The organism is Paenibacillus sp. ATY16, assembly GCF_003399985.2.
GTDB classification, from domain to species: domain Bacteria; phylum Bacillota; class Bacilli; order Paenibacillales; family Paenibacillaceae; genus Pristimantibacillus; species Pristimantibacillus glycanilyticus.
Window position 1 is genome coordinate 403,701 of record NZ_NMOK02000023.1, and the last position, 56,810, is coordinate 460,510.

Consider the following 56,810-nt stretch of genomic DNA (forward strand, 5'->3'; position numbering starts at 1 on the left):
CGTTGGAATCCATTGCGCGCTCCTGTACAGCTTCATGTTCTCTGAATGTACCTGATTGCTGCAGCAGCTTATCGACCAAAGTTGTTTTGCCGTGGTCTACGTGGGCGATAATCGCAATATTCCGGATGTTTTCTCTTGCTTGCATAACTAATAATCCACTCCATTTTGTCTAATTTTCTTTCCTTACACAACTTACCGGACACTTACCAGCGGCGCGAGCGGTTTGTGATTACCATCCAGCCGCCGGCAATCATCAGGACAAGCGCAACAAGATAAATTCCCCAGCTCCATAACAAGACGAGCAACAGAAAAACTGCTGAAGCAACGGCAAGCGCTACAGACGCCGTAAGCGCAAATCGCGGGCGGGACGAGCCAAATAAATAATATTCGTAAAGACCGATGGCTGCGCCAAGCAGGAACAGCGGCCACAAATATTTCAGTGCATCCCATCCAGAAATGTTGCAAACCATAAACAGCAGCGCAGACACGGTTAGTATTCCACCTGGTACAAGCGCTGCCGCGGGAAGAAGCCTGCCGAAATAAAATACATGCAGAAGAATTCCCGGAATGAGGACGAGCAGCGGCCAAAAAATAGCCCCCAAAAAGCTGAATACACCAAGTTTGCCCAGTAAAATAACGACCCCAGCTAGTAACACAATAATTCCAGCGGAATATTTGTTATTAGGCATTTGCGTTCCGCTCCTTACAACGTCTACCCCCATACAGACGTACGACGCCAGTTTTTATCTATCATAGTTTAAAGGAACTGCGATGAAAATACCAGCGGGAACAGAAGGAACATTACAAAAAAATACCGTTCACCTGTGAACGGTTTGTGAAAATGGGGTTTAAGTTCTCCGCTTCAATAAACCGATAATGACGACAAACGGGATGCAAAGCAGCGGTATAGCCTCGGCAGCCGTTCGTGATCCGTTAAACAATAAGGCATCCATTCCCGGATCATGGACAAGCATTCCTCCCGCGGCATAACCAAGAAGCCCGGCGCCAATATACACAAGCGGAGGAAATTTGTGCAATAGAGTGCCCAGAATCTGGCTCCCCCAAATGATCATCGGAATGCTAAGCGCGATCCCAAGCAGAATAAGCACCGTATCCCCGTCCGCTACCGCCGCTATCGCCAGGACATTATCAAGACTCATAATAAAATCCGCCATGACGATTGTGCGTACCGCCTGGGACAACGATTTGGATTTTTTGCGGGGCATATGCAGATCGCCCTCGCCCTCCTGTCCGGCATCCGCGAGGAGCTTTGCCGCGATATACAGCAACAACAGCGATCCAATAGCCTGCAAATAAGGAATCTGAAGCAAAGAAATGGCAGCCAGCGTCAGCAGGCATCGCAGCCCGACGGCAGCAAGCGCCCCCCACCATACCGCCCTTTTGCGCTCCTTTGGAGGCAGCTGTTGGCTGGCCATTGCAATAACGACGGCATTATCTCCGCTTAATAACAGGTTAATCAGGACAATTTGAAGAAAAGTCAGCACACTATCCATTTTGCGTTCGCCCCCTCTCTTACCACCTGTATGAGAAACGGACAAGTTTTATGAAGGGATGTCCAAAAAAATTTTTGAATCCTCCCCCGTCCTTCGTGCGTAGTAAATGAAGTCTTTCGAGACAATTGGGATTTTTGTCGGAAGGGAGGGTCACGAATAATGGATGTATTTACAGTAGATTTTTGGCTGGCACTGCTCAATATTGTCTTTATCGATCTCATTCTGGCAGGCGACAACGCCATTGTTATCGGTATGGCCGCCCGCAACTTGCCGCAGCATCAGCAGAAGAAAGCCGTCCTGTGGGGTACGGTAGGCGCAATCGGCATCCGGATCATCGCTACCGTCGCCGTGGTGCGGCTGCTCGGTTTGCCTTGGCTCCATCTGGCAGGCGGTCTCCTGCTTTTATGGATTGCATATAAGCTGCTTGTACAGGAAGACGATAAGCACGGCGATATCAAAGCCGGCAATACGCTTTGGCAGTCGATTCAGACCATCATTATCGCCGATGCGGCAATGGGAATCGATAACGTCATCGCAGTCGCAGGCGCCTCGCACGGCAACACGCTGCTTGTCATTTTGGGTCTCCTGATCAGCGTACCGGTTATCGTCTGGGGCTCCACGCTCTTCATTAAGCTGATCAACAAATTTACATGGATTATTTATCTGGGTTCCGGTGTACTCGGTTATACAGCAGCCAAGATGATTACCCATGAAAAAGCGTTCGAGGATTTCTTCAAGGACAACCCCGCTTTTTATTGGTCCTTTGTCATTCTCATCATTGCGCTGATTATCGCTGCGGGATTGTTGACGAACAACCGCAGAAAACATGCTGTACAAGAAAAAAGCAGAGAAACCGTCTAAACGGGTTCTCTGCTTTTTTATTATTTTAGAACCAGCGGTCTTCCCCAGCCGGTTCCTCCTCGGGCTGCGCTTCCGGTGTCAGCTCTATGACCTCCGTACGCTCCACAGCCTCAAGCAGCATTTGCTCCAGCTCCGAAATATAAGATTCCGCCCGCTCCACAACGTTCAGGTTCGGATTCGTGGTTGGCGATTTCGGCAGGAACAACGTACAGCAGTCCTCGTAAGGAAGGATGGAGGTTTCGAAAGTTCCGATCCGCACCGCTTCGTTAATAATTTCCTGCTTGTCCATCATGATAAGCGGCTTCAGCAATGGCAGTACCGTTGCCCGTCCGATTACGTTCATGCTGGACAATGTCTGGCTGGCCACCTGGCCAAGGCTCTCTCCCGTTACGATGCCGCCGGCACCGCTTCTGACAGCCAGCTGCTCGGTAATGCGGAGCATGGCGCGGCGCATCAGCGTAATCATCATGCTGTCCTGCTTGGCTTGTACGAGCCTCGTCTGAATGTCGGTAAAAGGCACCAGGTGGAGCTTCAGCGGCGCTCCCGCATAGTAGGACAGTCTTCTCGCGAGATCAATGACCTTCTCCTTCGCCTTGTCGCTGGTGAACGGGTAGCTGTGGAAATGCACCGCCTCCAGCTCAAGCCCCTTGCGCATGGCCATCCAGCCTGCTACGGGGCTGTCAATGCCGCCCGACAGCAGCAGCATCGCTTTGCCGTTCGAGCCGAACGGGAAACCACCTGCCCCTGGAATAACCGTGTTGTAGACGAAGGTGCCTTCCTCGTAAGTATCAACGCGCAGCTCCACTTCCGGCTTCCTCACGTCTACTTTCAGATCGGCGAAAGCTCGCAGCACATGGGAACCAACCAAGTGGTTCATTTCCTGCGAAGAATGCGCAAACGGCTTCCAGGCGCGCTTCGCGTTTACCTTGAAGGTTGCCGGCTCTTTCTCCAGCCCTTTCATCACTTGCAAGGCTGCAGCTTGGATATTCTCCAGCTCGTTCTCCGACTGGATCACCGGACTGAACGAAATAATGCCGAATACATCCTTCAGACGCTCCGCAATCGGTTCAAACGACTCTCCGTTCAGGGAAATCGTCATCCTGCCGAAAGACTTGGCGTAAGTCAATGCGGCGAAGCTCTTCAGAGCCCGCTTGATCTGCTGCTGCATCCGCTTCTCGAATTGATTGCGGTTGCGTCCCTTCATGACGAGGTCGCCATAACGGACGATTACTTTATCGTAAATCACGTTAAGATTTGCTCCTTTCAAGCGGCTTCAGCTGCGCAACGGTCTTGCTCAGCATGCCAACCAGCTTGTCGATGTCCTGCTCCGTATGCTCGTCTCCAAAGCTGATGCGGATTCCTCCCGCCGCACGCTCGGGTGCTGCTCCCATCGCCAGAAGCACCTTGCTTGGCTTGTTATCCTTCGAGGAGCAGGCCGATTTCGTCGAGATGATGGCACCTTGCTCCTCCATCATGTGGACGATAACTTCCGGCTTCATGCCCGGATAGGAAAAATGCACGATATGCGGCGCCATAACCGCAGCGTCCTCGCTGCCGTTCAGCACAAGCTGCGGAATATCCGCAACCTGCCGGAGCAGCCGCTCGCGCAGCGCATACATCCGGCTGCGGTTCTTCTCTTCGGCCTGCATGCTCATCCGCAGCGCCTTAGCGGAAGCGACAATGCCCGGCACATTTTGCGTGCCAGCCCGCATGCCGCGTTCCTGCGAGCCTCCGGATTGCAGCGGCTGCAACTGAAGCCCTTCCCGCACATAGAGATAACCAACGCCTTTGGGGCCGCGAAGCTTATGCGCCGAACCGCTAAGCAAATCGATTCTCCACTCCTTAAGTTTAACGGGGAGTTTACCGATGCTCTGCACCGCATCCACATGGAACAGGATACGCGGATATTCGGACAGCAGCCGGCCGATCTTCTCAATCGGCTGTATGGATCCTACTTCATTATTGACATGCATGATGCTGATCAATATCGTCTCATCCGTTATAGACGCCTTTAGTTGTTTGAGATCCACATGCCCCGTCGAGCTGACAGGCAAATAGGTTACCCGGAAGCCTTCTTGTTCAAGCTGGCGGAAGGCATCATTGACGGAAGAATGCTCAATCTGGGTCGTAATGAGATGATTGCCCCGGCTGCGGAATTGTCTGGCCGCGCCTTTTACCGCGAGGTTATTGCTTTCCGTTCCGCCCGAAGTGAACAGCCACTCCTCCGGCTTTACGCCGAACTGCTCCGCAAGCACGGAACGGGAACGGGCAATCAGCTTGTCGGCTTCAACTCCCGCACGGTGAATGGAGGAAGGATTGGCGTAATGGGCTTTCATCACTTCCGCGAACGTATCCGCGACCTCCGCGTAAGGCGGGGTGGATGCGCAATGATCGAAATACAGCATATATTCAACACCTTTCCTAAAAAGAGAAAACCTCTACCGGGGCCGTTCCAGAGGAACGGCCGCGTTTAGAGGCAAGTTGTATCTCCAAACCAAGATAACAAATAATATCAATCGGACTAATAGCGGGCTCCAAGCACCTTGCCTATGTACCGCTGCGTTTCCTCAGGAAGCTTGTCCAGATTAGCGAGCAGTTCGCTGTCCGTCGAGATGCCAAGCCGGTCGATCCGGCCGGGACCCGCATTATAAGCGGCTAGGGCTACTTGTTCATTACCGTTGTATTTGCCAAGCAGATAGGATAAATATTTCGAACCGCCATCAATGTTCTGCTGCGGATCGAGGGAATCCGTTACCCCAAGACCGCGGGCAGTCGAATCCATCAGCTGCATAAGTCCTTTCGCCCCAACGGAGGATACCGCGTCGGAATTGAATCCGGACTCCGTACGAATAACCCCTCTGATCAGCTCGGGATCAATGCCGTATTTGGCCGCAGCCTCTGTAATCAGAGCATCATAGTCGGTTGGAGAGGAGCTGCCTGACTGGTCAGTCGCTCCGCTTAATGCGGCACTGTACAAACTAGGCACGCTGGCCAACTTGGCAAGCGAATCCGAAGTCAGCATACTTGGCTCAATACTAGCCGTATCGGCGAAATCGCCGTTCATATATTGAGACAGCAAAAAGTCAAACATGGACGCGCTGCCGTCGCCGCTATTCGCGTCAAGCGGATTAGCCGCCGTTTGGAAATCCAGAGTTGGTGAAAGCTGCAGCTGGAGCAGCTGCTTCAACGTACGAGAGTCGATACTCATGGGGTCCTCCAGTCGAATAAAAAGGGTATAAATGATGTATCGGTTTTTATTGTACATGTTTTTACTTATAACGGCTAGTACTGCGGCTCCCATGCATAGAAAAAGCAGCTCCAACGCATCGGAGCTGCTCTTACCTATAGCTATATTATTTGAAAACTTTCACGCGCTCGTCGATTGGCTGGAATTGCTTCTCGCCCGGCGCTGCAGTTGGAGTACCAAACGGCATTTGAGCAATCAGCTGCCAGCTGGCAGGAATGTCCCAAGTTTGCTTCACTTCTTCGTCGATCAGCGGGTTGTAATGCTGGAGGGAAGCGCCAAGGCCTTGCTCCTCAAGCAAAGTCCATACAACGTATTGAACGATTGCGGAAGAGTGCTGCGACCATTTAGGGAAGTTGTCGGCATAGCTTGGTAACTGGTTTTGAAGGCCTTCAACGACAGTCGTGTCCTCGAAGAACAGGACCGAGCCATAACCTGCCTTGAAGCTGTCAACGCGTTGTTCCGTAGAAGCGAATTGGTCGGCAGGTACAATTTTGCGGAGCGTTTCTTTTACGATGTTCCACAGTTTAGCGTGGTTTTCGCCAAGCAATACAACTGTGCGCGCGCTTTGGGAGTTGAATGCGGACGGCGAATATTTTACCGCATCTTGCACAAGGCTGATGATTTGGTCATCCGAAATTGGCGATTGATTGCTGATAGCATAATAAGTGCGTCTTGCTTTGATAGCCTCAATAAGGGATTTCGAAATAGTAGAAGTATTTGACATTTTTGTCTGCCTCCTAGGTTATTTATAAGTAACTTTCTTTATGTTAGTAACAATACATTACTCCGAAGTCAATGTCAAGCACTTCAACATTTATTTTGTCTAATCCGCTCTCTAATACAAGTGTCAAGATTGGCCATCGAACAGCGCAAAAAGGCCGCTCCAAAAGGAACGGCCTCGTCTGAGCTCTTATTCGGTCACCGTAATCGTAATTGGCGAATACTCTCCGATAACGGTCTGGCCATGAACGGATACGCTGCCTTCCGGCGACAGATCTTTTTCCGTCATAATGCCAAGCGCTACCGTGAACTGGTTGAATTTCACCGGCACGTTACGCTCCCTGCGTACTTCCGTACCGTTTACGTAAAAAACAATCTCGTCATTTTCGCGGTTGTACGTAATTTTGTACGTATTGAACTCGCGAGCCTGAAATTCGGTTGATTCCTTGAATACGCAGAAATATCTTGTCTTGTCCGTCTCCGGTACCGAAACGCCCGGAAATGGCAGAACCGCGTATACGCTTGCGTATTTGTCGTTTCCGGCAAAGAAATCCAGCGCGCCGCCCGTTGTGAAGTCAAGCAGGTTTAACGAAGCGTAACCGTCGTACAGATCGCCGGGCGCCGTGTTCTGCGAACGGGCACGGATCTGAAGCTCGAAGCTGATCTCGCCCTTCTCCGGCACTTCCACCGGCTTCGCCGAATAATACATATGCTTGGCATTATCGAGAATCTGAATCTTGTCATGCTTGCGGCTAAGCGGAGCGCGTACGTACAGAATACCGTTGCGTACGATAACAACCGCATCCGGCTCGCGGTATTGCCAGAACGTGCCGTCCGGCAGCGGGAAGCCGCCAATCGTCCATACTTTTCCTTCGTCAAGGATTGTATCGAAATCCCCAAGCACCCATTGTTTGCTCATCTTCTGTTCCCTCGGCTTTCCTTATGAAATGATGACCGTCTTTTCTTACAAGAGGCCTTGAATGATTAATGCAGCAATCAAAATAACGCCGCAACGGTTAGTCGCCTTAACCGAATTGCCCATCAGCGGCAAGTAAGCGTGGGAAGGATTATGCTCCTTCAGCTTGCCGTACACGGCATACAGCGGTATCGCCGTTACTAATCCAAGCAGCGCGTACCAAGGGAGCGCGCCCGCAAGCACGCAAATAACCAGCGTGACGTAAGCAAGCGCAAGCAGCCATCTGGAGAAGAGCAGCGCTCTTTGTTCTCCCCAAACGACAACCAGCGTCTTTTTGCCGGCCTGCTTGTCCGCCTGCCAGTGCAGGAAATGGTGATTAAATAAAATAAGGGTGGTAAGCAATCCGATCGGAAGCGACAGCAATAACGCTCGGTAATCGAGCTGCGAGGACTGCACATAGTACGCGCCGGCAACGGGCAAAATACCGAACGACAGCAGGATTGCGATTTCGCTATAGCCTTTGCCGCGATAGCCGAAACGAATGGGCGGCGCCACATAGAAGTAAGCAATCAATCCTCCAAGTCCGCCGAATACGATAACCGGCCATCCGCTGATCACCGACAAAATTATGCCGGAAATCGCCGCAATGCCGAACAGCGACCAGGTTACGGCGGCAAACACGCGGATCGACCACGTTCCGTTCGTCAAATAACCGGAGTTTGTCGAGATAACTCCTTCGGCCTGTTTGGCAGCTTCATCCGTTCCGTTGTAGTAGTCCCACAAATCATTGATCATATTCGAGAACAAATGCGCCGCGCCCGAGCCGACAAGCGTGAGCAGGAGCAGCCAAAAATTAAAGTTGCCGTCCCACACAAAAGCACCCAATGCGCCAAGCGCAACGGGAATAAGCATAACCGGAAGGACGCGTATCCGCGAGGCCTTCATAAACTGCTTCATGATGTTTTTCAAAGCTGCAAGTCTCTCCCTTCTTCATCATCCGATCAACCTCATCAAATGTAATTGAAACACTTTGAGCAAGGGACCGTCAACTGAAAGAATAGGGCGAAAGCATCAATTTCTGACAAAAAAAGAGCTTCCCTGGGCGCTTAGCACCCTGGAAAGCCCTATTGCGAATCCTATCCTCTAGCCTGAATCTTCCGGTTAATCAGGTAGGTCATCATATAGACGAGCAGAACGATGACGGCAGCTTCATAAAGCAGCGGTCCCCAAAAATTCGGGACACTGGCCTGCACATGAACGACCTGATCAGGGGAATCGGTTATTTTCACGTTAACGGATTTAAAGAACTGATCCGTGGAGACATTCATGCTGGGGAACAGCTTCGTTTCCACCCATTGAATGGCGAGCTGCAGCCCAACAAAGAGCGCTGCGCCTATCCAGGATCCCTTTTTCCCTCTGAACACCTTCGCCACCGTAATGCTTGAGAAAACAATGAGCACGAACAAGATACAGGAGATCAGCATCGCCCAGAAGCCTCTGTCTGCCAAAATATCGAATACCCGCAAATGCACCGAATCCACGACACTGCCAAGCACGATGAGATGGATTACGCCTACAACCCCAATAACAACCAGGCCCGCGATTCCGAGCAAGAGCGGAGACAGCACCGTATATAAGGCAGGCAACGGGAGAAGCCGGCGGTTAAAATACCTGAGGTTGCGCTCGTAAGTCCTGCATACCGTTACGCAAAGCGAAATCGTTATGGCGAGATAGACAAGAAAGGTCAACACGTAAATCAGGTCCGTATCCAGGTTCTTAACCTCGCCGTACACGGTAACCGCGCCTCCGGTTAATACGAACAAGGCTCCAACGATAAGCAAAAAGCCCGCGTTCCGTTTCCAATCGTATTTAACCAGCTTAAGCAAATTCATCATTCCGCGAACACCTCTTTAAACAGCTCATCCACGCTTTTGCCTTGCGAGAACCGGATCGTCTCCACTTCCTCCTGAAGGACAATGCTTCCGTTCTTGATCAAGATGACCTCGTCGAATATCCGTTCAATGTCCCGTACCAGATGGGTGGATATGATCAAGCAGCTGTCTTCGTTATAATATTTAACGATCGCATCCAATATTTTCTCGCGGGCAACCGGATCCACGCCGCCAATCGGCTCATCCAGCAAATACAGCTTGGCGTTGCGGGACAAAGCCAAGGTCAGCTGCAGCCGTTCGTTCATCCCCTTGGACAGCGTGCTGATCCTGTCCGCAGGCTGCAATTTCATGAACTGCAGCATCTCATCGGCCTTTGCGGCGTCAAAATCCGGATAGAAATCTTTGTAAAAGCTTATCGCGTCCTTCACCCGCATCCAAGACTCCGTCAGCGGCTTATCCGGCATAAAAGAAGTCAAAGCTTTGGTCCGCTGACCGCTTGGTTCCCCGCAGACGAGCAATTGGCCGGAGGATGGCGGCATGAGGCCCGCGGCGATTTTCATCAGGGTGCTTTTGCCGCTGCCGTTGCTGCCGAGCAAGCCTATAATCCTTCCGGGCTGGATTTTGAAAGAAACATTGTCCAGCGCTCGCTTGGCTCCATACGTTTTGGTTACTCCCGATAGCTCCAAGATCGATTCCACGTCTCTTATTCACTCCTGTCAGTACGGCTTACCGCTTTGCCGTCTTTTACGGCATCCTTCACGATGGCCACGATGTCGTCCTTCTCGAAGCCAAGCTCCTTCATCCCCTGCACAAAGCGTTCGAGCAGCTCGCCCGCCATCTCTTTCTTGATTTGCATAATCGTCGACTCCTCACTTGTCACAAATCGGCCAAGTCCTCGTCTTGTCTCTACAATACCTTCCCGCTCCAGCTCCTGAAACGTACGTTGAATCGTATTGGGGTTAATCTGCAGCTCAAGGGCCATATCCCGCACCGATTCGATTTTATCCCCGGGATTTAATCTGCCGGTAATAATCTGCTTCTTCACATAGTTCATAATCTGAATATAAATCGGCATATTGTTGTCAAATACAATTGTCACGGGTCAAGATTCTCCTTTCCATCTGTCGGCCCCAAACGCCTCGCTTAAGCGATGTCGCGCTTCTTGAAAACGGCGAAGCTGACGGATAGGAACAGCGCCATATATACAAGCAGTATAACAATGGAAAAGGCTAGCGTCATCCCCTCAACCGGCACTGCGTCGCTGCGGTAGACCGACAGGTCCGTATTGGCGAACAGCAAATACTTCGTAATCGAATAACGGGACAGCAGCATAACCAGAAGACTGCCGACCATCATGGAGAAAATACCGATGCCGATTGCCGCACCGTTTGATTTTGTCAGAATGCCAATCATAAACGTCAGCGTGACGAACACGATGGAGTAAACGGCCAGGCTCGCTATATTGCCAAGAAAATCCGTCCATGCCGATTCTCCCGATCCGCCGCCGTATACGATATAACCGGCAACAACGGCAAACACGGCTGCGGTTACGACTAACGTCAGCGCGTAAAGCACGGAGACGATATATTTGGATGCTAAAATTTTGTGACGGCTTTGCGCCCGGATCAGGAGAAACTTAATGGTACCGTAGCGGTATTCCTGCGTTACGCTGCCTGCCGCGGCAAGAACGGCAAGAACCGGAACAAGCTGGCCTGCGGCTTGCAGCATAATCGTGCCGGTTGCGAAATCAACCGTTGAATTCAGGCCGTCCGGCGACAATTTATAGAAAGCAAACGCTAAAATCGCGAAAACGACAGCGAGAATGGCATAGGCCACGAAGAACGATTTCTTTTTGCTGAGCTTAAGCCACTCGTTAATTAACAATCCCGAAAAATTACGCAATGCGGTTACCTCCCGTCAGCTTCATAAACTCTTCTTCCAAGGTTGCGCGTACTTCTTCAATCCGGTAGATCGCAACGCCTTCGGCCGCAAGCTTCGCGACAATACCGGGAATTTGGTCATGCAGCAGCTTGATGGTAATCCGGCTCGTGAAGGAGTCGGCTTGCGTTACTTCAACCCCTTCGAGCTGGCCGAGTACTTCTTGCGCTTGCCCCGCGTTTCCTACCTGCATGGAGATGGTGAGCACCTTCTGCTTCGGCGATTCCGTTTCTCCGAGGTGACGGGCCGTTACAAACTTGCCCTCCTGAATGACGATAACGCGGCTGCACATGAGCTCAATCTCGCTGAGCAAATGGCTGGAGACCAGAATCGCAATGCCTTCGGACTCCGCTATCCGCTTCAAATATTCGCGCATCTCCTTGATTCCCGCGGGATCGAGACCGTTTGTCGGCTCATCGAGAATGAGCAGCTTAGGCTCATGGAGCAGCGCTTGCGCGATGCCAAGTCGCTGGCGCATGCCAAGCGAATAGGCTTTTACCTTTTTGCCGAGCGCCTCCTGCATGCCGACCAGCTTCGTAACTTCCTCAATCCGATCGTTGGTTACCCCCTCCGTCATCCTCTGGTATTGCTTCAAGTTGTCGTAGCCCGTCATATACGGGTAGAACTCGGGGTTCTCGATAATTCCTCCGACATGCCTAATCGCCTTCTCGAAGTTCGTCCGGACGCTTTGCCCGCAAATCCGCACATCCCCTTCCGACATTCCGATTAAGCCCACAATCATCCGCATCGTTGTTGTTTTGCCTGCGCCGTTTGGACCAAGCAATCCAACAACCTCTCCCTTTGCGATATCAAAGGATAATCCGTCTACAATCGCTTTGCTGCCGATCTTCTTCGTTAAACCGTCCAATTGAAGCACGATCGACGGATTCGTAATTTTTGCCGTTGTCATAGCGCCTCTCCCTTTTGTATTAGTGTTATAGTTGAATAGTACACTAGATCATTAGTGATGTAAAGAGGTTAAAACGAAAATATCCAATTTTTTACGAAAAATAGTTGTTTGCCTAAAGAGACTGTCCTAGAATAGATAAGCACTAACAACCGCTTTGATTGGAGGTTACGAGGATGAGGCTGTTTCATTTCAGCGAGGAAAGCGTTATTGACGTCTTTGTTCCCAGGGTAAAAGCCAACCGGACCGATATGCCGCCCGTTGTCTGGGCGATTGACGAGGAGCATCAATTCACGTTTTTCTTCCCGAGGGATTGTCCCCGGATCGTCTACACGAGATCGGAAGGATTAACCCCCGAAGAGGAACAAAGATTTTTCGGCACGACAGCCGCAAACATTGTTATTACTGTTGAGACCGGTTGGCATGAACGGATAAGGCAAACAACCTTGTACCGATACGAGCTGTCTCCGGAATCCTTCGAGCTATTCGACGAATACGCCGGTTACTACATATCCAAGGAAACCTTAGCTCCCCTTGCGGTAAAGCCGCTTCCCGATCTGCTTGGTCTCTTGGTAGAGCTTGGCATTGAGCTCCGCTTCACCCCGAATCTTCATCCGCTTAGAGAAGCTATTCAACAATCCTCCCTCCGTGACTATGGCATTCACCGGTTTCAGAATGCGCAAGCCGATACAAGACCTTGAAAAACGACAAAGGCTGTCCTCCCCGGAAGGAGAACAGCCTTTGTCTGTTGCCTATAAGATTGGAATTAAACTTTAAAGATTGCCGCTTTTTCTTTGAGCTCATACGAGGATTGCTGCAAATTTTGCGCCATCCCTTGCAGATTGTCGGAAATGCTATTCTGCTCGACGGACAGATGCCCCATCTGTTCCATCTTGCCATTTACCTCGGAGGAGGTAAGCAAAAGCTTGTCCACCGCGGTCACGATATGCGTGATACCGGTTGTAATTTCATTGATGGCCGTCGAAATCTCGCTGACTTGCTCGGACAACGTATGGCTCTGCTTCTCCAGCCCTTTGAACACGTCGCTTGCCGCTGTGGAGGCCTGCTTGGTGGAGAAGATCACCTCGGCGAAGGCGCCCATGCTCTTGCTGCTTGCCGCTACATCCTCTTGGATCAGGTACATTTCTTTCGAAATGTTTTTGGAGATCTGGTCGGTCTGACCCGACAGCTTGCGGATCTCCTCGGCTACAACCGCGAAGCCCCGTCCATGCTCCCCTGCCCGCGCGGACTCAATCGATGCATTCAGCGACAGCAGATTCGTCTGCGTGTTGACATCCTGGATACTTTCCAGAAACTTCGATACGTTGCTGTAGCGTTCGGTAATGCGGTTAAAAGCTTCCGTTACCTGATTGAATTGCTCAACCGTCTGGTTAACCATCTGGACAACGCCTTCCATATCCACCGAGCCGGTATGGGAGTCGTCTCGCATCTGCTGCATGTCTTTGTTGATATAATCGCTCGACGCCGCAATTTCCTGCGAGCTTGCAGAGATCTGCTCCGTTACCGCCGAGATCGAAGTCGCATCGTCATATTGGGAAAGCAAAACGGTTGTTCCCAGATCGATCTGCCCTTTCACCTGCTCGGATGCCGTACGGTTGCGGGCGATCATATCGCCCATCTGGTTCGACATCTGGAGAACGGTCTGGCTTACGCCTAACGTGGCTTTGATGGTTGCTTTCAGATTATCGCCCATGGACGCCAGCGAACGGTCGATATCGCCAAACTCGTCTTTGCGGTCAAGCGTTAGGTTATATGTAAAATCATTATGCTGATAGGCTTGAATACGTCCCATAATGCCTTGAAGACCAGATCGGATGCTTCTGATCAAACCAATCGTGAACAGGAACGGAATGACGGCCAGAATAAGTACGTTAATCAGGATGATCATATTCGCCGTATCCACGCTTTTCGAGAGAACCTCATCCGTATGCGCCGCATCTACGGTAATCCGGGCGTTGACGTTCTGATTGGCGAACTCCAGCTCATTCAGATAAATATTGACGAGCCTAAGCACTAGCGCCGATTTCATCTCCGCCGTCACATTTTCAAACTGGGTAACATTCGAGCTCTTCAAGTCATTGTAGGCAATCTCGTAGATGTTCGCCTGACCAATGTAGGTCTGCTGCTCCTCTGCCGCAGGGAACATCTTGTCCAGCTTCTCGAATGTTGTCTTCAAATGCTCGATTTGTCCAGGCATATCGGCCAAACGTTCCTTCGGATCGACAACCTCCGCATTCTGGCTGTTATTGTTGTTCTCGATCGAGTTGATCATCATCAGAAGCGTTTGAAGCAGCGAATTAGAGATCCCTTCGTATTCGCGCTGCGCGCTAGTCAATGTATTCGCATTTTTGACGGCATGGGATACCGACAGATTTTGCGTATAGATAAACGCGCCTGCCCCTACGTTAAACAAAGTGATGATACTGGTCAGCAGCAGCAGCCGCACACCGATCTTTCTTCTGCCCTCCACAAGCTGTTTTCTTGCACCTAGCCATTGCAATGCCTTCTTAACCCATTCCTTCATCCTCGTCGTCTCTCCTCGCTGTCACTGAAAAAAGAAAATAAGCTATCCGGCCATGGACGGGCGGATAGCTGTTTAAGGCACTATGTCCTGCGTCCGGCGGTCTGGCAGCCATCGCTTCTATGCAGCATTAGGCCCATAACTTTGCGTCCTTGCCTTTCGGCAAGTTTGCCTTTTTCAGTTTAATTACGCTATTTTCGACACAAGGACTAGTTTAGGATATATATACCTATTTGTAAACAAAAAATGGCTCAATTCCCAACACTGCGACTTTAGCCTCATCTCTCTTTGAATCGCTCTTCGAAGAAGTTATAATAGAATTCAAATAAAGACAGAGACGGGAGTAATAGACGATGGAATTCCGGTTGGATCTGATTGACGATAAAGTAGAATTTTTTGAAGCTAGCGATCTGCGCACGCTGGAGCTGAAGATCGAGCAGCAGATCGAGAACAATAAAGCGCTTCTTCTGCAGGTTCATCATGTTCAGCATCAAGCTGCATTTAACGCCAATACGGGTAAAATGCTATACAGCGCCGTTGTTCATTTCAAGGCTAAAAAGCTCTAGAAAATCCTCTCAAAAAAAGTCTTGCATAATCCGTACAAGCTGTGGCATAATACGTTTTGTGCCCGACACAAACAATATGCCGGTGTAGCTCAGTTGGTAGAGCAACTGACTTGTAATCAGTAGGTCGTGGGTTCGACTCCTATCGCCGGCACCATTCTTTTCCGGGACGTAGCTCAGCTTGGTAGAGCACCTGGTTTGGGACCAGGGGGTCGCATGTTCAAATCGTGTCGTCCCGACCATAGAGCAAACACGGAAGCTTGATAGGTATCAGGCTTTTTTTGTTTTTCTTCTATTATATACGTTCGAATACATCCTTTAACGCCTGAATGATAAATGCCACATCCTCATCCGTAGAAGACAACGGCGGACTGATCGTAAGCACATTATTGTAGCCTGCGACGGTATCGCCGTTTTTGCCTATAATAAGCCCTTTCGCTTTACACTCCCCTATGATCCGGACCACGCCAGACAGCGGATAAGGATCCTTCGTCTGTTTATCGCTGACCAATTCAATGCCGATCAGAAAGCCAAAGCTGCGAATATCTCCGACTATCGGATGCTCTTTCAACTGAGATAATCCCTCGAAAAGCCGTTCGCCAAGCGTTGCCGACCGTTCAACCAGCTGTTCCCGCTCCAGAATCTCGAGATTCGCCAGCGCAAGGGCGCAAGCGGCCGGCGCGCCGCCAAACGTATTCAGATGACGGAAATGGCTGTACATGTCTTTCCCTTTGAAGGATTCGTAAATGTCTTTGCGTACCGCCGTCGCCGACAATGGCAGATACCCGCTCGTTAATCCTTTCGCCATCGTAACGATATCCGGCTTGATGCCGTAATTCATATGGCCAAACTTGCGGCCCGAACGGCCAAAGCCGCAAATCACTTCGTCGATAATAAGCAGCACGCCATACTTTGTGCAGATATCCCGAACCTTTTCGAGATAAATAGGCTCAGGCACAAGGACTCCCCCGCCGGTAATCGCAGGTTCCATAATGACTGCCGCGATCGTCTCCTGCCCTTCCCATATAATCGTCTCTTCAATCGCCTGGGCGCATTGCAAATTAAACTGCTCGACCGTTATCCCTTCCGGACGCCGGTAGCTGTCCGGCGGACGGACATGAAGGAAGCCTCCGGCAAGCGGTTCATACTTATATTTGCGCTGGGCTTGCCCGGTTGCGGCTAGAGCTCCCATCGAATTGCCATGGTATGCCCGGTATCGGGAAATAAACTTGTACCGGCTTGGGGCACCGGATTGCTCATGATATTGCCTTGCTATCTTGAAGGCTACTTCATTCGCGTCCGACCCGCTATTCGAATAAAAGATGACATAATCATCCTCCAGCCATTCATTCAGCTTTTCCGCCAAGCGGATCGCCGGTTCGTGGCTTTGCGTCAGAGGATAGTAGGACATGGCTTTAAGCTGTTCATAAGCCGCGCGCGCCAGCTCCTCCCGGCCGTACCCCACATTCACGCACCAGAGACCGGACATCCCGTCCAAATACCGGTTACCCCGGCTATCCGTAATCCACGAGCCTTGTCCTTCCTTAACGACCATCGGAGGTGCCTGCTCGTTATACGGCGTCATGGCATGCCATACATATTTACGGTCCTTGGCAATCAGATCCGAATCATCCTGGTTCGTTGACATCTCTATACACTCCTCTCCCAAATCCTGCGGTTCATTCACTTACATTTATGTCTAGTATAGGGGTGAATATTACCGTTTACATTAGACAGAATGTCACGAAGTACAGGGGCTTTTTCAACCTGAACGTTACATAAAACCGGAGCAGACCCGGGCTGCTCCGGCTAGGATGCCGCAGATTTTGGCCGACCTTAACGCTGCGGCGTATCCTTAAGCCCCGAAATGATACAAGCTCTGGTCTCACGCAGTCGCAATTCCGCGCCATGGGGAGTTTGCGGCTCGCTCCAGGAGAAGCCGTCTCCCTTGTATCTAGGAATCAGGTGCATATGATAATGCGTCAGATCGTTGAAGATACCGCCATTCTGGCAGATGCTAATCCCGTCCGGACGAAAGACTTCCTTCAAGGCTACGGACAGCTTCTGAGAAGCCGCCATAATGGCTTGAGCCGTCTCCCAATCAAGTTCATCTACATCAAGATAATGCTGCTTAGGCAAAATTAAGAGATGCCCTTCGTTAAACGGCGCAATGTCCAGCACGCAGGTCGCATACTCATTTTCGTAAACGATATGTAGATCCGGTTCCAATCCGTTTGCAATGCGGCAGCCTAGACAATCCATAAGGCTAGACGTTCCTTTCCAGATTAATGACGAAGTCGGGTTTCGTAACGTAATCCATATAAGTGACCGTGCCGTTAAAATCCAAATAAACCTGATACCTGGTCCGAATCGCCGGGGAATGGATCAAGTCAAGCACCTCCTCCTTCCGTACCCAGCGTACCTCCGAGGTTTCTTCGGAAGTTCGCAAAGAACCTCCTGCCGGGCGGCATATAAAATCCAGCATCAGCTTGGTCGGCACATCGGTTACCCCATCATGCCATTTGTACATGCAAGTATTCGAGTATACGCCGATCATTTGCAAGACCACGCATGTGATCCCGCTTTCTTCCTCTATTTCACGCCTAAGAGCATCGGTCAGATTCTCCCCGACTTCCACCTGACCGCCGGGAAACACCCATCCGTCATGCTGGGTTTTCACAAGCAGGACATCTCCGCGCTCATTCTCCACTATACCGCCAACAGCCACAATATGAGTCGGCATCGCCATACGTTTTTCCTCCCCTCAGCTTGTGCGACGAACGATAAAAGTAAGCCAATTTCCCCGGTATTCGATGGACTTCCCGTATTTGATTTCTTGAACGGCCTGGGGAATCACCCGCTCCAACACAATCTCCCAACCGTTATAACATTTTCTCAAGAGATGAAAAGCATCGTCTGTCGACAGGTTTAATTCTATTAATCCTTCCGCCACTATGCCGGTACTATGATCGAGCTCTTCGGTCTGCGTACTCATTAAGATTGCATGAATGCCGCGGGATCTTGTTCCTTCTATCATTCGGTCAATGACGGTTCGAAAAGCATCTACCGAGGAAACATGTTCTAGCGAAGAGCAAGCAATGATATAGTCATAGGATTGCGCCGGAATCCGGTAATGCTCAATATCTGCAATTACGGCTTCAAGATGATTTTGAACCTCGTATTTTTCCGCGTTTTCCCGTAATATCTCGATAGCAGAAGGAAGGAGATCAACGGCCGTTACCTTGCCGTTGCTCGCTTTGATCGCTTGCGCAATGGGAATCGCATTTCGCCCAACACCGCTGCCAAGATCCAATACTCGCATCTGATTCGGATCCAGCAAGACGAAGGTGTCCATAATGGCTTTTACAGGTTTAGAGATCCAAGTTCCGGGAGCAAACAACTCATGCTCCGCATAAAACTTCTCATGGTACTTCATTTCTTCGGTTCTTGCTTGGAGAAATCTCGATTCCAAAGTAGATTCGCCTCTCTCTTTCTCTTAATTTCTTCATTCTCCCTATATTTCCCATAAAAAGCAACTCATTTCTCAATTACGCCACGCTCATTTCTGGCTTTGTCATCCAGCAAACGGTACAAATAATAGATCCCTCGCAGCTGTTCGCGAATGGTTGTATTCAAGTATTCGAGGGATTCCCGTGCTATACGGAGTGCATGCTCCGTATGGTCATGGTCAAGCTCCTGAATGACTTGGCGGATGACTTCAAGCGGTAAATTCGCAGCCCGCAATGTACCAATAATCCTAATCTTGCGGACCTCTGCGGAATGAAAAATGCGATATCCGCTTCCTTCATCTCGGGTTAGCTGAATTAGCCCAGCCTTTTCCCAGTGACGGATCGCAGAAGCTGGAATGGAGGTTTCGCTGGATACTTCGCCGATGGTCCAGTTCTTTTTGGAGGGCCGGATTTCAAGATTATTCAGCCCCGCTGTCTCCAGAACTTGTACCGTTTGCTCCGCCATTTTCTTCTTTCGATTCAATTCCGCCTGACTCTCATTCACCGTCCACATTGCTTTATCCCATTCCCGCTCGAGAAGCAGCTTCGTCACTTTAACGGTTGTTTCCATGCCAAAGCCAATACGCATTGCCCGGATACATTCAAAATAAACGACATGCTCTTCTGTATATATCCGATATCCATTAGACGCCCGTTCAACAGGAGGAATAATCCCCCACTCTTCATAATGACGAAGGGCATTTGTGCTGATACCGAGCCTGTTAGCTATTTCCGAAGGCTTAAACGGCATGTTCCTCACCTCATCAAGATTCAACTAAAACCTTAAAGCTGCACTTCAATGTATTGCATCTTGCACTCCATTGATTCTAAGGGGTTTCTCAACACAACCTTAACTATTGCATCCATGTTATACAATTCAATTGTTAATCGCAATATAGCAGGAGGAGATGCAATGGATCTTACAATCGCTGAAACGTTTTTCCGTATTTCAACCGCCGGGTCGGAAGCCCCGCTCTATTCTACGGCAGCAACAGAATTGCTTGATAGGAATCAGATGGCGGACTTATTGACGAGATACGGCACAGAGGAAAAGGCAACCGGCCCTGAGCTAGCCGCATCTTTTCTTGGAATGGGCATCTATGGACTGATAGCCGTCAAGCATATGGTTCTTTCGCAATATAACCGTGTGCTGGATTTATCTCTCCATCATTTAAATGTCCAATATGAGAAAACCCCGGATGGCCGTGTACAGTTTGTGTTTAAGCTCGGAGAGGTGAGATGGGCGGAGTTGCCTCAGGTTGGACGTGAGGAAGCAATCATTGAGGAATGGAAGAAATACTTTCAGGAAGAGATAAATCCGATTATTGAAGCAACTGCCGCCGCTGCAGGCGTTAGAACGGATTTGATCTGGAACCAGTATGGCTCGACAGGAGCTTTTACAATGGAATATGCGGACTCGATGTTCGAAGGAGAGGTATTGCAAAGATTTAGGGATGACTTCATGACTCTAAGCAGCTTGCCCGGCTCCGTCTTCAACCATAGAAAGAACCCTTTTCAACATACGCCAAGATACAGGGACAACCCTTATTTGCCTGGTCAAAAAACGATGATTCGTTCAGCTTGCTGTATGTACGATAAGCGCGAGGGCGGGAGTAAGTGTTTTTATTGTCCTGTGATGGCGGAAGCAAAAAAGGGATAGCCACGGCTATCCCTATCCCAAAACAAATTACTTCGCCATAACGTATTCATTTATGAAATCATTCCGGAATTTTCCATCCGGGTCGCATTCCAGCATCAATTCACGGAATTCCGGCAGCTTCTCAAACAGCGATTGGATTCGCTCCGCCGGCATCGTGAACACTTTGCCCCAATGCGGTCTTGCGTTAAACTTCTCCAGCTTGGCTTCGATAAGCGGCAGCACCTGCTTGACGGCTTCCCAGTCCGGTTTCCAGGTAAAATGGAAGCCCACGGTGTCCTGCTTATAACTTGGACTTAACCATAACCGATCGGCAGCAATGGTACGAATCTCGGATATAAACAGCAGCGGGGAGATCTGCTCGCCAAGCTCGCTGATTGCGCAAATCGCTTCATAGGCATGCTCACGGGCCACAAAATATTCCGTTTGCAGCTCTTCGCCGGCGCTTGGCGTGAAATCCATGCGGAAATGCGGCAGTCGTTCATGCCATGGACCAGGCACGCCAAACTGCTCGCTGCAGTTTTCGGCCGTTTGCTCCGGTACCGGATGGCGCTTCGCTTCCGCGAGGCTGGCCCCGTAAAATTCCGCTTGCACTTCCCCTGCCGCGCCCTCTTGGACCAGTCTCTTTTGCCACACTTGATTAATAGAAGAGCCCTTCCAATCCGTAAATAGACTAACGCTATAGGCACTGGAGTAAATGGCATCAAAGTTATTCTCAACCTGTGCCAGCGGAAGAAGATCATAGACATATTGACTAATCTCAAAAGATGGCTGAATGTCTAGCGTAATAGCTGTTACAACGCCTAAAGCTCCTAAGCCAACAACGGCTCCATGAAACTTCCCGTCCTCGTCATCCCGGGTAAATACGGCGATTGTTCCGTCCGCTTTTACGATTTCAAGGGCATAAACAGCCGTTGCCAGGTTACCGTTCCGGTCACCGGAGCCATGAGTTGCCGTTGCGATAGCGCCCGCTATCGTAATATGAGGCAGAGAAGCCAGATTATGGAGCGCGTAACCTTCCTGATGCAAATATTCGCCCAGGTCCCCGTAACGAATGCCGCCTTCTACTTTTACGCGGTTATTTACCTTATCCAATTCAAGTACGCGATTCATCTTCTGAAGCGACACCAGGCTTGCATGCGAATCCGCGATTCCGTTAAAGGAATGTCTCGAACCCAGCACTCTCAGCTTGCCGTTTCGCACAACAATCTCCTGCACTTGTTCCACATTCTCGGGATAGAGATATTCCAAGGCATTATACGTGTAATTGCCCGCCCAATTTTTCTCTTTTGCCACAACCTGCACTCTCCAGTCATTCAAGATGATAAAGCCTATCTTATAGTCATTAACCGCCCGTTCTCCTTTTCCTGCTCCGGAAAAAAATAAAATAACCGGCCCCATAGAGACCGGTTACCTCTTTACAGCATGAACTCCTTCATTTCGCCGCGCTCTAACACCGCTTCGAATTCGTCATCGTCCATCTGATTTATTTCATCGATACGCGCAATTAGCAGCTTACCCGCTTCAAGGAGCTCCGGCCGATATTCAAAAATCCGCTTTATCTCTTCGGTTAGCCTTGCCGCAGTCCACTCTGTTGGCGTTTCCGTCTCTGTCACTTGATCAATCGTCCATTCACGGCTCTGAAAGCTGTAGCTAAGCCTTGCGCTAATGGTCTCTTCCAAGCCTTCCAGCTGCATAACCAAAGTATTGTCCAGCATCTGCAGGCCCTGAGGCAATGCATGATATTCGAACCCCTTCTCTATTAACGAAGAAATACGGATCAATCCAATCGACTCCCCCCATAAAACTCGTCAATATGATATCAAATATTCGCGAAAAATCAACAAAATTCGTCAAAAAAAGCTGCCTCTATTCATTAGAGACAGCCTCTTGTTCACTCCGCGCAATACATGAAACCTATAGCCCCGGGGCCGGTATGAGTCGTAATAACCGAAGTTGCCGGGCGAATACGGACTGGCGTTGCCGTAATCCGGCTAATCTCTTCCCGAAGCCGCTCGGCTAAGGAAAGATTATCGGCATGCGAGATTCCGATCTCGGTTATCTCTTTGCCTTCGGTATCGCTCTTGAAACGTTCCGTTAAGCTCTTAATAATCTGGGATGAAGTCCGGACCTTGGTAATCGGCGTATATACGCCTTCCTGCAGCATCGCAATCGGCTTAATGCTGAGCACCGAGCTGATCCAGCCCTTTGCTTTGCCGATACGGCCGCCTTTTACCAGATTTTCCAATGTGTCTACAACCACTAATAATGATGTGTTTTCTAACATACTCTTTAATCTCGTTATGATTTGCTGGACCGTGTGTCCTTCTCTAGCAAGCTTAGCCGCTTCGATGACTTGAAACCCAAGCGCTTGGGAGATCATTTGAGAGTCAATAACGATAACATGGCTTGCGGACATCTCGGCAGCGGCGCTGGCCGACGCAAAGGTACCGCTTAGACCGCTTGTCATATGAATGGAAATAATGGTGTCGCCATTCTTGCCGAGCCGGTCGTACGTATCGAGAAATACGCCAACGGCGGGCTGCGAGGTTTTCGGGAGCTCGGAGGCTATTTTCATTTTTTGAATAAAATCAAGCGGAAAAATCGTTACGTTATCTTCGTACGTCTCCCCGTCAACATACACCGACAGAGGAATGACCTCCACTTCATGCTGGTCGAGCAGTTCCTTGGGTAAATCCGTTGTGGAATCGGTAACAATCCTGATGCCGGGCATAAATACCTCCTATGATAATTCATATTTCGTAAGCATGCTTATTAAGAATAAACTTGTGAACAATACGTAAAGCTATGAAAATGGTTTCAATATTTTATAATGGAATATAAAGGGAAAAAGAAACAACCCAGCTAAGCCAGCCGGGTTGTTCTTTTCCTGCCTATGGATCACCAGTTATTTCCGGAACCCGTTACGGTAAAGCTGCTTGACGTATTGGAAAACTTGCCGGATGGCGCGCCGTTTACCGTATTATTGTTAAAGACGGAGCTGCCGGTTGCGGTTCCACGAATATACACCCCGTAAGTTCCTGAATTGGAAATCGTGTTTGAAGCATACGTGACCGAAATGCTTGGAGCCGGTTCTTCAATAAAAATACCGCTGTAGATGCTGTCCTGAATGGTATTGCCGGATACGGCAACCGTCAGATTTTGGGCTTTGCCCGTATTATTCAGCCAATACGCCCAGATTGCGCCGATTTGATAGCCGTAATCTTTATGATAGGAGCCCGTCCGAATCAGTACGTTATCTTGCACGGTCAGCGTTCCCGTCATCGAAGGAGGATTAAAATTGGTTCCAAACGAAATGCCAGAACCGTTAACTACCGTATCGGTCAGCAGATTGCCGATCACCTTGTTGTCTTTGCCGCCGTAAATGGCAATGTTGTTCGCGAGAGTAGGAATTTGAACCGTATTGTAGCTGAACGTATTGTTCGTATCCAAGTAAGTATCGGACCACATCGCCAGTCCGTCGTCACCGCTGTTGCGGACCGAGTTATTCGTCACCGTTGTATTGGATGTCCCGTAATGAAGATTCAGTCCGTCCGCCCATACGTCACGGATTCTGGAATTCGAGATTGTTGCGTTATTCGTCTGGTTGGTCAGCCAGAAGCCCGCCTTCGCGTGCTCAATCCATAGATTCGTCAGAGTGGAATTCGTTCCGTTGCCTTCCACGCCGGATACGCCGTTGTAATCATCGCGGATGAGATCGTTCGCGCTGATTTTGAAGTCGGAAATCGTAACGTTGCCCCCGCGCAGATACAGCCCCGCATAGTTGCCGGACAAAGTCGAATACCAGATGCCAGCGCCTTTCATCGAGACGCCGCTGTCGAGATACAGTCTGGTACCGCTGCCGTCATAACCCGCGCCTTTATTCCCGTTATTCAAGTTAAAAGTACCCGAGGGAATCCATACGCCTTTATAGGCTCCGCCGGAGTTTTTCACCGCATTGATGGCATTGTTGAAGGCTGTTGTATCATCGGCACCGTCATTGGCCACGGCGCCGTAACTGGTGACGGATACGAAATTGGAAGGCATCGTGAGCGCAGCCGGAATGGCTTCCGTTTCGATCAGATCGATAGTCACATTGGCCGTGGAGCTGAAGTTCAGGTTAGATGCATTCCGCTGCAGCTTGATAACCGTACCTGCCGGGTACTCCTGATCCAGCACAACCGATACTTCGTCATACAGATGATGCGGCGTTGTTGGCGTGGCATTTGGGTTATTCGACCAGCGGATCTCCCCGCCTTCCGTTCCCCAAGCCCCGTAGTTCCAGCTGTATTTGGAAGTCAGATTGATATCTTTGAATAATGTACCTCCAATGTACATGCTGATGGCCGAGTCAATGCCGGTTCCTGCCGCGTTATCAGGAATGGAATAACGGATCGTTACGCCTTTTGCAGCCTTCGCTAATGTAAACTGCACGAATTGGCCAGCTGTTGCAAGCTGTACGGCTTTCCGGCCGGAAGCTTCCGAAGCAAGACTGCCAAAGTTCGTATTCGGCCCAATAACCGTTCCCGTATACGTCACCGACTCCGCTTCGTACGTATCATAAGGCATTGTTGCCCCATATGTTCCGGATGGCGGAGGAGTTACCGGAGGCGTCTCTACAATCGCTACATCGATTTTGTCGATATTCACATTGCCGGTGTCGATTGTATCGTACTTGTACATGATGGTGTTGTTGCCGGCATTTAAGGTGACCGTATCGGCTTTTGTGCTCCAGGTATCCCAGTTTGCGGTTGCCGGAAGGGAAGTTTGCAATGCTTTTGTTCCGTTCGCATAGAGACTAAGCGTTTGCGCTGCCGTTGAACCGTTTGCATATTTTAACGTAACCGTATAGCTGCCTGCCGCTGCCACGTTTACATTAAAGGTTGCCGAAGCATTGCCTTTATTGGTGTCAATAAATCCTCCAACAAAGCCGGTCCCACTGTAACCCGCGTGATCCGTTGCAACGGATGCACCGCCGGACAATACGGCCGCCTCTGCTTCATAGGTTCCCGCCGGAGAAGTTGGCGGAGTTACGGTACCCCCGCTCCCATATACCTCAAGCTCTGAGACCTGCCCGCCTGTAGAACCGGAGTTCCCGGTAAAGCTTACCCGGATATATCTGGCTGACGTCGTTGAAAAAGAAAGCGTAACCATATTGCCGGAAGACGGGTTAAACGTATACGTATTGGAAGCTGCCACGGTAGTAAAGGTATTATTATCGGTGCTTGCCGCGATGGATAAAGTCTGCGTTCTCGTTCCCCAGGAAGCCGGAAGCTTGAGGACAACGGAGTTTACGCTTTGCGCGCTTCCAAGGTCCACTGTAAGGGTGTTTGGATACGAGTTAGCCGCGCCTTCGTAATAAGTGGAGGTATTTCCGTCCACGGCATTGGTTGCCGCGAACCCGGAGTAATTATTGTTCGTTGCAATCGGCTTGCTCAGTGCCAAGTTCGTTCCTGATGGCGTTGTGCCAGAGGAAGTATCGCTGACGACAATATTATCCAAATTCACATTGCCGGAATCAGCGGTATCGAATTTATACGTGATTGTATTGCTGCCCGAATTCAAGGATACCGTCTCGGTTTGAGTTGACCAGCTGTTCCAGTCCGCCGTTGCCGGAAGCGAGATTTGCTTCAGCTTCGTGCCGTTAACGTACAAGCTTAATGTTTTCGCCGAGCCTGTTCCGTTGGAATATCTTAACGCTGTGGTGTAGCTGCCTGCCGCACTTGCACTTACTGCAAAAGCGGTTGCTGCATTGCCTTTATTCACATCCGTATATCCTCCAACAAAGCCGGAACCGGTATAACCTGTATGGTCGGTCGCAACAACCACACCGCCGGAGCGGGCTGCCGATTCCGCTTCGTAGGTCGCTGATGCTGCGGATACAACCGCGGAGTAAGGCAACTGAAGAACCAATAAAGCCAGAGTGAGTACATAAATCGACAGCCTGCTGCTTCTTGTCTTTCTGGGCATAAGAATACCTCCAATAGTTTAGGGTATGAACCGTTAACGAACGCTTCCTCCTCCCCTGTAGGCTGACTCCATAAGCCATTGTAGAAATCTCCTCCCGTCCCGGACTACCACGCCAGTGACTTCTAAGGTAAAAATTGTGACCTCGAGAAAAGAAAATACCATCTATACGCCAATTCTGCGTGTAGATGGTATTGGATTTATATAGGAGTTAGTTTTGTTCCTCTTTCTTAAAAGGATCCGTTTCGTTCCCCTTCCCGTCTAAATAAACGGAAGCTTCGCCGTCACTGTAGCTCCAATAAAGATTACGGTTGATCTCAAACAGATGAAGATTTAACTTATTTGGCGCTTGATCAATCTTGTATCCCTTACGCTGCAGCGAATCGATAATCTCTTCGTATTTTAACGGGAGCTTCTCCTGCCTAACTTCCCCCGACTTATCAAATAGCACCGCATATTGCTGGCCACTTTGATCTTCGGCTACCGTAATAAACGGACTCGAGAAATAGGGCAGCGCGGCAACCTCGGTTAGATCCAGCGCTTTCAGCTTTTCTTCATACCCTTCAGGGATGTACAATTCGTCTCCGGCTACATCGCCTTTGTTAGAGGAACAGCCTGCTAAGCTTATGATGGCAACCATGATGAGGATTGTCCAAATTTTTCTCATTGATCATGCTCCTCTTTTTCAGGATTACATGGTTATTGACGTTTATTATAATGAAATAGTTACAAAAAAAAGAAGCCGACTCAATATCGGCTTCTCCGTTAACTAAATGATCAAGCTGCTGACAGCAAAGCTTGTTCCTATAAAAACGAAACACAGAAGCGCTCCAATAGCGATATTCCCGTTCTGCAAATGCTCTGAGATTCTAATACCCGGCGTTACCAGCTCGAAAATCCAATAAGAAGCCACAAGAATAAAGTATCCCACCAGGAACCACAGCATCATGTTCCAAATGGACGTATTCGTATAAGCCGCCACGCCTATGATGAGTGCCGTGGACAAAAATTTCCCGCCAAACGCGAGTCCTACGGCCATATTTCCTTTCTTTAATTCCTCCAGATCGTTAAACGGCGTCATCAAGCTAAAGAACAGCATCCCTGCCAGTTGCAAAATAATAATGACGACCACGCTGACAACAAGATTGATTACAACGGTCATTGCGCCCACCCCCGGAATTTCGAATACACCTGATCGTAGTCATCGTACAGATGCACCTGCTCGATCGTTACTTTAACCTTCGACTTCGACTTGAGAGACGCATACTTCTCATCGCTGATCGGCTGCTTCACGACATTACCCGACGGCAGCGTGATAACGGCAAACTCGCGCGTTTTACCGGTCTTCTCCGTCTTGTATACGCCAATCAAATTAACTTCTGTTTGAATCGATTCCTTTAAATTGCCGAGGTCTGCCAAGGCGCTCTTCTCATCCTTAAAAGATTTCAACGTACTCCAGGAAGACAGCTTGATCTGGCTGCGTCTATCATTGTCCGTTGTTAACATCGCATCCATGTATTGAAGAATCCATACCTTATCTCCCGTTGCATAGTTGCCGTCATTAGGAAGGAGCGTATTGTCCGGAATGATTGTCATATCGCTCCCGACAAGGTCGCCAACCTCCTCTTGTACGACCCGGTAATCCCACGGCACATTCCTTACCGGATTAACTTGGGTTGCGGAAGCAACGGCCGTATCTTGGGAAGACGAATAATTACTGGTGCTATACACGTAATCCGGATTGTTCGTGCATGAGCTAAGAATGAAGCAAAACAGCAGCGTACTAGCGATTATCGTTAATTTCTTCATCGGGTTCCAACACTCCAATCGGGATAAAATGACTTGAATTGCCGGTAATAGGTCCCCCGGCGCGTCCAAGAAGTCCAGCCGTCTCTCCGTTGATCATAAACATGCCAACCAAGAGGTGCAGCTCTCCGGCCGCGGTGCGTATGCGGGACAGCCCGGTTCTTTTCTGATACACGACGGGAAATAATTCGCTGGTATCAAACGCCTCTTGATCCTCCATCTCCAGTTCGCCCGACTGATCGAATATCTTGACCGAACCGCCTTCGCGCCCAAACATCGATTTGGATACAAAATCCCCATTAAACAAGGGCTTGTTGTAAGTTGGCAGCATATACCGCGCGATCGTTTCGCGTTCTTGTTTATCGAATAGAACATCCAGCTCATATAATCCCCATGCCGCGGCTTGCAGACCTTTCGATTGAAGCAGGATGCTATGGACGGAATTGAACAGGTGCAAGTAACCTTTTTCTACCGCATAAGCCAATGCTTCTCCACCGTCGTCATGCGCCATCCATTCCTTCGGATAAAGAGCGAACATTCGATGGATCGGTTTTCCTTGCCCGTTTTTTAAAATGCCGTCGTCCACCCATAGGTCTAAGCAATCCTCTAATTGAACGTTTAGACCGCTATGCTTGGCTAAGGCTTCTATCGTCCCGGAATCTTCCAAATGCGAGCCGTACGCGACGCAAGCAACCGTATCGGGCTTCTCAATTGCCCAAGCGGATGCGACTAACTCCTTCATTCGGCCGTTAACGCTCCGGATCCCGGCCAGCTCGCACAACCACGGCGTTGCGATAGACGCTTCCACATAACCGGTAGGCGTATCCGCGTTTAGCTCCAGCATCTTGATGCTGCCGTCAGGAGAAACGGCGTAATCGAATCTAGCGTACCTGCTCATTACACCCTTCTCCGGCATAGGCAACAAGTCTATTAAATCCCACAATAGGGTCGGAATGCCGATCAGCTGGTATAAATCATGTTTGCCGTGTATGTAACGAGCGGTTTTGTCCAGAATGAGCCAAAGCTCCCTTGAAGCTTGTTCAAGCTCTTCATAAATAGCCCGGTTCATCCCGACAACCTGATCAATCCAGTAGTTCTCCGACTCCAGATCCGCCCAGGCAAATCCCATTTCCTTCAAAATATCAACCTTGCGGTTCCGGTCTGATTCCGGCTCTCCAATGACAGTGAATACCTCCGTTGTTGTCGTCATCCTCCAAATCCTCCCGAAGAAATAGAGCTGGAATGAGAGCTGGAATGAGAGCTGGAGGAGCTTGAAGAAGAGCTGAATCCGCTGGATTTGCCGCCGATGCCGCCAGGCGAAGACGAGGTGGAACGGCGGGTAACCGAGCCGGTGGAATTGGAAGTCTTAGGCGGCGATACCGTTGAACCTGCAACCGGCTTGTTCTGGAATTTCCCGTTGGAATAGCTTTTGGGCTCATATGGACGTGTGCTGCCGTAATAGTAGGAACGATGGGAGGAAGCCCAGGTTTGCGAAGAATACGAACTGCCGTTGTTGAACAGCAGATGATAAAGCATCAGGTCATCCCAGCCAAAGCCCGACGATTGATGAACAATCGTTGTACTCCCGCCGGAACCGCCGCCGGCCGTCACTTGAGGACTCTCTTGCGCCGCTTCTTTGTCCAGCTCTTTATCCGATGGCAGCGGCAGATTCCAGTCAACGGCAGGGTCATAGTAACGCTTGACGGCTTCGCTTGACCATTCCACCAGCTTGGGACCTGATGCCGAGCTGGATACCGTTGGAGTTGGGGTTGGCGATTCAGCCGAGCTTGTTGTTCCGGCGTGAGCCGGCACGGCTGCCAGATTCGCCAGCAAAGCGATACCGAGCGAAGTGGACAGGACCTTGAGAGGAATCCCTTCTTTGATCGTTTTTAACGAATCCGTTTTTTTATCTTCTTGCATATCGAATCCCCTCTTTCCGTCTATTTGTTATTCATCTTTACAACCAGAAGCTCCAGCTGCCCGGCGTCCAGGTTCAGCTTCCCTTCCAGTGTCTGATACTCTTCGCCATGAACGGTCAGATAGTTAACATGCTCAAGCGTCGCGATCATGGCTGCATCCCACTCCCGGTCATCCACTAGCTTTAGCCCCCGTTCCGAATCTTTTACAAACAGGACTACCCGCATCTGTTTACGTGCCCCTTTCAGTTGGATGTTCATTGTATACGACGATCGCAAATGGACGTTTCAATTTTTTGGAAGCAAACTATTTACCTGTAAAATAAAAAAAAGCACCATCACTTTAAACGTGATCGTGCTCTACTAGCTGTGTCCGCTTAAATGGGAATGACTTTCCGAATTGTAGCATGAAATATTTGGGAAAATAATAGTCCAAAATAACTATTTCCTCTAATTGGAATTGTTGTTTAGTTCTAAACAAATCTAAAAAAATCCGAAACATCTCCCTATGGATAACCGTCTATATTAGTGTTAGAGATTGCTTAGAGACGGAGGTCGTTCGACATGAAGGAACAAGCACAGACCTGTTGTGATTTTACTATCGAGGTTATGGGTGAAGGGGTGGCAACAGCCGTACCGGACGAAACCATCGTCACTCTTGGGGTTTCGGGAGAAAGCGACAGCCTTGGAACGCTTCAGACCGATCAGGCCAAGACCATAGATGCCATCATTCAAGCCATGCTTGCCCTTGGCGTGCCGCGGGAATCTATCTCCACCGCGCAATACTCCATTGAGCCGCAATACGATTTTATAGACGGAAAGCAAGTTTTTCGGGGATACAGAGCCGTACATCTGCTGCGAATTACGATAGATGGAGCGAAGGATGCGGGGCGCGTTATTGATGCGGCAGTCGCTCAAGGCGCCAATATGGTATCCGACGTAACGTTTCAATCCACTCATGCGGACGAAGCACGGCGAAAGGCATTAACGCTTGCCGTCCGCGATGCCGAAGCGAAGGCGCTTGCGATTGCCGCTACGCTTGGCGTCTCCCTCTCCTCCATTCCTTGCAAGGTTACGGAGTCGCCGGGAAACCGATTCGAGCCTGTCATGTTCAAAGCCGCTTCCGTTCCCGCCGGCGATGTCGGTACCACCATTGAACCCGGAACCTTAACGTTTAAAGCGTCCGTAAGAGTCTGGTATGTGTACGGCTGAGAAAAACGGCTGCGCGGACAAAGAAGCGCGCAGCCGTTACTACCGCATTAATAAACCTTCTTCATCAGGTCAACCACTTCGTCCAGCGAGAGACTACCCCTTCATACCACCCTGCATGCTGAAGCCCTTGGACATAAAGCGCTGGGATAAGATATACAGAACGACCGACGGTATAGCGTACATAACGGAAAAAGCGGCTAATTTGCCGTAATCCGCCATGCCGTACTGCCCGAAGAATTGATAAATCTTGAGCGAAGCCGGGAAATTCTCCGGCGATTGAAGCAGAATGTACGGCACGAAGAAATTGCCCCAGCTACCGGAGAAGGTGAAGATCGCAACTGTGCAGATGCCGGGAATCATCAGCGGGGCAACGACCTTCCTAATGCCGACAAATACGGAAGCTCCATCGATCCATGCCGCTTCTTCCAGCTCGGAGGGCACGGAATCCATGAAGTTTTTGAGCATCCATATGCCGTAAGGCATCGCCGAAGCGACGAAGAAAAGGATGACGCCAAAAATATTGTTGTACAGCTTCAAGGTTAGAAACAGCTGATAGACCGGCACCATTACGGCGGTAATCGGCAAGGAAGTCATGAACAGGATCGTCAGCATAAAAGGCTTCTTGTATCTAAGTTGATAACGCGACAACGGATAAGCCGCCAGAAGTCCGAGTATAACGACCAATACGGCTTGGCTGCCGGACATCAGGAGGCCGATCAGAAAGGCACGCTGATTTTCTTTGTTGGTGAGTACATCAATATAATTGTTCCCCGTCAGATGGGTAGGCGTCTTAAGAGACTGCAGCGCGTTAGCATCTACGGATGCCACAAGCACCCATAAGAGCGGCAGCAGAAAGCAAATTCCAATAACCGTCAATATGGTATAGGGCAGCAATTGAAAAATCCATTTGCGTTGTTTTGCACTCATACAATTGTTCTCCTTGTCCGTTTACTCTTTCATGGAGCGGATATAGAACAAGCTTAGGATAATGCCGATGAACAGCAGCAATAAGGAGATAGCCGTACCGTAACCAAGCTGGTAATTGACGAAAGCCTGATTGTACATAAAGATCGGCAGCGTGGTTGTAGACGTACCCGGTCCCCCGCCCGTCATCGCGTAAATGAGGCCAAACACGCCTAACGTCTGCAGCGTAACGAGCATCGCGTTAGTTGTAATGGAGTCCTTGATGTACGGAATGGTTACTCTCGTCAGCACCTGCCATTTCGAAGCCCCGTCCACAATGGCAGCCTCTTCGATTTCGCTGGGCACATCATCGAGGGCGGCCTGGAATACGAGCATCGAGAAGGCTGTCCCATGCCAAATATTCGCGAGAATAATCGTGATCATGGGCACGGTGTAGAGCCAGGTAACTTCGGTGAAACCAAATGAGGTTATAATCGCGTTAAGCGTTCCTTCATCGGCGAAAAAGCTGTACAAGCATAAAGCGCACACGATTTCAGGCGTAACCCAGCCTGCCAATACGATGGTGCCGATAATTCTCCGAAACCATTTGTTTTTGTTTTTCATCAGCAGCGCAATCAGGAATCCCAAGACCTGCTGGCCGATAACGGCCGAACCAATCAGGAATACAAGCGTATTCCATATACTCGTCCGAACCGTAGGATCCTCGAACATGCGCGAATAATTATCCAGGCCGACAAAATTCAGATTCTTGGCCGCCTCCCCGGTTAGAGCCAGGTTGGTAAAGGAATAGAATACGGTCAGCAGAATCGGGTAAATAAAAAACACAAGCATAATGGCCACGGAGGGCAGCAAAAAATACAGCCACGTCCATGTCCGCTTTCGCTTTGCCGCGCCATTTAAGGCAATACTGCTCATTCTCGTCTACCTCCTCCGCCTTCAGAAAAAAGGCTTGCTCAAGCATCCGCATCTGAGTGAAAGGCTTGAGCAAGCTGTTTTCCATTATTTTTCTACCGTCTTATCCGCGCCGACGATACGCGTCACATCCTGCGCGTATTTGTTCGCCGCATCCTTCGCGGACGTACCGGAGGCAACGGATTCGACCATCGTCTGGATTTGCGTCGATACTTCCGGATATTTATCCTGCGCCGGGCGGAACTCGGCATTTTTCAAATAGTCGGTTGCGATTTGGTTAAACGGCATTTGGGTATATTCCGGATCCGAGCCTACGTCCGCGCGTACGGTAATATTGCCCGATGCGATAACCAGCTTTTTCGAGTTTTCTTTGTTCAGGGCGAATTTGATAACTTCCCATGCTTCGTCTTTATGCTGCGCGTTCGCAGGGATCGACAATGCCCAGCCGCCGGCAAGCGTAATGGAGCCGGGTGCCTGACCTTTGCTCGTTGGCATTGGCGCGAAGCCGAGGACATCCTTGTACTCTGGCCATGGGGCTGCGCCGCCTTCCAGATAGTTGCCGGTAATCCAGGAGCCGTCGAGCGAGATCGCAAGCTTCCCTTGTGGCAAGTATTCACGGGTAGCCGTATTGCCCGCTTGACCGTTCAGAACCTTCGAGAGCGGCGGTCCAAGCTTTTCTTTGTTTATCGTTTGGATAAACGTTAGCGCATCGTTAATGCCTTGGCTTTTCGTAATCCATTTGCCGGTGTCGTTATCGTAAAGTCTCTCGCCGGTGCCGTAGAGAAGCATTTCGTAAGTCTGCATGGAGGTCGCTTCGCCGGTTGCCTTGCCCATGTTCATCCAGATCGGCACGACGTCAGGCAGCTTGCTCTTGATAGTTCTCGCCGCATCCAGCACTTCATCCCAGTTCTTAGGCGCCCACTCTTCCGGCAATCCCGCTTTCTTGAAGAGCTCTTTGTTATACCAGAGACCCCTCGAATCCGTATTGTAAGGGACGCCGTAAACTTTGCCGTCGCTGGCGGTAACGCCTTTTTTCAGCGCTTCGATGAAGGAGCCGTTCGTCCAGTCTTCCCATGCGCTTACTTTATCGTCAAGCGGCGTCAGATATCCCGCGCTAGCGTCGGAGTTCAGAATAAACGTATCCTCCGTTACGATATCCGGCGCGGTGTCTTTCGACTTGAGCGCAAGAGCGATCTTGGCGAAATAGTCTCCTTCGGATGCCTGAATTGGTGTAGCCTTAATCTCTATGCTTTTGTCCGGGAAGTTCTCGGCAAGCTGTTGAATCCATTTGTACATGACGCCTTGCTCGCCAATGCCGTCATCGCGATAGGTGATCGTAATGACTTTTTTCTCCGTATTCCCCGTTGTGCCCCCGTCGTTTGTTTGACCGGCATTCGTCTCTTTCGTGCCTGTGTCAGCCGAAGTGCTTGGACTGTTGCTTGGCGTGTTTGTGTTGTTCGCGTTATTCGAACAAGCAAACAGCAGCGTCGAACAGAGAACAAGCGATGTGGAAATCGACCAGAATCTTTTACCGCGAGCCATCGTAATCCCTCCCTATTAGTCAACCACCCTTGGTTAAGCGCTTCCATGCGGTTATAGTTCATAGATATTTATCTACCTCCACCTTTATTCGATGAAAATCGGAAGATTTGACTATAAGATTGCGACATAAAACTCTATTTAAATGACTTCCGATAATCGCTTCAAATAATGGCGCCCCATGGCACGAAAAAAAGAGCTCCGGTACTTGTCGTCCGAAGCTCTGAATTCATTATCGTTTTTTAATGATGCTCTCACTTCGTTATCCAAGCCGAAGGGAATACTGATATAACGCACCCGGCAGTCCTCTGAATTCAAACACTCCGTTGCTGATTAAGCTCCACATCCTGTATTCGATAAAGCCGTCTCCAATAACCTGGTTAACATGCTCGAACACCTTCGCCACAACCGTTCCGGCTTTCACGAATCCTTCTTCGTCTCCGCATTCTTGAACCGCTGTTACCGCGGCAGATACAATAATCCCGTCAATCGCTTCGATCTCGCTGCCTTTAATCTCTCCGCCCTGCCAAAGGCGAAGCTCGTAATCTGAATTCGATAGTTCTTCCCATTCCGACATATATTGCTGCCGTTCCCGGGAAGTTAGCATTCTCGCATTCTCGTAATTGCTTACCATATCGCGATAAACTTCCCGATCAACATAAGCTTGCGCAATGGGCGGAATCGTCATGTCGCGAAGGCTTTCCGTAAAATTAACAAGCTGAACCGGCTGCTGCCGGTTCCTTAACAAGTGCATAACAAGCCGCAATCCCGTCTGGTCATGCGAATTATCGGAGCACCATACGATAACGCATTTCTCCTCGGGAATGGCTTTTATTTCCTCTATCATGTGGTCCAATTGCGATTCTCTATTGCGATCATTCAAAACTCGGAACGGAGAAAACCGGTCCAGCATCCATCGCTGCCTGTTCCGTTGTCCTTCCGGCTGTTCCAAATGCTTGATTGGCCCAATCGAGAACAGGTCATTAAATGCTACTACCTTATTTTCATGCCTTCTGCCGGCTTCACTAAGCGCGACTTTCAAAGAACCCGCATCCGAAAGACTAAATACAATATGTACATGACGTTGAAGCCGCTCGATCTCCTCGCGCTTCGAACGGGCTTCTGCAATCCGGTCATCTATAACTTGCAAAAGCTTGCCTGAATTGGAGCTTGCCTCTGCTTCATTAATTAATTCATTTAAAACAACGCGAAGCTCCCATTCGTTGAGCTCGTTGATAGATTCTTTGTAACGGTTCATCCATTCCACCTCTCACACTACTCTACCATAAATTTCTAATAGGGTACAAAAAAGGCCGTGATGCATTTCATTGGATACTCACGGCCTTTCTATTAAGAGGCTAGTTTCATCGAACTTTTTGCGACGTATTTGCCGAACAAAAAACGTACCAGCGGTCCCATAACCACCAATTGAAGCGGGAAGGCCAGCATATAATTGTGAAGGACTATCGTGAAATAATGTTTGATTAACGAACCTTCTCCCAAGCTGTCCGCCACAGAAGAACTGATCAGTCCATACAGCGACATGCTTAGTACCATGCCCGTCACCATGCAGAAAGCAAGCGCCAAAATGACATACAACTTCTTCGATTTATCATAAGGCAGCGCGAAGGCGGCTTTTTTCGCAAGGGGTCCTACGACAAACATCTCAACCGCAAACGCAACCAAAAATCCTAAACCGTATTGTAGGAACACTTCTCCCGAAGAAAGCGTTGCGAACAAGTCATTACGCATCAGGTTATACGTAATCATGACCAGCGCCATCCCCGTCACCATCATTAATCCAAAGTAAAACTCTTCTCTCTTATTCGTCGGCACTAACATCATCCTTTCTGTTCTTCTTGTCATTATAGAGATTCGGCCCCCCTCTTCATAAGTGACAAGTGTGTGAACTTTTATGGATGAGGACAGCCTTCGTTACATCCTATTTTCCTTTTCTATAGTGCAGGGGAACATATCCGGTAACCGATTTGAACACACGTCCGAAATGCGTTACGCTGCCGAATCCGACTCGCTTCGCAATCAGATTAACCTTCATGGAGGACTGCTCCAGCAGCTTTTTCGCTTCCTTGATTCTAACGCTGTTCAAGTATTCCACAAACGTAAAGCCTGTTGCTTCCTTGAAAAACCGGCTCAAATAATAAGGGCTTACGTAAAACTCCTCCGACAGCAATTGAAGCGACAGCTCGTTCATGTAATGGCTGTTCATGTACCGCACAACCTCCGAAATACGCTCATGCATCGGGCTTGGCGATTCAAGAGTCTCCGCTCTGCTTGACTTCACATGCCGGCAGCAGATCATAAGCATCTGCAAGGCCAGCGTCAACGCGTACAGCTCGAAGCCGGGCTTTTTCTCCGACATCTCCGTCATCATTGTCTGCAGCATAGTCTCCATAGCTAACCGGTCCTGCAGCGTGCATTTAACAATCAGATACTCCTTCTCGAATAACGGATGCAGAACTTCCGTATAGCTCATCGCAGCCATATGCTTCTCGTGAATATTGACAATAAGCCGCTCATGCTCCGGCATTTCCGTATTGGTTGTCCGATGCAGAATATTCGGCGAGATGATCACGATATCCCCCTCATGAATAACGATGGTCCTGTCTTTTATAAAAAACTCCCGCTTCCCGGACATGAGGCAGAAGATTTCATAGGTACTATGAAAATGGCTGGCGGGCATATTATGGCTCCGGGCTTTGCGGTAAGATACCGAGAAGGTTCCTTCCCCGTTATCGTACTGGAAATCTCCCATCGTTAGCCATCTCCCTCCCTTTTCCTTTTCTATTATTATACGTCTCCGTTCATTTACAGCAAGATATAAGAAGAATTCATTCCTTTCTGCAAAAAATGTACATTTCCTCGTGCTAGCATAATTCTATGACCAAAAGGGAGGCTTATACAAGTGATTAAAACCGTACTTTCCCCCATTCAATGGGCAGAGAAAGCCTGCGAGGCATTAATGGACAGATTCGAACCGGAACAGCTGCCGCCGGACCGGTTCCATTATCATCAAGGCGTCTTCTTATCGGGGATGGAGAAATGCTGGAAGGAAACGAAAAATCCGAAGTATTATAACTATCTGAAACGCTGGGTCGACAGCCAGGTGCTGGAGGATGGCCGCATTAAGAAGCATAAGCCGGATGAGCTTGACGATATTCAACCCGGTGTTCTCTTATTTAATCTGTACGAACAAACCGGCGACGAACGGTATGCGAAAGCCCTGCATTACCTTCTGCCGCTGATCAAATCGTGGAAAACGAATCCTTCCGGCGGCTTCTGGCATAAGGAGCATTATCCGAATCAGATGTGGCTTGACGGGTTATACATGGCCGGCCCGATTGCCGTTCAGTACGGCAAGACGTTTGGGGACAGCGATTATTTTGACTTGATGGCCTATCAGGCGATCCTGATGGAAAAGCATACAAAGGACCCGGTTACCGGACTCCTCTATCATGGCTGGGACGAGACCAAGGAAGCTTCCTGGGCCGATCCGGAGACCGGTCTTGCTCCCGAATTCTGGGGCCGCGCGATTGGCTGGTATCCGGTTGCCCTGCTTGAAATGTTCGAGCACCTGCCGGAGGATCACAAGGATAAAGAAGCGCTTGTCGCTATCCTGCAGGATTTGCTGGTCTCGCTTCTCAAATACCAAGATTCCGCTTCCGGCTTATGGTATCAGGTTGTCGATAAAGGGGATCTGCCGGATAACTGGCTTGAAAATTCCTGCACGTCCCTTTACGTGCATGCCATCGCCAAAGCCGTGCGATTCGGTTACCTGGAACCAAAATATTTGGAGTATGCATGGAAAGGCTATCACGGAGTCATTGATACGCTGAAGCTTGATGACAACGGCCATGTCGTTATCGGCCAGATCTGTATCGGCACGGGCATTGGCGATTATGCCCACTACATCGCCCGCCCAACGAGCGAGAACGATCTGCATGGCGCAGGCGCTTTTATCTTGATGTGCGTGGAGATGAGCTTGGCTCCGCAAGCGAACTAGTTAGTCGCAAAAAAAAGCTGAAGCCCTCTTCCTAAGAGGCTTCAGCTTTTTTACTTTCGCGGGTTTAAGGTATCGTCTGCGCTTCCGGCGAGGTTTCTTCCGAGGCTGCTGCCGCCTCGCCTTGCGAATGGCGGTACAGCTCCTCGTACACGCCTTGCTGCTCAATCAGCTCGGCATGAGTTCCCGATTCGACTATTGTTCCGTGACTAAGCACGATAATCCGGTCCGCGTGCATTATGGTGGACAAGCGATGGGCGATCACGATCGTCGTACGGCCCTCGGATACGACCTGCAGCGCTCGTTGAATAAGCTGCTCCGTCTGGGAATCGAGGTTCGCCGTCGCTTCGTCGAGAATCAGAATCTTAGGACGGAACACGATAATTCGGGCAAAAGAGATTAGCTGCCGCTCGCCTGCGGATAATCCGCTGCCGCGTTCGGACAGCTTCGTCTCGTAGCCGCCAGTCATACGGTTAATCAGCTGGTCCGCTCCGACAAATTCGCAGGCGCGGATAACGTCTTCCCTGGAGATGGACTCGTCAAACATCCGAACGTTATCGATAATGCTTCCCGCATACAGATAAGGCTCCTGCTGAACCAGACCTACAATCCGGTGAAGCTCGGCCTGCGGGATATGCCGGACATCGTTCCCGTCAATTTGGACGCTGCCCTCGTTCACGTCATAGAACCGGCATAACAAGCTCATAAGCGAGCTTTTGCCCGCGCCGGTTGTACCCACGATGCCGACCATCTCGCCGGGACGGATATGCAGATCAAGTCCCCGGAAGATCGGAGTGTCGTTCCCATAGCTGAATGAGATTTTGTTATAATCTACACGACCCTGAACGGCGTCATGGTTTATTTTCACAGGTTTGGCCGCATCTTTGATTTCGGGCTCGACGTCGAGAACGCCCCAAATCCGGTTGACCGCTACCGTAGCGGACTGCAGCGTGTTCCACTGCTGGGTGATGGCATTGATCGGCTGGAAGAACTGCCGGATGTACGTAATAAACGCATACAATACGCCAAACTCCATCGTATGCCCTAGCACAGCCTTCCCCCCGGTCCAGACAACGAAAGCAATGGTCAGGTTCCCGAGCAGATCGAAGGTCCGGTTAAACGTAACCGCCGTACGGATCTCGCGGACATTAGCCTTGAAATAATCATCGTTCCGCTCCTTGTACAATTCGCCTTGCGCCTTTTGCTGATGGAAGACTTGAATGAGGCTCATGCCCGCCAGATTCTCTGCCACAAACGCCACAAGGCGGGACAAGCGCGTCCTCGCCATCTGATACGTCGTGCGCATGAAGGACCGGAAACCAATCGCGATAAGCGCAATAATCGGCAGCAAAAGCAGACAGTACAGCCCTAGCGTCGTATCCAGATAAAACATCATGACCAGAATGGAAACCAACGTCAGGCCATCTCTCAGCAGGGTCAGCAAGACCTGGTTGAAAAACTGGTTAACCGCCTCGGTATCGCTCGATACATGCGTAATGAGGCTGCCGCCGGACGTTTTATCGAAGTAGGACATCGACAGCTTGGTAATATGCTCAAACAGCTGTTTCCGGATGCGGGCTACGATGCTTTGGCCGGCATCCTGCAGCAGGTTATTTTGCAAATACGTAAACAACAAGCTTGAGAGGGATAAGACGAGATAAATCGCGCAGATCGCAATCAAGCTGCCGTAATCGTTCTTGCCCACCATGAGGTTATCGTCGATCGCGATTTTAACCAAATAAGGCTGGAACAGCTCGGAGGCAATCGCAATAATCGTACAAATGGCTACCAGCGTAAACGTCTTCCGGTGCGGACTAATATAAGATTTCAGTATGCGAAAAGCGGACTTGTATTGCGGCTTAGGCTGCTTGCCATTGCCATTGCCGGACTTCTGGTCCATCTGCCAGTTGTTAACGGCTGTCGGCATATTGGCTTCCCTCCTCTTGAATCGCATGGAGCTCGGCATAAGGTCCAGGTTCCGCAAGCAGCTTCTCATGCTTGCCCCGCTGAACGATCTTCCCTTCATCCAATACGATGATGAGATCCGCATGCTTCAAAGCGCTGAGCCGGTGCGCGATAATAATGGTTGTTTTTCCTTGACGCTCCTTCTGAATCGTGTGCACAATCTCGGATTCGGTCACCGCGTCTACGGCGCTGACGCTGTCATCCAGGATCATAAGAGGTGCCTGCATGATAAAGCCGCGCGCCAGACTTGTTCGCTGACGCTGCCCGCCGGATAACGTGACGCCCCTCTCTCCCAGCTTCGTCTCGAAGCCTTCCGGGAACTCCGCTATATTGTCGTAAATACGCGCCTGCTTGGCGGCCGCATGAATCTCGCCCTGACCGGCCTGCCGACGTGCAAAAGCAATATTCTCGCCTATCGTTGTGCTGAACAGGAAGCCGTCCTGCGGGACGTAAGCAATCTGCGTGCGCAGGCTCTCAAGCGTGACCTCGCGTATGTCCTGGGATCCGACATGAATGGCGCCTGCCGGTGGATCGTATACCCTGAGCAGTTGCTTGACAAGCGTTGTTTTGCCGCTGCCCGTACGCCCCACGATGCCAAGCGTCATTCCGGGTTGAATCACAAGGTCAATATGCTGCAGCGAAGGCTGTGAAGCACCGGGGTAAGTAAACGTCAAATCCTTCATGCGAATCGGACTTGCGGACAGATTAACCGCTGCCGCATGGTCGGTCTCCACGATATCCGGCTGAACCGCGATTAATTCGTTAAGCCGCTGCAAGGATGCGCGCGACCGCTGAACCGTATTGATAACGTTGCCAATTTGCTGCAGCGGGTTCATCAGCATCCGTACGTACAGCGTCAGCGCAACGAAATTACCAAGCGAAATATCTCCTTGTATCGTTAAGTAACCGCCGTAAGCCAGCGACACAATAAGAGACAGGTTGCCAAGGAAAGGCACTGTCGCCTGGAACAAAGAGCTGATCCGTACCAGCGACAGCTGGTTGGTCTTGATCTGATCGACCTTGGCGCCAAACCGCTCAATCATTATAGGCTCCACTGCAAACTTTTTCGTAACACGGATACCGCCGAACTGCTCCTCGGCCGACTCCGTCATCGTGCCAAGCGCCTCCTGCACTTTGCGTGAACGCTGACGGATAACCGGACCAATCTTGATGACGATCCAAGGAATGAAGATAAGCGGCCCCACGGAAGCAGCGATGAGATAAAGCGGAATATCGCTAAGAATCATCGCTCCTACGCAGGAGACGAGCAGCATGGAAGCCATAGCCGTCTGGTTGATGCCCATCGAGATGGATTCCCGGACGCCGGTTACGTCGTTCATGAAGTAGTTGAGCATTTTGCCGACGCCGTTCTTCGAATAGTAGTGCTCGCTAAGACCGGAAAAATGAGTAAATAGACGACGACGGGTCATGTATTCGAACAACCGTCCGACATACATGACCAGGTATTGACCGTATCCTCCCAGCAGGGCATATCCCGCTCCAATCAGAACAAGCATCAAGCTGAAGTGCGCAACATCCTGGGAGCCAAGCTCTCCGCCCTTCAGCTTATCCGTAAAATCCCCAAGCACCTTCGGAAAATAAGCGAATACGATGCTGGCTGCCGCATGCAGGCTGAACGATCCGAGATAAATAGGCCAAGTCTGCTTGAAATACGGTTTTAATACACCTTCTGACTTCAAGACTCATCACTTCCATTAGTGGATTCGGAGCTGCTCTCTTCCCCAGCCGTAGCCTCTTCGGAAGGAACGTCTTCCTCAGGCAGCTCGTGTAGCTGAAATACGTGAATAAACTCTTCCATAATGGCTTCCGTCGCCTTCAATTCGCCGCTGATCACCGGTTTAATCGCTTCGAAAGCCGGATCATTCAGCTGGCGCAGCAGCGTTGTGCGGGTAATCGTAAGCTTCTCGAGAAAAGCAAGCGCCCTGCCGCGGCGAAACGTCTGCGCCTTGCCTCCGTCCCGATTCTTGCAGTCCTCCTTGAAGGGATGCCTGCCTATGTGTCCTTGCCCGTTACGCATATGTCTATGCCTCCTTCAGTTGATGTATACGTTCGTATACATTTCTCTATATGTATACAAATGTATACGCATCGCAAATGACTGTCAAGTTATAATTTTCAAATAATTAACAGTTGATTCGTTGCGGCATTGAAAAAAGCGCCACCCAGGTTCGTGACCCGGATGACGCTAAGCTGTTTCTTTCGTTAAGCTATTAACCGCAAAAATAAAATGCCGCCAAACGCGCATGCCATTCCGGTAATTTCAAGCCGCGTGAAGCTTTCCTTCACCACGAACCGGGTATAGAGCAGTACGATTAATACATTCAAAGCGGTAACTGCGGATACCAGCCCTGCCTTGCCATGATCAAAGGCCGTGACAATCATCATCATGCCTATCGCGTTCGTTGTGCCGACCAGCATTCCCGTCAGGTAAGTGCGGCGTTCGCTCCATGTTTTGCCCGGATTCCGGCCCTCCACGGCGGCAGCTGCCACGGTTGCTACCGGTGCTTCAGCCGCTGCAGCCAGGCCGTATCTCCTTGCCGCAAGGCGGTCCTTCAGCCACCAAATGCCATAGCAAATGGAGCCGGAGGCAAACATAAAGAACAACGTAGGGAACAGCGGCGCCTCAAGCTTGGTTGACCAGGAGCCGGACAAGTCGTTGCAGGCGAACATGACGAGAGACAAAAGTCCCCATTGCGCGCCTTGAAGATTTTTGAGCGACAAATCATTGGAGTAACGGACAAGCAAAATCCCCGCCACGATAACTACAAAGGCGGCCAGCTGGGTATATTTAAGCGCCTCTCCCCACATCAGGTACGCCCCTATGACAACCAGCACGGCAGGAAGTGCCGTAATAATTGCGACAAGCGATGCTTTTCCGACGGCAAAGCCCTTGAACATGCTGGCATTCGCCACAAAGGAAAACACGCCCATCTGAATACCCACCAGGGCTGTCGTCGGCCAAGGCTGACCGGACCATACGGCTGTAATTCCGCATATTACTGCCCCCATCGAGAACGCGCCGCATAGCAGCACGGTCCGGCTTAACGGAAGCTGGCTCGTATAGTGATACAATATTCCTCTTAATCCAAAGCATAGGGCGGCAAGCCCTGCAAATAAAATCCACATAACGTAAGCGGTCCCCTTCCCATTCATCTAATCTTAGACAGGAAACCGCCATGTGGCAATGCTCTCGCTGGATAAAAATTTGCAAGCAAAATAGCTGTTGCCACACCTGACGTATCATGTTAATATGTGGAAAACGTTTTTCGGAAGGGCTTCTAGGGATCCGACTCCATCAGGATGGCGAACCAAGCGAAGCCGGCTTGCGCGGGTAGACGCCAAGCTACACCGTGAGGAATAAAAGACCTTCGGAAAGTTCCGCCTGCAAGACTTGGGCGAGACTTTGCGAAGGTCTTTCCTTTTTTTGCAGGAAAAATAACAAAGGGGTGCGTAAAGTGAGGTCTATCGAGGTTGAGCAGTTGGAGAAGATCTTTCAAGTCAAGAAAAAGCAAGCCGGTCTTGCGGGCAGTCTCAAGTCGTTGATAAAGCCGCATTATGCCGGCAAAGCCGCCGTTGAAGGCATTACGTTCTCCGTCGATCAAGGAGAAACAGTCGCTTTCCTCGGTCCAAACGGAGCGGGTAAATCAACAACGATCAAAATGCTGACCGGCATTCTTCATCCAACCTCCGGAAAGGCGGAAGTGTTGGGCTGTTGTCCGTGGACGGAAAGGTCAAAGCTGGCTTACCGCATCGGCTCCGTATTCGGACAGAAGTCGCAGCTGTGGTACCATCTCCCGCCGCTCGATACCTTTGAGCTGATGAGCCGGATTTATGAGCTCCGACGGGAGGATTACAAGGCGCGGCGCGACATTCTGATCGAACGGTTCGAGCTTGGCCCTTACTTGCACACCCCCGTGCGGAAGCTGTCCCTGGGGGAACGGATGCGCTGCGAGATTGCCGCTTCTCTCATTCACCGTCCGCAGGCTTTGTTTCTCGATGAACCAACGATTGGACTTGACGCTGTCGTCAAACAAAGAATCCGCGAGTTGATTCTGGAGATGAACCGCGAAGAAGGCACGACGATCTTCCTTACCTCCCATGATGCCGGCGACGTCGAGAAACTATGCGACCGTGCGATTGTAATTAATCATGGGGGACTCGTGTTTGACGGGCGGGTCGACTTTATGAAGCAGCAGTTTCTGACGCATAAGACGGTCCAGCTCCTCCTGGAGGACGATCCGGGGCATATGGCGCTTGAAGGCGTTGAGGTGCTGAGCCGGGACGGATCGCGCTTGACGCTTAGCGTGGACACCGGACTTACAACGATCGAATCCGTCCTGTCCGCCTTGATGGCAAGCCACCGTATCGTCGATATGACCGTACAGGATCCGCCGATGGAGGATATTATCACAAGAATGTACGGGACGTTCCGCGCGAAGGAGGCGGTTATGTGATCAGTCTCTCCAAGCCGGCGAAATATGTGTTTATCGGTAAAATCACGCTGCGCAGCCAGCTGGCTTACGTCGTTGATTTTCTGATACGGTCCGTGTTTTTGCTGTTGATCTTATATATTTTCATGCAGTTATGGCAAACGACTTTTGCGGGAGAAGGAACCGCAACGATTAACGGCTATACCTTTAAACAGATGATGTGGTATCTCGTCTTTACCGAATCCATGGTTCTCGCCACTCCAAGTCTCAGTACCAGGATCGAAGAGGAAGTCAAAAGCGGCGACGTTGCCTTCAAGCTTATCCGGCCGGTTAGCTTCATTGCGTTCCATTATGCCGAATATATGAGCGAGGTAGCTATCCGTTACGTTATTAACCTGATACTGGGCTCGGCGATTGGCTTGCTGCTTGTTGGTCCCCTGCCTGTCGGCATCGGCCTTGCTTGGCTTCCGGTTATGGCGCTTGGCGGGTTCACCGTTAATTTCATGCTCGGCATGCTTGTTGCCCTTAGCGCTTTTTGGGTGGAGGAAACTCGCGGGCTCGAATTCGTGTATAACAAAATTTTGTTTACGATAGGCGGGATGCTGATGCCGTTAGAGCTGTTTCCGGAGAGCCTGCAGCGAATCGGACATTGGCTGCCTTTTCAGACCGTCGTTTATTTCCCGGCCCGTACGGCGGTTGGCATGCACCTTGGCGACATTTCTCGTGCCCTTGCCATACAGTGGCTGTGGGTGATCCTTATTGGAGCGATGGTATGGCTGTTATACCGGAAAGGGGTGCGAAAGCTCAATGTTAATGGCGGATGACAAGTCGCATAAGGGTCATACGGACATATCCGAGCATGACCAGCCGGGCAGGCTTAAGCGCCTGCTCCGGTTCACGGCGGCAAGCTGGAGGCTTAACCTTGCTGGCGCCATGGAATTCCGATTCAGCTTCCTCCTGACGGTTGGATCCATGATCGTAAATAATATCGTGTGGATTATATTCTGGGGCATGTACTTCAAACGTTTCCCCGTGCTTAACGGCTGGACGCTTCAGGATGTCATGATGATGTGGGCGGCCGCTTCGGGCGGCTTCGGAATCATGTCCGTTTTCTTCGGCAACGCAACCCGGCTTGCCAATCTGATTGCTACCGGACAGTTGGACGTCTACCTGGCTCAGCCTAAGCCGGTGCTTCTGAACGTGCTGATCAGCCGCATGTCGGTGAGCGCGATCGGCGATCTGCTGTTTGCGATATTCATCTTTGTAGGGTTTGGCGACGTCTCCCCGGTTGGAATCGTTAAATTTACGGCAGCGCTGCTTATTTCCGGCATGATCTTTATTTTCTTCTGCGTGATTGCCGGCTGCCTCTCCTTCTGGCTTGGCAATACGGAAGGATTAAGCTTTCAGCTGTTTAACGCGCTGCTCGTCTTTGCCACATACCCGACGGCAATATTCAAAGGGTTCGGCCGGCTTGTCTTGTTCACCGTAATTCCGGCCGGCTTCATTAGCAGCATGCCGGTATCGTTCATTCGCGAGATTGACCTTCCCTTCTTGTACGGCGCATTAGGCATGACAGCGCTTTTGTGCGCCGGAGGGATTCTGCTCTTTTATCGAGGCTTAAGAAGGTATACGTCGGGCAATATGATGGGGTTGAGGCGGTAACTTTTAAACTTTAAATGGAAAGAGAAAAAGATCGAACCTCTGGGCATCCAGAAGTTTGATCTTTTTTGCTTTAGGCCGCCACGTCTCTTCGCGTGAACATCAGCCAGGATATGAGATTAAACACCAGGAAGTAGACCGCAAGCACGCCAATCGAGAAGGAAAGCGTCATTCCGTCCCGAAAAGGTCTTCCCTCCAAATACTGCGTCAGATCGGTATTGGCGAATAACAAGTATTTGCTCCACGGATACCGTTGCAGCACCTCTAACGATATATTGCCCGCAAACAGAATTCCGATGGAAAATCCGATAGACATCGCGCTGCTGCGGAATGCGGACGAGATCATAAACGCTATCGTGACGTACATAATAGTAGATACACCATTGAGCATATACGTTTCCCATAGATGGAGGAACATATTTTTTTCGGCGATATGTCCATCCTTTATGTTGACCAAGGGCAAATCCATATCGTGAAAGCCATGCAGGATCCCATTCAGCACGACGGATATGACAAACAAAGTAAGCAGCAGAACCATGCTGAACAACAGGATCGAGATATACTTGGAGACAAGGATTTTTATCCGGCTGGCCGGGCGAATGAGCAGCAGTTTAATGGTTCCGGCTGCAAATTCGCTTGCTACTATATCTCCGGCAATGATGATCGTAAATAGAGTAATCAATATGCCTAGATTCGCAGACTCATTAATCCCGTCCCAAATCGTCCCTTTTGTCGTGCGGATGTTATGCTCAAGATGATAGTCGATGACAGCAATCCTATCCTCGTAGGAAGTACGATTCTCTTCATTCACGTCGGAGCTTTTGAGATGATCGCTCCACATTTGCTTCTCTTGCTTCAGTTCCGCCATCCAGCCTTCGCCCTGTGCGTCCTTCCCGTCATGCCACATCATGATGTTGCCGAAGATAACAAAGGCAGCCATAAGCAAGATGAGGATCCAGGTTCGAGTCCTTCTGTAAATTTTCATATTTTCGTTAAGCACCAAATTAAACAAGCTGCCCACCTCCCGTTAATTCCAGGAACCCGTCTTCTAAGGAACGGCGCACCCTTTGCACCCCATATACGCGAATATGATTCCGGACAAGCTCTTCCAAAATATCCGGTACGCGTTCCCTCTCCGCCGTCAGCTCTATAAGTCCATCTTCCGTGACGGAAAGCTCCTGTACTCCGGCAACCTGCCTTATAACAGCCATAGCCTGATCCGGCAGATGCGCTTCAATCTGATAGGTTTGGACCGGATCGTTCCCTTGCGTAAAATAATCAATCGGCTTCACGTCAATCAGCTTGCCCCGCTGAAGAATGGCGACACGGTCGCACATTAGCTCCATCTCCGAGAGCAGATGGCTGGAGACAACGACCGTAATGCCTTCCGTACGGGTCAAGTGGCGCAAATAATCGCGCAGCTCGCGAATCCCCTCCGGGTCAAGACCGTTTGTAGGCTCATCCAGAATCAATAAGGATGGCCTATGCAGCAAAGCTTGCGCTACGCCAAGCCGCTGGCGCATGCCTAGGGAGTACTTTCGGACCTTTTCATGAATGCGGCTTTCCAGCTTAACAAGAGAAACTACCTCATCGATTCGTTCTTTGGTCACGCCAGGGATCATACGGGCATAATGGATAAGGTTATGATAGCCGCTTAAATATTTGTACATCTCCGGATTTTCGACGATCGCACCCACATGCCGAATGGCCTGTTCGAATTCCGTTTTAATATTTTTCCCCTTGATCAGAATTTCGCCCTTTGTAATTGACATCAAGCCCACAATCATGCGGATGGTCGTAGTCTTGCCGGCACCGTTTGGCCCAAGGAAACCGAATATTTCGCCTTGCGGCACGTCAAAGGTAAGATCGTCGATAATGTTTTTTCTCCCTATCCGCTTTGTTACATTCTTCAGACGGATAACAGGTTCGCTGCTCATAGATTCGATAGCCTCCCAAACCATAAATATCGCAATAGATAACCGTCTAGATATTATCATGTAATTTATCGTTTTGCAATAAATGATTATCGCTTTTAAATACGTTTTTGTCGTTAAAAACAAAACATACCTCAAAAAACGAAAAACCCGGACTCTCTCCAACAAAATTGGAAAGAACCCGGGTTTTTCTAATACCATGCTAAGCATTAAACTTTAATCTTCGTTCCAGAACAAACGGGCCAAACGGCAAAAAGGCGGCCAGAATCGCCCCCGCTATACGGATCATTTTCCACTTGAACAGAACGGCCATCACCGCGATAGCTACCAAATAAACAGAGAATAAGAACCCGTGAATACCGCCGGTAACCGCAACAGCCTCCGGACTATCAAACATGTATTTCAAAGGCATCGCTATTCCCAATAAAACGAGAAACGAAATCGCTTCCAAATAACTGATCCAACGAAACCATGTCCGGACGGATTGCTCCATTCGCACACTTCCTTTCTCTTTTTCTTCAATCGAGTCTATTACGTAATCCAACTATGCCTCGTTTCTGCGAATATCGCAAATTCTTGTCCATTCCATGTCCAAATAAAAAAGCGGCTCCCAAAGCGAAAGACTTTGAGAACCGCCAACTTTCTATATAACGCCAGTCTGATGTTTAGTCATCCGTTTGGTGCCAGCTCTATCCGACCGTTTGATAAGGTTCGCCGACAGCAGCATCCCTGCGATAACGATAACTCCGCCAACGATTTGGGAAGCTAGCAGCTGCTGTCCCGTCAGCACGGAGAGGATAGCGGTAAAGATCGGCATCAGATTCATCGTAATGCTGGCTTTGCCGGGTCCAAGCTCTTTGACCCCTTGGTTCCAGAACAGGAACGAACCGATGGAAGGGAATAGACCAAGATAAATAACTCCTGTTACTCCAAGAGCTGTTATATGGTCAGTCTCTAAAGGCTGGATCAACAGCAGCGGAATCATGAATACGACGCCGATAACCGCAGTAAAGGCCACAAACGTAATGGGTGGAAGATGCTGCGCTCGCTTGCTGATAATCGAGTAAATCGCCCACAAGAACACCGCGATCAGCAAAATGCCGTCTCCTTCATTATAAGGTGTGCGAAATACGCCCAGCAGATGCCCCTTCGTTAATACCGTCAGCACGCCCAGGAAGGATAATACCAATCCCGCTCCTTGCCATACCGTAATTTTTTCTCTCAGGAACAGCAGCGACAATACGATCATAACCGCCGGAGTCAAGCTGTTAATCAGGCTGCCGTTTGTAGATGAGGTGTGCTGTAAAGCGGTGTAGGTAAGCAGCGTGTAGAATACGACGCCCACCAGCGACAGGAATAACAAGATCCCCCAGTTGTCTCTCCACACCTTCCTCCAGTTTGGTTTTTCAATAAGCTGAGCCATCGGAATCAAGGCCGCAGCCGCGATTGCCCATCTTAAGAAGGCTGCCCAGATCGGCGGAAATTCAGCCATAACCGATTTGCCGAAGATCAAATTCCCCGCCCAGAACAGATTCGCTAATACTAGAAAAAGCCATGCTTTTGTTTTCATACGGAGACTCTCCTCTCCCTGGTTAAACTCCTCCAGGTCTTACTTTCTCTTGGTCTATAATCATGCTACAATAAACCTGATCATAAATAAAATGAATATAAATCATGAAGGAGATATCAAATCTGTTATGAACAAATCACTTCTTCAATTGATTGTTGCCATTTCGGAGACCCGCAGCTTTACGACCGCCGGAGAGAAAATGAATATGACACAGCCGGCTGTCAGCCGTGCCGTTACGACGTTGGAACGCGAGCTTGGGGTTACGCTGCTGATCAGGGACAAGCGTCATGGAGTTGCTCTTACTCCTATTGGAGAGCGGATTGTCCGAACTTTCCGCGAAATTCTTCAAGGGTATGATAAGATCGACCAGGAAATCGCAAGCGAGAAAGGAATGGAAACCGGCAGCGTCCGTATCGGAGCTTTCCCGGTTGCGGCTACTTATTTTGTGCCAAAACTGATCAGCCATATGAAGCAGCAATATCCCAACCTGGAATTCAGCATCGTTGAAGGTACGATCGACAATGTACAGGAATGGCTGGATAACCGCGAAATTGACGTTGGCTTGCTTATCCCGTCCGACAAGACGGCTCATTCTTATCCCCTTTACCGCGAGGGAATTTATGCGGTTATGCGTGAAGATCATCCGCTTAACGAGAAAGAGATTATTAGCCCCGAGGATTTACGGGACGAACCCATGCTCATATGCAAAGCCGGCTATGAGCCCCCGGTCTTAAAGTGGTTTGATAGTGCCGGAGAATCGCCGACCATTAAATACATTCTCTACAACTACAGAACCGCGCTTCAGATGATTCTGGCGGGTGAAGGAGTAGCTGTCATGTCCGAGCTATCCCTTCTGGACCTTCCCCCGGGAATCGTCCTGAAGCAAATTTCTCCCGCAGCCTACCGGGATATTCACCTTGCATCCGGTTCTCTGAAGGACTGCACCATCGCGGTAAAAACATTTATAGAGACGGCACGGAAGCTGTTCCCATTCGAAGCCGGGCCTAAAAAGGGGTGCGCTCGCTGAAAAAACAGCCGCGTCATTTAGAGCGGAATCTAGGACCGAGCAAGTGAAATATCTTGCAATCTTTACGGAAGACACGGGCAAACTTGAAGAAGAGTAAAACTTCCATCGTATCAGCTGTTGACATAAAGTCAACTTTACGTTGTAACCTTGATTTCGCGAGGTGAGAATCCCATGTATCAGATTTCCGAAGTGTCCAAGCTTATCGGCCTGCCCATCCCAACCATTCGCTACTACGAGCAATTGGGATTGATCGACGAGCCGGCCAAAAATGCCCGAGGCTATAAAGTCTACGATGAATTGACGGTGGAATACCTGCAATTCATTGTCAATTTGAAGGATACGGATATGTCCTTGGAGCTGATCAAAAGCTATGTTGACGCTTATCGGGCCAAGAACTACTTGCGGTGTCGCGAAATTCTCCGGGAGCATGCCGTCAAGATGGAGCTTGAGCTTGAGAAGCGCCAAAGGATCCTGGAGAAGGTACGATACAAGGTGTCTCACTTCAGTAAACTTCGAGGTGGCGGTATTTAATGCAACAACCTATTCCATCCGGCTATTCGGCTAGAACTACGGCTAACCATATCGTACAAAACATCGATTTAAAGGGTAAAATAATCATCGTCACCGGTGGATCCTCCGGTCTAGGCTTGGAATCGGCAAAAGCGCTTGCCGCGGCTGGCGCGAAGGTAATCGTGCCTGCAAGAAACGTCAGTAAAGCTAGCCAAGCACTCGCGGGCATACCTAACGTGGAGTTATATCCGGAAGAAATGGATCTGAGCAACAGCGAAACGATTGAAGCCTTCGGCCGTTGGTTCCAATCGCGGCATGACAAGTTGGACATCCTGATTAACAGCGCGGGAGTGATGGCAATACCGCTTGCCAGGGATGACCGGGGGAATGAAATGCAAATCTCGGCCAATTATTTGGGTCATTATCATTTAATAAATAACCTTCTCCCTCAGTTAAAAAAAGCGAACGGCGCCCGGGTCGTGACCTTATCTTCCCGTGCTCATTGGTATTCGGCGTTTAACTTCGACGATCCTAACTTTGTTCATTCGCCATACGACAAATGGTTGGCGTACGGACAAGCGAAGACAGCCGATGCCTTGCTCAGCGTTGCGGTAGACGAGCTGTTCAAACCAGATAACATTCGCGCTTTTACCGTCCATCCCGGCAGTATTGTCACCGGTCTCTCCCATGCTCTGTCGGAGGATGAGCTCGCAGCGTTTGGAGCCATCAAGGCAAACGGAGAACGCGGCTACGAACAATACGACAACGAGAGAAAAACGATTTCCGAAGGCGCGGCAACCATCGTATGGTGCGCAGTCAGCCCTCAATTAAACGGATACGGCGGCGTTTATTGCGAGAACTGCGATATCGCCCCTCTGCATACGGACGACAGCATGACCGTTGGCGTAAAAGGATGGGCGGTCGATCAAGCAGCCGCACGCAGGTTGTGGGAAGAAACGCCGCGGTTGTTTCAATAAGTTTAGAATAAACCCCTGTGAGATAAAATGGTTATTGATCAACATCTCGACTAGCAGCAAAACAGCCTCAAAGCCGCGAATCTCGCGCTTTGAGGCTGTTTTGCTGTTGTTATTGGTTTTCGTTCTTGGTCACAAGCTTCAGCGGTGCCGGAATCGATTTCTCTACTTTCTTGCCCTGCAGCACATCGTAAGCGGCTTGCACGGCAAGCTGGCCGATAAGCTCCGGCTGCTGCGCGACGGTTGCCGTAAGACATTCACGAACATAAAAAATTTCTCCGAAAAAACGGGAGTGGAGAAAAAGGAGTGATTGACCCCTCTTTCATCAAATAAAGCAGCATCGAGGATGCCATTGTCCAGACTCGTCAGCAAGTCGTAGAAACAAAACCAGCATAACACGTAGTAGAAAAAATGGGCCAGTTACTCTCAATCTCTCGAGAGTTACTGACCCATTAGAGCTTAGGTTAACCACTTTTTTCTGCAGAGATAAGACCTTTCCCTTACTCAGGCTTCTCAATACGCGATTATTCAAACTGTCCGGGATTTCATAAAATTTTTATGTCCTTGACCAAAATCTATTGCGACTTTCCCAGTCCTTCGAGCTATTTTTGGTGCTAGAATAACAGCATTCACGCCTGCCGAAATGAGTACTAAATCAAATTTATTTTTCAGCATATCCACTTCCTTTAATACCCGATTAATCTGTCTATAATCCGAAAAAAATATGGTTCCTGTTACATTTAAACCATATCTATTAACGAGTACTTGTTTCATTTCATTAGCGTGTTGTGAAATGAGTAGAACTCTTCTGTTTTTTAGAACGTCCCAAAAAGCTTTGTATTTAGGAATATAGCGATTAATACAGGCATCACATGTATAACGAGGCGAGAGATTAAAATGAGTAAAAATTTTGTTTGTTAATATTCTTTTAAGTCTCTTTGGAGCATGAATTCGGTTATCGTTAAGAAGTAGAACGCCTACAACATTTGCATTCCTAATCCCTTGAACAAGCTCATTTCTTAGACGAATATTAGGTAAATGCACACCTTTCTCTCCATGATTCGCTTTTTTTGTCCAAGGCTCTTTCAGAACATCGCGTATAGGCCATACAGAATTTTGCGCCAAGCAAATATTCTCCCCATCGCCGATTCTAACCAATGAAAAAGGTTTTCTATAGTCCAAAGCATATTTCACTTGTTTCAACACTTGTTTCCATGCAAGAAATTTTTCCGTATATATCCCTCACTCTATACATTTTTTAAAGTTACGCTACTCTGACTTAATTAATGTATGTTTAATTGAGTGAAATGAGATAAACCAGAGCACATTTTAGACTGACGAGTCTGTTCCTGTTAATCTTGTTGAATAAGGTTGTACCTTAGCTCGACGTTTTTCATTAATAGGCATATCAATTCAACACCTCCGTCAGTTCAATTAATTCATAAGCTTATTTCTCTGTAAATGCATTCTCATACGAAACAATGTTTTCCTACTGGGATTGGCGGAGCCGCCTTACTGCTGCTCGTAAGTTATCGCAGATTGGGGGCAAGAATATGAGTCTGCTGAACTATGAAAAGCTATCGAAGCGGGAACAGGTGTACCGGATTGAAGAACTGCTGAGAATCGTCGGTCTTCAGCCGGATGATCGGAAAAAGTATCCTCATCAATTCAGTGGAGGACAGCTCCAACAGATCAATATTGCAAGAGCAATTGCGCTGAACCCGTAAATGATCGTGTTAGACGAAGCTGTCAGTAGTCTGGATATGGTGACGTAAACGGCAATTCTTGAATTGCTGCTTGATTTAAAAACAAATATTGGCCTTTCATATTTGTTTATTACACATGATATAAAGGCAGCGTATCACATTTCCGATACGCTGGCCGTAATGGAGCGGGGTAATCTGGCTGTTTACTGCGAGAATAAAGAGCATTTTTTAGAATTGCAGCACCCAAGCGTGAAAAAGCTCATTCAATCGATGCTCCCTGAACACCCTCGATTTCGGATCGGGAAAGAGATAACTGGTACTTAATTAAAACTATCTTGCCCTTTAGTTGAGACAAGACAAGTGATGCATCTTGACACCCAACATCAAAAAAGACGGTAGACATTTGTAAATGTCTACCGTCCATATCTTCACGTCAACGTTCTTTCGGCAGAACTAACTTCCAAATCCGATTTCATTCCTTTTTTATTACTTCTCATCTAATTTAAACTTTGTCTGTGTATGATCAACAAAGTCCTCAACCTCTTTCAGTACAGCTTGCTTTTTCTGATTTGCTTCTTCTTGTGTAATATCGCCTTTTGCTTGTACAGCAGCGATTTTGGCAGTAAAGTCGGACATTAATGTATCAATGAGCTTCTGACGGGTTATGCCATGGTCCTTAGCGATATCCACAAATGATTTACCTGCTTGAACTTGTTCGGCAAAAGTCGCCTTTTCAACGCCTAACAGCTCGAAAGCCGCCTGCAAATTATATTCACCAATTCCCTGTTCCTTCACTTCTTGCTCCTTGTCTAGAGGAGAATGGAATACCCGCTCAGCTTCTATTGCTGCTTTTTTATGCACGTTCGCCTTCTCTTCATCCGTAAGATTCTTAGTGCTCTTAGCCTGGATCTCATCACTGATTTCCCCCGTCAGCTCATCAATCAGCGGCTGAACCTCTTTACCTTGTTCTTTAGCAACATCCGCTAACGACTTACCAGCCTCAAGTGCTTTCTGGAAAGCCTCCTTATCTAAACCAAGCTTAGTTGCTGCGATTTGTTGAAAGTCAATTCTAATCCCTTCTGCTCGGATCTGCTTATCCTCTTTCCCCAGTGCAGCTGCGGAGCTCTCCTTCTTAGCGAACAACTCCGGTGTATGCTCTACGAAATCTTCTACTTCATTAAGAATTGCCTGCTTCTTTTTATCTGCCTGCTCCTGGGAGATATCTCCGCTTGCCTTAAGTTCATCCATTTTGGCGTTCACATCAGACAATAGAGTATCGATCAGCTGTTGGCGGGTTATATTGTGGGCTTTTGCAATGTCAACGAGTGTTTTGCCAGCATGAACCTGCTCAGCAAAAGCAGCCTTGTCGATTCCGATTAATTCAAGCGCCTCTGCCAGATTCCAGTCTTTACTTTCTTGTTTGGCATTTTCTTTATTGAGCGGTTCAGTAAAGATTCGTTCTGCCTCCATGGATGCCTTCTTCTGTACGTTCTCCTTCTCCTGATTGGTGATCTTTTCAGGATCAAGATTAGCTAGAATCTCATCACTGATTTCCTTGGTCAGATCATCAATCAGCGGTTGAAGTTCTTTGCCTTTTTCTTTTGCGATGTCTGCCAGTGACTTACCGGCTTTCTGAGCTTGCTCGAATGCTGCTTGATCCAGACCAAGCTTTGATTTAGCGATTTCCAGCACATCCAGCTTTAGCTTATTGCCCTTGTCTGTGTCTTCTTGCTTTCCGGCTGTCCTTATTGTTTGAGCATCAGCATAGCTTGCTTTCTCTTGTTGTTTACTGTTCAGGCTGTTGTCTGCTGCATAAGCGGATACCGGTACGGCAACCGCAATCAATAGCGCTGCGCCTGCAAGCTTCCATTTTCTCTTCATTGATTTATCCCTTCCTTATTTGTTTTTACCTCCCATCAATAGAAGGCTATGTGATATAAGATAAGGAAACATTCTGAAAGGATCATGAAATGCTCGGTAGGGTTACCCGAAAAATCGTTCCTTTCTTCGGCTCGGTCCACACTTCAATCCTTGCGTGATGAGCATCGACAATTTGTTTAGCAATCGCAAGCCCAAGTCCCGTCCCTTCGGACCGTCGCGTGCGGGCTTTATCCATCCGGTAAAACCGTTCAAAAATATGCGGTAAATGTTCATTCTCGATTCCGAAACCTGTATCCGTTACCGTGAAGGATGCCTTCTGCGTGTTCACATCCAGGGCAACCGTTACCCTGCCGCTTTCACGATTGTACTTTATCGCATTTTCAACCAAGATAAGGATTAGCTGCCTTATTCGCACTTCATCTGCCTGAATCATTGCATCATCCTCTGCAGTTCTCCCTGGGCTGGTATCCCATTCCAGAGATACATTCTTCGACGACGCGATCGGCTGAAGCTGCTCAATGACTTGATTAATGGTGTACCACAAAGAGAAACGTGAGAGTGCAAGCTCAATCC

The 56,810-nt window shown here is 49.4% G+C and carries 60 protein-coding genes, 2 tRNA genes, 1 pseudogene and 1 riboswitch (2 of these 64 cut by a window edge); of the genes and pseudogenes, 15 read left to right on the forward strand and 48 right to left on the reverse strand.

Annotated elements, in window-relative coordinates; translation table 11 throughout:
* From typA to CFI03_RS14750, 3 genes are all read right to left on the reverse strand, one after another.
* Positions 1–145, reverse strand: partial view of a translational GTPase TypA gene (typA, locus tag CFI03_RS14740; RefSeq protein WP_127498541.1) — the beginning only. The gene continues 1,694 nt to the left of window position 1, outside the view; 145 of the gene's 1,839 nt are visible here — the first part of the coding sequence; its start codon is at positions 143–145; its stop codon lies off the left edge, out of view.
* Positions 146–203: 58 nt separating this feature from the next.
* Positions 204–689, reverse strand: coding sequence for a hypothetical protein (locus CFI03_RS14745; RefSeq protein WP_127498543.1), 486 nt, complete (start codon positions 687–689; stop codon positions 204–206).
* Positions 690–848: 159 nt separating this feature from the next.
* Positions 849–1,514: a TerC family protein gene (locus CFI03_RS14750; protein ID WP_127498545.1), complete on the reverse strand. Its 666-nt coding sequence runs from the start codon at positions 1,512–1,514 to the stop codon at positions 849–851.
* 159 nt (positions 1,515–1,673) lie between these two features.
* On the opposite strand from CFI03_RS14750, the gene CFI03_RS14755 reads away from it, so the two are divergent.
* The gene (locus tag CFI03_RS14755; protein WP_248757784.1) at positions 1,674–2,375 is read left to right on the forward strand and encodes a TerC family protein; all 702 of its coding nucleotides are present in this window, start codon (positions 1,674–1,676) and stop codon (positions 2,373–2,375) included.
* 25 nt (positions 2,376–2,400) lie between these two features.
* Here CFI03_RS14755 and thiI read toward each other — a convergent pair whose 3' ends face one another.
* The 11 genes from thiI to CFI03_RS14810 form a co-directional block, all read right to left on the reverse strand.
* On the reverse strand, positions 2,401–3,621 hold the full coding sequence (thiI, locus tag CFI03_RS14760; RefSeq protein ID WP_248757785.1) for a tRNA uracil 4-sulfurtransferase ThiI: 1,221 nt from the start codon (positions 3,619–3,621) through the stop codon (positions 2,401–2,403).
* Between the two features lies 1 nt (position 3,622).
* Complete coding sequence (locus tag CFI03_RS14765) at positions 3,623–4,780, reverse strand: cysteine desulfurase family protein (RefSeq protein WP_248757786.1); 1,158 nt, start codon at positions 4,778–4,780, stop codon at positions 3,623–3,625.
* 116 nt (positions 4,781–4,896) lie between these two features.
* Positions 4,897–5,583: a lytic transglycosylase domain-containing protein gene (locus tag CFI03_RS14770; protein WP_248757787.1), complete on the reverse strand. Its 687-nt coding sequence runs from the start codon at positions 5,581–5,583 to the stop codon at positions 4,897–4,899.
* A gap of 145 nt (positions 5,584–5,728) precedes the next feature.
* Positions 5,729–6,328: a nitroreductase family protein gene (locus CFI03_RS14775; protein ID WP_481857685.1), complete on the reverse strand. Its 600-nt coding sequence runs from the start codon at positions 6,326–6,328 to the stop codon at positions 5,729–5,731.
* A gap of 204 nt (positions 6,329–6,532) precedes the next feature.
* Complete coding sequence (locus CFI03_RS14780; RefSeq protein WP_127498556.1) at positions 6,533–7,261, reverse strand: DUF6081 family protein; 729 nt, start codon at positions 7,259–7,261, stop codon at positions 6,533–6,535.
* Positions 7,262–7,306: 45 nt separating this feature from the next.
* On the reverse strand, positions 7,307–8,215 hold the full coding sequence (locus tag CFI03_RS14785; protein ID WP_481857686.1) for a UbiA family prenyltransferase: 909 nt from the start codon (positions 8,213–8,215) through the stop codon (positions 7,307–7,309).
* Between the two features lie 179 nt (positions 8,216–8,394).
* Positions 8,395–9,153 carry a hypothetical protein gene (locus CFI03_RS14790; protein ID WP_248757790.1) on the reverse strand — a complete coding sequence of 253 codons (759 nt, stop codon included), beginning with the start codon at positions 9,151–9,153 and terminating at the stop codon, positions 8,395–8,397.
* The gene (locus CFI03_RS14795) at positions 9,150–9,848 is read right to left on the reverse strand and encodes an ABC transporter ATP-binding protein (RefSeq protein ID WP_127498561.1); all 699 of its coding nucleotides are present in this window, start codon (positions 9,846–9,848) and stop codon (positions 9,150–9,152) included. Before CFI03_RS14795 ends, CFI03_RS14790 begins: the two co-directional genes overlap by 4 nt.
* A gap of 5 nt (positions 9,849–9,853) precedes the next feature.
* Positions 9,854–10,249 (reverse strand): GntR family transcriptional regulator, encoded by a 396-nt coding sequence (locus CFI03_RS14800; RefSeq protein WP_248757791.1) that lies wholly within the window; start codon positions 10,247–10,249, stop codon positions 9,854–9,856.
* Positions 10,250–10,293: 44 nt separating this feature from the next.
* On the reverse strand, positions 10,294–11,052 hold the full coding sequence (locus CFI03_RS14805; protein ID WP_248757792.1) for a DUF2705 family protein: 759 nt from the start codon (positions 11,050–11,052) through the stop codon (positions 10,294–10,296).
* The gene (locus CFI03_RS14810; RefSeq protein ID WP_248757793.1) at positions 11,045–11,998 is read right to left on the reverse strand and encodes an ABC transporter ATP-binding protein; all 954 of its coding nucleotides are present in this window, start codon (positions 11,996–11,998) and stop codon (positions 11,045–11,047) included. The genes CFI03_RS14805 and CFI03_RS14810 overlap by 8 nt, the downstream gene beginning before the upstream one ends.
* Before the next feature lie 173 nt (positions 11,999–12,171).
* On the opposite strand from CFI03_RS14810, the gene CFI03_RS14815 reads away from it, so the two are divergent.
* Entirely contained in the window at positions 12,172–12,696 is a 525-nt protein-coding gene (locus CFI03_RS14815; RefSeq protein WP_248757794.1) for a DUF6886 family protein, read from the forward strand.
* A 65-nt stretch (positions 12,697–12,761) separates the two neighbouring features.
* Here the strand turns inward: CFI03_RS14815 and CFI03_RS14820 are convergent, their stop codons facing one another.
* Positions 12,762–14,540, reverse strand: a complete 1,779-nt coding sequence (locus CFI03_RS14820) for a methyl-accepting chemotaxis protein (RefSeq protein WP_248757795.1) — start codon at positions 14,538–14,540, stop codon at positions 12,762–12,764.
* A gap of 92 nt (positions 14,541–14,632) precedes the next feature.
* Positions 14,633–14,720: riboswitch (cyclic di-GMP riboswitch) on the reverse strand.
* Positions 14,721–14,890: 170 nt separating this feature from the next.
* On the opposite strand from CFI03_RS14820, the gene CFI03_RS14825 reads away from it, so the two are divergent.
* The 3 genes from CFI03_RS14825 (at position 14,891) to CFI03_RS14835 (ending at position 15,342) form a co-directional block, all read left to right on the forward strand.
* Positions 14,891–15,103, forward strand: coding sequence for a YrzA family protein (locus tag CFI03_RS14825; RefSeq protein WP_201001518.1), 213 nt, complete (start codon positions 14,891–14,893; stop codon positions 15,101–15,103).
* A 78-nt stretch (positions 15,104–15,181) separates the two neighbouring features.
* Positions 15,182–15,257 (forward strand) — tRNA-Thr (locus CFI03_RS14830).
* Positions 15,258–15,265: 8 nt separating this feature from the next.
* A tRNA-Pro gene (locus CFI03_RS14835) sits at positions 15,266–15,342 on the forward strand.
* 53 nt (positions 15,343–15,395) lie between these two features.
* Here CFI03_RS14835 and CFI03_RS14840 read toward each other — a convergent pair.
* The 5 genes from CFI03_RS14840 to CFI03_RS14860 form a co-directional block, all read right to left on the reverse strand.
* The gene (locus tag CFI03_RS14840) at positions 15,396–16,748 is read right to left on the reverse strand and encodes an aspartate aminotransferase family protein (RefSeq protein ID WP_248757796.1); all 1,353 of its coding nucleotides are present in this window, start codon (positions 16,746–16,748) and stop codon (positions 15,396–15,398) included.
* A 188-nt stretch (positions 16,749–16,936) separates the two neighbouring features.
* Positions 16,937–17,362: an HIT family protein gene (locus CFI03_RS14845; RefSeq protein WP_248757797.1), complete on the reverse strand. Its 426-nt coding sequence runs from the start codon at positions 17,360–17,362 to the stop codon at positions 16,937–16,939.
* A gap of 4 nt (positions 17,363–17,366) precedes the next feature.
* Entirely contained in the window at positions 17,367–17,849 is a 483-nt protein-coding gene (locus tag CFI03_RS14850; protein WP_248757798.1) for an NUDIX hydrolase, read from the reverse strand.
* 15 nt (positions 17,850–17,864) lie between these two features.
* A complete protein-coding gene (locus tag CFI03_RS14855; RefSeq protein WP_248757799.1) occupies positions 17,865–18,572 on the reverse strand; it encodes a class I SAM-dependent methyltransferase in 708 nt (235 codons plus the stop codon).
* Between the two features lie 65 nt (positions 18,573–18,637).
* On the reverse strand, positions 18,638–19,360 hold the full coding sequence (locus CFI03_RS14860) for a MerR family transcriptional regulator (RefSeq protein ID WP_248757800.1): 723 nt from the start codon (positions 19,358–19,360) through the stop codon (positions 18,638–18,640).
* 162 nt (positions 19,361–19,522) lie between these two features.
* Between CFI03_RS14860 and CFI03_RS14865 the strand changes: the two genes are divergently transcribed.
* Entirely contained in the window at positions 19,523–20,269 is a 747-nt protein-coding gene (locus CFI03_RS14865; RefSeq protein WP_248757801.1) for a hypothetical protein, read from the forward strand.
* 27 nt (positions 20,270–20,296) lie between these two features.
* On the opposite strand, the gene CFI03_RS14870 is transcribed toward CFI03_RS14865, so the two are convergent.
* From CFI03_RS14870 to CFI03_RS14915, 10 genes are all read right to left on the reverse strand, one after another.
* Positions 20,297–21,667 (reverse strand): FAD-binding protein, encoded by a 1,371-nt coding sequence (locus CFI03_RS14870; RefSeq protein ID WP_248757802.1) that lies wholly within the window; start codon positions 21,665–21,667, stop codon positions 20,297–20,299.
* Positions 21,668–21,684: 17 nt separating this feature from the next.
* Positions 21,685–22,050 carry a hypothetical protein gene (locus CFI03_RS14875; RefSeq protein ID WP_248757803.1) on the reverse strand — a complete coding sequence of 122 codons (366 nt, stop codon included), beginning with the start codon at positions 22,048–22,050 and terminating at the stop codon, positions 21,685–21,687.
* A gap of 110 nt (positions 22,051–22,160) precedes the next feature.
* Positions 22,161–23,000: a DegV family protein gene (locus CFI03_RS14880; RefSeq protein WP_248757804.1), complete on the reverse strand. Its 840-nt coding sequence runs from the start codon at positions 22,998–23,000 to the stop codon at positions 22,161–22,163.
* 167 nt (positions 23,001–23,167) lie between these two features.
* Positions 23,168–26,236, reverse strand: a complete 3,069-nt coding sequence (locus tag CFI03_RS14885; protein ID WP_248757805.1) for a galactose-binding domain-containing protein — start codon at positions 26,234–26,236, stop codon at positions 23,168–23,170.
* Positions 26,237–26,444: 208 nt separating this feature from the next.
* A complete protein-coding gene (locus CFI03_RS14890; protein WP_248757806.1) occupies positions 26,445–26,900 on the reverse strand; it encodes a hypothetical protein in 456 nt (151 codons plus the stop codon).
* Between the two features lie 102 nt (positions 26,901–27,002).
* Complete coding sequence (locus CFI03_RS14895) at positions 27,003–27,395, reverse strand: DUF350 domain-containing protein (RefSeq protein WP_248757807.1); 393 nt, start codon at positions 27,393–27,395, stop codon at positions 27,003–27,005.
* Complete coding sequence (locus CFI03_RS14900; RefSeq protein ID WP_248757808.1) at positions 27,392–28,042, reverse strand: hypothetical protein; 651 nt, start codon at positions 28,040–28,042, stop codon at positions 27,392–27,394. The genes CFI03_RS14895 and CFI03_RS14900 overlap by 4 nt, the downstream gene beginning before the upstream one ends.
* On the reverse strand, positions 28,017–29,249 hold the full coding sequence (locus CFI03_RS14905) for a glutathionylspermidine synthase family protein (RefSeq protein WP_248757809.1): 1,233 nt from the start codon (positions 29,247–29,249) through the stop codon (positions 28,017–28,019). Before CFI03_RS14905 ends, CFI03_RS14900 begins: the two co-directional genes overlap by 26 nt.
* Complete coding sequence (locus CFI03_RS14910; RefSeq protein ID WP_248757810.1) at positions 29,246–29,959, reverse strand: hypothetical protein; 714 nt, start codon at positions 29,957–29,959, stop codon at positions 29,246–29,248. Before CFI03_RS14910 ends, CFI03_RS14905 begins: the two co-directional genes overlap by 4 nt.
* A 20-nt stretch (positions 29,960–29,979) precedes the next feature.
* Positions 29,980–30,183, reverse strand: coding sequence for a hypothetical protein (locus CFI03_RS14915; protein WP_248757811.1), 204 nt, complete (start codon positions 30,181–30,183; stop codon positions 29,980–29,982).
* Positions 30,184–30,519: 336 nt separating this feature from the next.
* On the opposite strand from CFI03_RS14915, the gene CFI03_RS14920 reads away from it, so the two are divergent.
* Positions 30,520–31,167: an SIMPL domain-containing protein gene (locus CFI03_RS14920; protein WP_248757812.1), complete on the forward strand. Its 648-nt coding sequence runs from the start codon at positions 30,520–30,522 to the stop codon at positions 31,165–31,167.
* A gap of 93 nt (positions 31,168–31,260) precedes the next feature.
* Here CFI03_RS14920 and CFI03_RS14925 read toward each other — a convergent pair whose 3' ends face one another.
* From CFI03_RS14925 to CFI03_RS14950, 6 genes are all read right to left on the reverse strand, one after another.
* Positions 31,261–32,094 (reverse strand): carbohydrate ABC transporter permease, encoded by an 834-nt coding sequence (locus CFI03_RS14925; RefSeq protein ID WP_127497543.1) that lies wholly within the window; start codon positions 32,092–32,094, stop codon positions 31,261–31,263.
* Between the two features lie 21 nt (positions 32,095–32,115).
* Entirely contained in the window at positions 32,116–33,006 is an 891-nt protein-coding gene (locus tag CFI03_RS14930) for a carbohydrate ABC transporter permease (protein ID WP_127497545.1), read from the reverse strand.
* A gap of 84 nt (positions 33,007–33,090) precedes the next feature.
* Positions 33,091–34,545 carry an ABC transporter substrate-binding protein gene (locus CFI03_RS14935; RefSeq protein ID WP_248757813.1) on the reverse strand — a complete coding sequence of 485 codons (1,455 nt, stop codon included), beginning with the start codon at positions 34,543–34,545 and terminating at the stop codon, positions 33,091–33,093.
* Between the two features lie 259 nt (positions 34,546–34,804).
* Entirely contained in the window at positions 34,805–35,800 is a 996-nt protein-coding gene (locus CFI03_RS14940) for a DUF1835 domain-containing protein (RefSeq protein WP_248757814.1), read from the reverse strand.
* Positions 35,801–35,892: 92 nt separating this feature from the next.
* Positions 35,893–36,408 carry a DUF2798 domain-containing protein gene (locus CFI03_RS14945; RefSeq protein WP_248757815.1) on the reverse strand — a complete coding sequence of 172 codons (516 nt, stop codon included), beginning with the start codon at positions 36,406–36,408 and terminating at the stop codon, positions 35,893–35,895.
* A gap of 76 nt (positions 36,409–36,484) precedes the next feature.
* On the reverse strand, positions 36,485–37,315 hold the full coding sequence (locus CFI03_RS14950) for an AraC family transcriptional regulator (protein ID WP_248757816.1): 831 nt from the start codon (positions 37,313–37,315) through the stop codon (positions 36,485–36,487).
* A 150-nt stretch (positions 37,316–37,465) separates the two neighbouring features.
* On the opposite strand from CFI03_RS14950, the gene CFI03_RS14955 reads away from it, so the two are divergent.
* On the forward strand, positions 37,466–38,563 hold the full coding sequence (locus CFI03_RS14955; RefSeq protein WP_349292478.1) for a glycoside hydrolase family 88/105 protein: 1,098 nt from the start codon (positions 37,466–37,468) through the stop codon (positions 38,561–38,563).
* 64 nt (positions 38,564–38,627) lie between these two features.
* Here the strand turns inward: CFI03_RS14955 and CFI03_RS14960 are convergent, their stop codons facing one another.
* The 4 genes from CFI03_RS14960 to CFI03_RS14975 form a co-directional block, all read right to left on the reverse strand.
* The gene (locus tag CFI03_RS14960; protein ID WP_248757817.1) at positions 38,628–40,487 is read right to left on the reverse strand and encodes an ABC transporter ATP-binding protein; all 1,860 of its coding nucleotides are present in this window, start codon (positions 40,485–40,487) and stop codon (positions 38,628–38,630) included.
* Positions 40,471–42,225: an ABC transporter ATP-binding protein gene (locus CFI03_RS14965; protein WP_248757818.1), complete on the reverse strand. Its 1,755-nt coding sequence runs from the start codon at positions 42,223–42,225 to the stop codon at positions 40,471–40,473. Before CFI03_RS14965 ends, CFI03_RS14960 begins: the two co-directional genes overlap by 17 nt.
* On the reverse strand, positions 42,222–42,563 hold the full coding sequence (locus tag CFI03_RS14970; protein WP_248757819.1) for a hypothetical protein: 342 nt from the start codon (positions 42,561–42,563) through the stop codon (positions 42,222–42,224). Before CFI03_RS14970 ends, CFI03_RS14965 begins: the two co-directional genes overlap by 4 nt.
* Positions 42,564–42,748: 185 nt before the next feature.
* Positions 42,749–43,672, reverse strand: a complete 924-nt coding sequence (locus CFI03_RS14975) for an EamA family transporter (RefSeq protein WP_248757820.1) — start codon at positions 43,670–43,672, stop codon at positions 42,749–42,751.
* Between the two features lie 329 nt (positions 43,673–44,001).
* Here CFI03_RS14975 and CFI03_RS14980 point away from each other — a divergent pair, with 329 nt between their 5' ends.
* The 3 genes from CFI03_RS14980 to CFI03_RS14990 are packed head-to-tail and all read left to right on the forward strand — an operon-like array spanning position 44,002 to position 46,638.
* The gene (locus CFI03_RS14980) at positions 44,002–45,000 is read left to right on the forward strand and encodes an ABC transporter ATP-binding protein (RefSeq protein WP_248757821.1); all 999 of its coding nucleotides are present in this window, start codon (positions 44,002–44,004) and stop codon (positions 44,998–45,000) included.
* Entirely contained in the window at positions 44,997–45,800 is an 804-nt protein-coding gene (locus CFI03_RS14985) for an ABC transporter permease (RefSeq protein WP_248757822.1), read from the forward strand. The genes CFI03_RS14980 and CFI03_RS14985 overlap by 4 nt, the downstream gene beginning before the upstream one ends.
* Positions 45,784–46,638, forward strand: coding sequence for an ABC transporter permease (locus tag CFI03_RS14990; RefSeq protein ID WP_248757823.1), 855 nt, complete (start codon positions 45,784–45,786; stop codon positions 46,636–46,638). Before CFI03_RS14985 ends, CFI03_RS14990 begins: the two co-directional genes overlap by 17 nt.
* Before the next feature lie 70 nt (positions 46,639–46,708).
* Here the strand turns inward: CFI03_RS14990 and CFI03_RS14995 are convergent, their stop codons facing one another.
* From CFI03_RS14995 to CFI03_RS15010, 4 genes are all read right to left on the reverse strand, one after another.
* Positions 46,709–47,647 carry an ABC transporter permease gene (locus CFI03_RS14995; protein WP_248757824.1) on the reverse strand — a complete coding sequence of 313 codons (939 nt, stop codon included), beginning with the start codon at positions 47,645–47,647 and terminating at the stop codon, positions 46,709–46,711.
* Positions 47,640–48,572 (reverse strand): ABC transporter ATP-binding protein, encoded by a 933-nt coding sequence (locus CFI03_RS15000; RefSeq protein WP_248757825.1) that lies wholly within the window; start codon positions 48,570–48,572, stop codon positions 47,640–47,642. The genes CFI03_RS14995 and CFI03_RS15000 overlap by 8 nt, the downstream gene beginning before the upstream one ends.
* Positions 48,573–48,771: 199 nt before the next feature.
* Positions 48,772–49,062: a DUF3817 domain-containing protein gene (locus CFI03_RS15005; protein WP_248757826.1), complete on the reverse strand. Its 291-nt coding sequence runs from the start codon at positions 49,060–49,062 to the stop codon at positions 48,772–48,774.
* Positions 49,063–49,212: 150 nt separating this feature from the next.
* Entirely contained in the window at positions 49,213–50,139 is a 927-nt protein-coding gene (locus tag CFI03_RS15010; RefSeq protein ID WP_248757827.1) for a DMT family transporter, read from the reverse strand.
* 127 nt (positions 50,140–50,266) lie between these two features.
* Here CFI03_RS15010 and CFI03_RS15015 point away from each other — a divergent pair, with 127 nt between their 5' ends.
* The 3 genes from CFI03_RS15015 to CFI03_RS15025 all read left to right on the forward strand — a co-directional run bounded on the left by CFI03_RS15015 (position 50,267) and on the right by CFI03_RS15025 (position 52,653).
* The gene (locus tag CFI03_RS15015; protein WP_248757828.1) at positions 50,267–51,166 is read left to right on the forward strand and encodes a LysR family transcriptional regulator; all 900 of its coding nucleotides are present in this window, start codon (positions 50,267–50,269) and stop codon (positions 51,164–51,166) included.
* A gap of 171 nt (positions 51,167–51,337) precedes the next feature.
* Positions 51,338–51,697, forward strand: a complete 360-nt coding sequence (locus CFI03_RS15020) for a MerR family transcriptional regulator (RefSeq protein ID WP_248757829.1) — start codon at positions 51,338–51,340, stop codon at positions 51,695–51,697.
* A complete protein-coding gene (locus CFI03_RS15025; protein WP_248757830.1) occupies positions 51,697–52,653 on the forward strand; it encodes an SDR family NAD(P)-dependent oxidoreductase in 957 nt (318 codons plus the stop codon). The genes CFI03_RS15020 and CFI03_RS15025 overlap by 1 nt, the downstream gene beginning before the upstream one ends.
* Positions 52,654–52,762: 109 nt before the next feature.
* Here CFI03_RS15025 and CFI03_RS15030 read toward each other — a convergent pair.
* Together CFI03_RS15030 and CFI03_RS15035 are read right to left on the reverse strand one after the other, a co-directional pair.
* A pseudogene (locus CFI03_RS15030) lies at positions 52,763–52,903 on the reverse strand (D-ribose ABC transporter substrate-binding protein); the annotation flags it as partial.
* Positions 52,904–53,178: 275 nt separating this feature from the next.
* Positions 53,179–53,889, reverse strand: a complete 711-nt coding sequence (locus CFI03_RS15035; protein WP_349292480.1) for a GT-D fold domain-containing glycosyltransferase — start codon at positions 53,887–53,889, stop codon at positions 53,179–53,181.
* A 314-nt stretch (positions 53,890–54,203) separates the two neighbouring features.
* Here CFI03_RS15035 and CFI03_RS31435 point away from each other — a divergent pair, with 314 nt between their 5' ends.
* Positions 54,204–54,377, forward strand: coding sequence for an ATP-binding cassette domain-containing protein (locus CFI03_RS31435; RefSeq protein ID WP_481857683.1), 174 nt, complete (start codon positions 54,204–54,206; stop codon positions 54,375–54,377).
* A gap of 465 nt (positions 54,378–54,842) precedes the next feature.
* On the opposite strand, the gene CFI03_RS15045 is transcribed toward CFI03_RS31435, so the two are convergent.
* Complete coding sequence (locus CFI03_RS15045; protein WP_248757832.1) at positions 54,843–56,237, reverse strand: hypothetical protein; 1,395 nt, start codon at positions 56,235–56,237, stop codon at positions 54,843–54,845.
* An 82-nt stretch (positions 56,238–56,319) separates the two neighbouring features.
* Positions 56,320–56,810: the 3' portion of a sensor histidine kinase gene (locus CFI03_RS15050; RefSeq protein WP_248757833.1), read on the reverse strand. The gene runs 847 nt beyond the window's last position; only the last 491 of its 1,338 coding nucleotides appear in the window; its start codon lies off the right edge, out of view — the gene reads right to left on this strand; it ends in the stop codon at positions 56,320–56,322.

Coding starts and splice junctions, on each gene's coding strand:
- CFI03_RS14745 (WP_127498543.1), bottom strand. CDS start 689: ATGCCTAATAACAAATATTCCGCTGGAATTATTGTGTTACTAGCTGGG.
- CFI03_RS14750 (WP_127498545.1), bottom strand. CDS start 1,514: ATGGATAGTGTGCTGACTTTTCTTCAAATTGTCCTGATTAACCTGTTA.
- CFI03_RS14755 (WP_248757784.1), top strand. CDS start 1,674: ATGGATGTATTTACAGTAGATTTTTGGCTGGCACTGCTCAATATTGTC.
- CFI03_RS14765 (WP_248757786.1), bottom strand. CDS start 4,780: ATGCTGTATTTCGATCATTGCGCATCCACCCCGCCTTACGCGGAGGTC.
- CFI03_RS14770 (WP_248757787.1), bottom strand. CDS start 5,583: ATGAGTATCGACTCTCGTACGTTGAAGCAGCTGCTCCAGCTGCAGCTT.
- CFI03_RS14780 (WP_127498556.1), bottom strand. CDS start 7,261: ATGAGCAAACAATGGGTGCTTGGGGATTTCGATACAATCCTTGACGAA.
- CFI03_RS14785 (WP_481857686.1), bottom strand. CDS start 8,215: ATGAAGCAGTTTATGAAGGCCTCGCGGATACGCGTCCTTCCGGTTATG.
- CFI03_RS14790 (WP_248757790.1), bottom strand. CDS start 9,153: ATGATGAATTTGCTTAAGCTGGTTAAATACGATTGGAAACGGAACGCG.
- CFI03_RS14810 (WP_248757793.1), bottom strand. CDS start 11,998: ATGACAACGGCAAAAATTACGAATCCGTCGATCGTGCTTCAATTGGAC.
- CFI03_RS14815 (WP_248757794.1), top strand. CDS start 12,172: ATGAGGCTGTTTCATTTCAGCGAGGAAAGCGTTATTGACGTCTTTGTT.
- CFI03_RS14820 (WP_248757795.1), bottom strand. CDS start 14,540: ATGAAGGAATGGGTTAAGAAGGCATTGCAATGGCTAGGTGCAAGAAAA.
- CFI03_RS14825 (WP_201001518.1), top strand. CDS start 14,891: ATGGAATTCCGGTTGGATCTGATTGACGATAAAGTAGAATTTTTTGAA.
- CFI03_RS14840 (WP_248757796.1), bottom strand. CDS start 16,748: ATGTCAACGAACCAGGATGATTCGGATCTGATTGCCAAGGACCGTAAA.
- CFI03_RS14845 (WP_248757797.1), bottom strand. CDS start 17,362: ATGGATTGTCTAGGCTGCCGCATTGCAAACGGATTGGAACCGGATCTA.
- CFI03_RS14850 (WP_248757798.1), bottom strand. CDS start 17,849: ATGGCGATGCCGACTCATATTGTGGCTGTTGGCGGTATAGTGGAGAAT.
- CFI03_RS14860 (WP_248757800.1), bottom strand. CDS start 19,360: ATGCCGTTTAAGCCTTCGGAAATAGCTAACAGGCTCGGTATCAGCACA.
- CFI03_RS14865 (WP_248757801.1), top strand. CDS start 19,523: ATGGATCTTACAATCGCTGAAACGTTTTTCCGTATTTCAACCGCCGGG.
- CFI03_RS14870 (WP_248757802.1), bottom strand. CDS start 21,667: ATGGGGCCGGTTATTTTATTTTTTTCCGGAGCAGGAAAAGGAGAACGG.
- CFI03_RS14880 (WP_248757804.1), bottom strand. CDS start 23,000: ATGCCCGGCATCAGGATTGTTACCGATTCCACAACGGATTTACCCAAG.
- CFI03_RS14885 (WP_248757805.1), bottom strand. CDS start 26,236: ATGCCCAGAAAGACAAGAAGCAGCAGGCTGTCGATTTATGTACTCACT.
- CFI03_RS14890 (WP_248757806.1), bottom strand. CDS start 26,900: ATGAGAAAAATTTGGACAATCCTCATCATGGTTGCCATCATAAGCTTA.
- CFI03_RS14895 (WP_248757807.1), bottom strand. CDS start 27,395: ATGACCGTTGTAATCAATCTTGTTGTCAGCGTGGTCGTCATTATTATT.
- CFI03_RS14900 (WP_248757808.1), bottom strand. CDS start 28,042: ATGAAGAAATTAACGATAATCGCTAGTACGCTGCTGTTTTGCTTCATT.
- CFI03_RS14905 (WP_248757809.1), bottom strand. CDS start 29,249: ATGACGACAACAACGGAGGTATTCACTGTCATTGGAGAGCCGGAATCA.
- CFI03_RS14910 (WP_248757810.1), bottom strand. CDS start 29,959: ATGCAAGAAGATAAAAAAACGGATTCGTTAAAAACGATCAAAGAAGGG.
- CFI03_RS14915 (WP_248757811.1), bottom strand. CDS start 30,183: ATGCGGGTAGTCCTGTTTGTAAAAGATTCGGAACGGGGGCTAAAGCTA.
- CFI03_RS14920 (WP_248757812.1), top strand. CDS start 30,520: ATGAAGGAACAAGCACAGACCTGTTGTGATTTTACTATCGAGGTTATG.
- CFI03_RS14925 (WP_127497543.1), bottom strand. CDS start 32,094: ATGAGTGCAAAACAACGCAAATGGATTTTTCAATTGCTGCCCTATACC.
- CFI03_RS14930 (WP_127497545.1), bottom strand. CDS start 33,006: ATGAGCAGTATTGCCTTAAATGGCGCGGCAAAGCGAAAGCGGACATGG.
- CFI03_RS14935 (WP_248757813.1), bottom strand. CDS start 34,545: ATGGCTCGCGGTAAAAGATTCTGGTCGATTTCCACATCGCTTGTTCTC.
- CFI03_RS14940 (WP_248757814.1), bottom strand. CDS start 35,800: ATGAACCGTTACAAAGAATCTATCAACGAGCTCAACGAATGGGAGCTT.
- CFI03_RS14945 (WP_248757815.1), bottom strand. CDS start 36,408: ATGACAAGAAGAACAGAAAGGATGATGTTAGTGCCGACGAATAAGAGA.
- CFI03_RS14950 (WP_248757816.1), bottom strand. CDS start 37,315: ATGGGAGATTTCCAGTACGATAACGGGGAAGGAACCTTCTCGGTATCT.
- CFI03_RS14960 (WP_248757817.1), bottom strand. CDS start 40,487: ATGCCGACAGCCGTTAACAACTGGCAGATGGACCAGAAGTCCGGCAAT.
- CFI03_RS14970 (WP_248757819.1), bottom strand. CDS start 42,563: ATGCGTAACGGGCAAGGACACATAGGCAGGCATCCCTTCAAGGAGGAC.
- CFI03_RS14975 (WP_248757820.1), bottom strand. CDS start 43,672: ATGTGGATTTTATTTGCAGGGCTTGCCGCCCTATGCTTTGGATTAAGA.
- CFI03_RS14990 (WP_248757823.1), top strand. CDS start 45,784: ATGTTAATGGCGGATGACAAGTCGCATAAGGGTCATACGGACATATCC.
- CFI03_RS15000 (WP_248757825.1), bottom strand. CDS start 48,572: ATGAGCAGCGAACCTGTTATCCGTCTGAAGAATGTAACAAAGCGGATA.
- CFI03_RS15005 (WP_248757826.1), bottom strand. CDS start 49,062: ATGGAGCAATCCGTCCGGACATGGTTTCGTTGGATCAGTTATTTGGAA.
- CFI03_RS15010 (WP_248757827.1), bottom strand. CDS start 50,139: ATGAAAACAAAAGCATGGCTTTTTCTAGTATTAGCGAATCTGTTCTGG.
- CFI03_RS15015 (WP_248757828.1), top strand. CDS start 50,267: ATGAACAAATCACTTCTTCAATTGATTGTTGCCATTTCGGAGACCCGC.
- CFI03_RS15020 (WP_248757829.1), top strand. CDS start 51,338: ATGTATCAGATTTCCGAAGTGTCCAAGCTTATCGGCCTGCCCATCCCA.
- CFI03_RS15025 (WP_248757830.1), top strand. CDS start 51,697: ATGCAACAACCTATTCCATCCGGCTATTCGGCTAGAACTACGGCTAAC.
- CFI03_RS31435 (WP_481857683.1), top strand. CDS start 54,204: ATGAGTCTGCTGAACTATGAAAAGCTATCGAAGCGGGAACAGGTGTAC.
- CFI03_RS15045 (WP_248757832.1), bottom strand. CDS start 56,237: ATGAAGAGAAAATGGAAGCTTGCAGGCGCAGCGCTATTGATTGCGGTT.